This window comes from Candidatus Villigracilis affinis, from assembly GCF_016705895.1.
GTDB classification, from domain to species: domain Bacteria; phylum Chloroflexota; class Anaerolineae; order Anaerolineales; family Villigracilaceae; genus Villigracilis; species Villigracilis affinis.
This window is the reverse complement of sequence record NZ_JADJKT010000037.1, coordinates 57,672-114,443: the sequence shown is the minus strand read 5'-3', so window position 1 is coordinate 114,443 and position 56,772 is coordinate 57,672. Positions and strand designations below refer to the sequence as shown.

General features: G+C 50.6%; 59 protein-coding genes and 1 pseudogene (2 of these 60 running past the window's edge). 33 read left to right on the top strand and 27 right to left on the bottom strand.

Annotation, left to right across the window (positions count from 1 at the left end; translation table 11 throughout):
• The 6 genes and pseudogenes from IPI86_RS19335 to thrC form a co-directional block, all read right to left on the bottom strand.
• On the bottom strand, positions 1-545 hold the 5' portion of the coding sequence (locus IPI86_RS19335; protein ID WP_345299656.1) for an ECF transporter S component. It extends 409 nt beyond the left edge of the window; only the first 545 of its 954 coding nucleotides appear in the window; the start codon lies at positions 543-545; the stop codon falls past the left edge of the window.
• 15 nt (positions 546-560) lie between these two features.
• Positions 561-2,180 carry an ABC transporter ATP-binding protein gene (locus tag IPI86_RS19330; protein ID WP_345299655.1) on the bottom strand — a complete coding sequence of 540 codons (1,620 nt, stop codon included), beginning with the start codon at positions 2,178-2,180 and terminating at the stop codon, positions 561-563.
• A gap of 117 nt (positions 2,181-2,297) precedes the next feature.
• Positions 2,298-2,462 carry a YqaE/Pmp3 family membrane protein gene (locus tag IPI86_RS19325; protein WP_345299654.1) on the bottom strand — a complete coding sequence of 55 codons (165 nt, stop codon included), beginning with the start codon at positions 2,460-2,462 and terminating at the stop codon, positions 2,298-2,300.
• 69 nt (positions 2,463-2,531) lie between these two features.
• On the bottom strand, positions 2,532-3,740 hold the full coding sequence (locus IPI86_RS19320) for an ATP-binding protein (protein ID WP_345299653.1): 1,209 nt from the start codon (positions 3,738-3,740) through the stop codon (positions 2,532-2,534).
• A gap of 92 nt (positions 3,741-3,832) precedes the next feature.
• On the bottom strand, positions 3,833-4,837 hold the full coding sequence (locus tag IPI86_RS19315; RefSeq protein ID WP_345299652.1) for a response regulator receiver protein: 1,005 nt from the start codon (positions 4,835-4,837) through the stop codon (positions 3,833-3,835).
• A gap of 89 nt (positions 4,838-4,926) precedes the next feature.
• Positions 4,927-5,962: pseudogene (thrC, locus tag IPI86_RS19310) on the bottom strand (threonine synthase).
• Positions 5,963-6,059: 97 nt separating this feature from the next.
• Here thrC and thrB point away from each other — a divergent pair.
• Complete coding sequence (gene thrB / locus IPI86_RS19305; RefSeq protein WP_345299651.1) at positions 6,060-6,944, top strand: homoserine kinase; 885 nt, start codon at positions 6,060-6,062, stop codon at positions 6,942-6,944.
• Between the two features lie 42 nt (positions 6,945-6,986).
• Here thrB and IPI86_RS19300 read toward each other — a convergent pair whose 3' ends face one another.
• The 7 genes from IPI86_RS19300 to IPI86_RS19270 all read right to left on the bottom strand — a co-directional run bounded on the left by IPI86_RS19300 (position 6,987) and on the right by IPI86_RS19270 (position 15,131).
• Positions 6,987-7,835 (bottom strand): TerC family protein, encoded by an 849-nt coding sequence (locus tag IPI86_RS19300; RefSeq protein WP_345299650.1) that lies wholly within the window; start codon positions 7,833-7,835, stop codon positions 6,987-6,989.
• A 101-nt stretch (positions 7,836-7,936) separates the two neighbouring features.
• Positions 7,937-8,263 carry an SCP2 sterol-binding domain-containing protein gene (locus tag IPI86_RS19295; RefSeq protein ID WP_345299649.1) on the bottom strand — a complete coding sequence of 109 codons (327 nt, stop codon included), beginning with the start codon at positions 8,261-8,263 and terminating at the stop codon, positions 7,937-7,939.
• Between the two features lie 81 nt (positions 8,264-8,344).
• Entirely contained in the window at positions 8,345-9,529 is a 1,185-nt protein-coding gene (locus IPI86_RS19290; protein WP_345299648.1) for an acetyl-CoA C-acyltransferase, read from the bottom strand.
• Between the two features lie 78 nt (positions 9,530-9,607).
• The gene (locus IPI86_RS19285; RefSeq protein WP_345299647.1) at positions 9,608-12,019 is read right to left on the bottom strand and encodes a 3-hydroxyacyl-CoA dehydrogenase/enoyl-CoA hydratase family protein; all 2,412 of its coding nucleotides are present in this window, start codon (positions 12,017-12,019) and stop codon (positions 9,608-9,610) included.
• A 47-nt stretch (positions 12,020-12,066) separates the two neighbouring features.
• A complete protein-coding gene (locus tag IPI86_RS19280; RefSeq protein WP_345299646.1) occupies positions 12,067-13,326 on the bottom strand; it encodes an acyl-CoA dehydrogenase family protein in 1,260 nt (419 codons plus the stop codon).
• A gap of 80 nt (positions 13,327-13,406) precedes the next feature.
• Positions 13,407-14,495 carry an acyl-CoA dehydrogenase family protein gene (locus IPI86_RS19275; protein ID WP_345299645.1) on the bottom strand — a complete coding sequence of 363 codons (1,089 nt, stop codon included), beginning with the start codon at positions 14,493-14,495 and terminating at the stop codon, positions 13,407-13,409.
• Between the two features lie 75 nt (positions 14,496-14,570).
• A complete protein-coding gene (locus IPI86_RS19270) occupies positions 14,571-15,131 on the bottom strand; it encodes a TetR/AcrR family transcriptional regulator (protein WP_345299644.1) in 561 nt (186 codons plus the stop codon).
• Positions 15,132-15,268: 137 nt separating this feature from the next.
• Between IPI86_RS19270 and IPI86_RS19265 the strand changes: the two genes are divergently transcribed.
• From IPI86_RS19265 to IPI86_RS19225, 9 genes are all read left to right on the top strand, one after another.
• On the top strand, positions 15,269-16,000 hold the full coding sequence (locus tag IPI86_RS19265; RefSeq protein ID WP_345299643.1) for a LysM peptidoglycan-binding domain-containing protein: 732 nt from the start codon (positions 15,269-15,271) through the stop codon (positions 15,998-16,000).
• A gap of 110 nt (positions 16,001-16,110) precedes the next feature.
• Positions 16,111-19,290: an Npt1/Npt2 family nucleotide transporter gene (locus tag IPI86_RS19260; RefSeq protein WP_345299642.1), complete on the top strand. Its 3,180-nt coding sequence runs from the start codon at positions 16,111-16,113 to the stop codon at positions 19,288-19,290.
• A 17-nt stretch (positions 19,291-19,307) separates the two neighbouring features.
• On the top strand, positions 19,308-19,934 hold the full coding sequence (locus tag IPI86_RS19255) for a GNAT family N-acetyltransferase (protein ID WP_345299641.1): 627 nt from the start codon (positions 19,308-19,310) through the stop codon (positions 19,932-19,934).
• Between the two features lie 45 nt (positions 19,935-19,979).
• Complete coding sequence (locus IPI86_RS19250; RefSeq protein ID WP_345299640.1) at positions 19,980-20,441, top strand: hypothetical protein; 462 nt, start codon at positions 19,980-19,982, stop codon at positions 20,439-20,441.
• A gap of 35 nt (positions 20,442-20,476) precedes the next feature.
• Positions 20,477-20,833 carry a YtxH domain-containing protein gene (locus IPI86_RS19245; protein WP_345299639.1) on the top strand — a complete coding sequence of 119 codons (357 nt, stop codon included), beginning with the start codon at positions 20,477-20,479 and terminating at the stop codon, positions 20,831-20,833.
• A gap of 55 nt (positions 20,834-20,888) precedes the next feature.
• Complete coding sequence (locus IPI86_RS19240) at positions 20,889-21,506, top strand: methyltransferase domain-containing protein (protein WP_345299638.1); 618 nt, start codon at positions 20,889-20,891, stop codon at positions 21,504-21,506.
• A 57-nt stretch (positions 21,507-21,563) separates the two neighbouring features.
• The gene (locus IPI86_RS19235; protein ID WP_345299637.1) at positions 21,564-22,076 is read left to right on the top strand and encodes a hypothetical protein; all 513 of its coding nucleotides are present in this window, start codon (positions 21,564-21,566) and stop codon (positions 22,074-22,076) included.
• 54 nt (positions 22,077-22,130) lie between these two features.
• Entirely contained in the window at positions 22,131-22,769 is a 639-nt protein-coding gene (locus tag IPI86_RS19230) for a hemolysin III family protein (protein ID WP_345299636.1), read from the top strand.
• A 36-nt stretch (positions 22,770-22,805) separates the two neighbouring features.
• On the top strand, positions 22,806-23,561 hold the full coding sequence (locus IPI86_RS19225) for a DUF4013 domain-containing protein (protein WP_345299635.1): 756 nt from the start codon (positions 22,806-22,808) through the stop codon (positions 23,559-23,561).
• Positions 23,562-23,671: 110 nt separating this feature from the next.
• Here IPI86_RS19225 and IPI86_RS19220 read toward each other — a convergent pair whose 3' ends face one another.
• A complete protein-coding gene (locus IPI86_RS19220; RefSeq protein WP_345299634.1) occupies positions 23,672-25,702 on the bottom strand; it encodes a fused MFS/spermidine synthase in 2,031 nt (676 codons plus the stop codon).
• Positions 25,703-25,770: 68 nt separating this feature from the next.
• On the opposite strand from IPI86_RS19220, the gene IPI86_RS19215 reads away from it, so the two are divergent.
• The 3 genes from IPI86_RS19215 to IPI86_RS19205 are packed head-to-tail and all read left to right on the top strand — an operon-like array spanning position 25,771 to position 27,695.
• On the top strand, positions 25,771-27,180 hold the full coding sequence (locus IPI86_RS19215) for a dienelactone hydrolase family protein (RefSeq protein WP_345299633.1): 1,410 nt from the start codon (positions 25,771-25,773) through the stop codon (positions 27,178-27,180).
• A gap of 3 nt (positions 27,181-27,183) precedes the next feature.
• The gene (locus IPI86_RS19210; RefSeq protein ID WP_345299632.1) at positions 27,184-27,354 is read left to right on the top strand and encodes a hypothetical protein; all 171 of its coding nucleotides are present in this window, start codon (positions 27,184-27,186) and stop codon (positions 27,352-27,354) included.
• Positions 27,351-27,695, top strand: a complete 345-nt coding sequence (locus IPI86_RS19205) for a cupin domain-containing protein (protein WP_345299631.1) — start codon at positions 27,351-27,353, stop codon at positions 27,693-27,695. The genes IPI86_RS19210 and IPI86_RS19205 overlap by 4 nt, the downstream gene beginning before the upstream one ends.
• A 23-nt stretch (positions 27,696-27,718) precedes the next feature.
• On the opposite strand, the gene IPI86_RS19200 is transcribed toward IPI86_RS19205, so the two are convergent.
• Positions 27,719-28,048, bottom strand: a complete 330-nt coding sequence (locus IPI86_RS19200; RefSeq protein ID WP_345299630.1) for a hypothetical protein — start codon at positions 28,046-28,048, stop codon at positions 27,719-27,721.
• Positions 28,033-28,668 (bottom strand): hypothetical protein, encoded by a 636-nt coding sequence (locus tag IPI86_RS19195; RefSeq protein ID WP_345299629.1) that lies wholly within the window; start codon positions 28,666-28,668, stop codon positions 28,033-28,035. Before IPI86_RS19195 ends, IPI86_RS19200 begins: the two co-directional genes overlap by 16 nt.
• A 234-nt stretch (positions 28,669-28,902) precedes the next feature.
• Between IPI86_RS19195 and IPI86_RS19190 the strand changes: the two genes are divergently transcribed.
• Entirely contained in the window at positions 28,903-29,325 is a 423-nt protein-coding gene (locus IPI86_RS19190) for a hypothetical protein (protein WP_345299628.1), read from the top strand.
• Between the two features lie 34 nt (positions 29,326-29,359).
• Complete coding sequence (locus IPI86_RS19185) at positions 29,360-30,121, top strand: hypothetical protein (RefSeq protein ID WP_345299627.1); 762 nt, start codon at positions 29,360-29,362, stop codon at positions 30,119-30,121.
• 63 nt (positions 30,122-30,184) lie between these two features.
• Here the strand turns inward: IPI86_RS19185 and IPI86_RS19180 are convergent, their stop codons facing one another.
• From IPI86_RS19180 to IPI86_RS19140, 9 genes are all read right to left on the bottom strand, one after another.
• Positions 30,185-31,156 carry a D-alanine--D-alanine ligase gene (locus IPI86_RS19180; RefSeq protein WP_345299626.1) on the bottom strand — a complete coding sequence of 324 codons (972 nt, stop codon included), beginning with the start codon at positions 31,154-31,156 and terminating at the stop codon, positions 30,185-30,187.
• Between the two features lie 104 nt (positions 31,157-31,260).
• Positions 31,261-32,298 carry an SIS domain-containing protein gene (locus IPI86_RS19175; protein WP_345299625.1) on the bottom strand — a complete coding sequence of 346 codons (1,038 nt, stop codon included), beginning with the start codon at positions 32,296-32,298 and terminating at the stop codon, positions 31,261-31,263.
• Between the two features lie 2 nt (positions 32,299-32,300).
• Positions 32,301-33,482, bottom strand: coding sequence for a uroporphyrinogen decarboxylase family protein (locus tag IPI86_RS19170; RefSeq protein ID WP_345299624.1), 1,182 nt, complete (start codon positions 33,480-33,482; stop codon positions 32,301-32,303).
• Positions 33,483-33,484: 2 nt separating this feature from the next.
• Entirely contained in the window at positions 33,485-34,312 is an 828-nt protein-coding gene (locus IPI86_RS19165) for a carbohydrate ABC transporter permease (RefSeq protein ID WP_345299623.1), read from the bottom strand.
• Between the two features lie 16 nt (positions 34,313-34,328).
• Positions 34,329-35,288, bottom strand: a complete 960-nt coding sequence (locus IPI86_RS19160) for a sugar ABC transporter permease (protein ID WP_345299622.1) — start codon at positions 35,286-35,288, stop codon at positions 34,329-34,331.
• Positions 35,289-35,360: 72 nt separating this feature from the next.
• Positions 35,361-36,737 (bottom strand): extracellular solute-binding protein, encoded by a 1,377-nt coding sequence (locus IPI86_RS19155; protein ID WP_345299621.1) that lies wholly within the window; start codon positions 36,735-36,737, stop codon positions 35,361-35,363.
• 97 nt (positions 36,738-36,834) lie between these two features.
• On the bottom strand, positions 36,835-37,683 hold the full coding sequence (locus IPI86_RS19150; protein ID WP_345299620.1) for a PIG-L family deacetylase: 849 nt from the start codon (positions 37,681-37,683) through the stop codon (positions 36,835-36,837).
• 40 nt (positions 37,684-37,723) lie between these two features.
• Positions 37,724-39,106, bottom strand: coding sequence for an ROK family protein (locus IPI86_RS19145; RefSeq protein ID WP_345299619.1), 1,383 nt, complete (start codon positions 39,104-39,106; stop codon positions 37,724-37,726).
• Complete coding sequence (locus IPI86_RS19140) at positions 39,106-40,254, bottom strand: ROK family transcriptional regulator (RefSeq protein WP_345299618.1); 1,149 nt, start codon at positions 40,252-40,254, stop codon at positions 39,106-39,108. The genes IPI86_RS19145 and IPI86_RS19140 overlap by 1 nt, the downstream gene beginning before the upstream one ends.
• 208 nt (positions 40,255-40,462) lie before the next feature.
• Here IPI86_RS19140 and IPI86_RS19135 point away from each other — a divergent pair, with 208 nt between their 5' ends.
• The 16 genes from IPI86_RS19135 to IPI86_RS19060 all read left to right on the top strand — a co-directional run bounded on the left by IPI86_RS19135 (position 40,463) and on the right by IPI86_RS19060 (position 54,243).
• Complete coding sequence (locus tag IPI86_RS19135) at positions 40,463-41,149, top strand: DUF6796 family protein (protein ID WP_345299617.1); 687 nt, start codon at positions 40,463-40,465, stop codon at positions 41,147-41,149.
• Between the two features lie 6 nt (positions 41,150-41,155).
• Complete coding sequence (locus IPI86_RS19130; protein WP_345299616.1) at positions 41,156-41,824, top strand: metal-dependent transcriptional regulator; 669 nt, start codon at positions 41,156-41,158, stop codon at positions 41,822-41,824.
• A 5-nt stretch (positions 41,825-41,829) separates the two neighbouring features.
• Complete coding sequence (locus tag IPI86_RS19125) at positions 41,830-42,423, top strand: isoprenylcysteine carboxylmethyltransferase family protein (RefSeq protein WP_345299615.1); 594 nt, start codon at positions 41,830-41,832, stop codon at positions 42,421-42,423.
• A 19-nt stretch (positions 42,424-42,442) separates the two neighbouring features.
• Positions 42,443-43,042: an isoprenylcysteine carboxylmethyltransferase family protein gene (locus IPI86_RS19120; RefSeq protein WP_345299614.1), complete on the top strand. Its 600-nt coding sequence runs from the start codon at positions 42,443-42,445 to the stop codon at positions 43,040-43,042.
• A gap of 2 nt (positions 43,043-43,044) precedes the next feature.
• Positions 43,045-44,049, top strand: a complete 1,005-nt coding sequence (locus tag IPI86_RS19115) for a FeoA domain-containing protein (protein ID WP_345299613.1) — start codon at positions 43,045-43,047, stop codon at positions 44,047-44,049.
• Between the two features lie 82 nt (positions 44,050-44,131).
• Entirely contained in the window at positions 44,132-44,968 is an 837-nt protein-coding gene (locus tag IPI86_RS19110; RefSeq protein WP_345299612.1) for a FeoB small GTPase domain-containing protein, read from the top strand.
• A gap of 2 nt (positions 44,969-44,970) precedes the next feature.
• The gene (locus tag IPI86_RS19105) at positions 44,971-46,059 is read left to right on the top strand and encodes a nucleoside recognition domain-containing protein (protein WP_345299611.1); all 1,089 of its coding nucleotides are present in this window, start codon (positions 44,971-44,973) and stop codon (positions 46,057-46,059) included.
• A complete protein-coding gene (locus IPI86_RS19100) occupies positions 46,010-46,360 on the top strand; it encodes a hypothetical protein (protein ID WP_345299610.1) in 351 nt (116 codons plus the stop codon). The genes IPI86_RS19105 and IPI86_RS19100 overlap by 50 nt, the downstream gene beginning before the upstream one ends.
• Positions 46,361-46,503: 143 nt before the next feature.
• Positions 46,504-47,547 carry a multicopper oxidase domain-containing protein gene (locus tag IPI86_RS19095; protein WP_345299609.1) on the top strand — a complete coding sequence of 348 codons (1,044 nt, stop codon included), beginning with the start codon at positions 46,504-46,506 and terminating at the stop codon, positions 47,545-47,547.
• Positions 47,548-47,560: 13 nt separating this feature from the next.
• Complete coding sequence (locus IPI86_RS19090) at positions 47,561-48,751, top strand: ZIP family metal transporter (protein WP_345299608.1); 1,191 nt, start codon at positions 47,561-47,563, stop codon at positions 48,749-48,751.
• Between the two features lie 150 nt (positions 48,752-48,901).
• Entirely contained in the window at positions 48,902-49,192 is a 291-nt protein-coding gene (locus IPI86_RS19085; protein WP_345299607.1) for a metalloregulator ArsR/SmtB family transcription factor, read from the top strand.
• A 21-nt stretch (positions 49,193-49,213) separates the two neighbouring features.
• A complete protein-coding gene (locus tag IPI86_RS19080) occupies positions 49,214-49,555 on the top strand; it encodes a rhodanese-like domain-containing protein (protein ID WP_345299606.1) in 342 nt (113 codons plus the stop codon).
• Positions 49,556-49,696: 141 nt separating this feature from the next.
• Positions 49,697-50,287: an isoprenylcysteine carboxylmethyltransferase family protein gene (locus IPI86_RS19075; RefSeq protein WP_345299605.1), complete on the top strand. Its 591-nt coding sequence runs from the start codon at positions 49,697-49,699 to the stop codon at positions 50,285-50,287.
• A gap of 24 nt (positions 50,288-50,311) precedes the next feature.
• Entirely contained in the window at positions 50,312-52,411 is a 2,100-nt protein-coding gene (locus tag IPI86_RS19070) for a cation-translocating P-type ATPase (RefSeq protein WP_345299604.1), read from the top strand.
• The gene (locus tag IPI86_RS19065) at positions 52,404-53,339 is read left to right on the top strand and encodes a cation diffusion facilitator family transporter (protein WP_345299603.1); all 936 of its coding nucleotides are present in this window, start codon (positions 52,404-52,406) and stop codon (positions 53,337-53,339) included. Before IPI86_RS19070 ends, IPI86_RS19065 begins: the two co-directional genes overlap by 8 nt.
• Positions 53,340-53,403: 64 nt before the next feature.
• Positions 53,404-54,243 carry an isocitrate lyase/phosphoenolpyruvate mutase family protein gene (locus tag IPI86_RS19060; RefSeq protein ID WP_345299602.1) on the top strand — a complete coding sequence of 280 codons (840 nt, stop codon included), beginning with the start codon at positions 53,404-53,406 and terminating at the stop codon, positions 54,241-54,243.
• A gap of 77 nt (positions 54,244-54,320) precedes the next feature.
• Here IPI86_RS19060 and IPI86_RS19055 read toward each other — a convergent pair whose 3' ends face one another.
• Positions 54,321-54,800 (bottom strand): hypothetical protein, encoded by a 480-nt coding sequence (locus IPI86_RS19055; protein ID WP_345299601.1) that lies wholly within the window; start codon positions 54,798-54,800, stop codon positions 54,321-54,323.
• 165 nt (positions 54,801-54,965) lie between these two features.
• Between IPI86_RS19055 and IPI86_RS19050 the strand changes: the two genes are divergently transcribed.
• On the top strand, positions 54,966-56,114 hold the full coding sequence (locus tag IPI86_RS19050) for an NAD(P)-binding domain-containing protein (RefSeq protein ID WP_345299600.1): 1,149 nt from the start codon (positions 54,966-54,968) through the stop codon (positions 56,112-56,114).
• 43 nt (positions 56,115-56,157) lie between these two features.
• Positions 56,158-56,400, top strand: a complete 243-nt coding sequence (locus IPI86_RS19045; protein WP_345299599.1) for a DUF2007 domain-containing protein — start codon at positions 56,158-56,160, stop codon at positions 56,398-56,400.
• 82 nt (positions 56,401-56,482) lie between these two features.
• On the opposite strand, the gene uvrB is transcribed toward IPI86_RS19045, so the two are convergent.
• Positions 56,483-56,772, bottom strand: the final stretch of a protein-coding gene (uvrB, locus tag IPI86_RS19040; protein ID WP_345299598.1) for an excinuclease ABC subunit UvrB. It continues 1,750 nt past the right edge of the window; only the last 290 of its 2,040 coding nucleotides appear in the window; its start codon lies off the right edge, out of view; it ends in the stop codon at positions 56,483-56,485.

Below are 56,772 nucleotides of genomic sequence, written 5' to 3'. Positions count from 1 at the left end.
AGAACCATGTCCATGCTCTTCTTCTTGTCGGAGAACAGCATCCACATGCCAGCGACAAAGCCAACGAGGCCGTTGCCGATGCTCCATTGCGGAGAAAGGCCAAAGCCCGTGAGTGCATCACCGAACATGTTGCCGACTGCGCCAGTGAAGAAACCGACCACTGGGCCGAAGGCAAAGCCGAAGAACATCGGAATGGCGATGGCGGGACGTAGTGAAACCTGGCTAAGCGAAGGCACCACAAATACGGTTCCATTGAACAACCAGGAGAACACGGCGTACAACGCCGCGCCAATAGCCATCCAAACCACCTGACGGGTCCCGACTTCCCAGGCTGCATTTTCTTTCGTCATGAAGTACACGACGAAGGCAATGGCAACACCGATCAAAACGAAGACGAAGCGTGACACTACGCTGGACTGATCAACAGAGAAATTGAACAGGGCGCCTTCGGCAGGTTCCTGTGCACCAAGCACGAACATCACCACGCCGAAAAGGGCGAGCAAAACAACGAATGAAATCAATATATTAGTGAACTTCTTATCCATCTTACTTCTCTCCTTTTAGATATGCGCCAATGCCTCGGCTCGCATAAAGCGGCCTGTCGTGCTGAATCGCTTGAGGTTGAGATCCAGCAGCGAGGTCGGTATGAGGCGGTTGGCCCTGAGTCGATCGAAGTCGCGGAGCACATCCTGCGGTTTTCCATCCGCAACGAGCTGGCCATCGTTCACCATGAGGACACGGTTTGCATAGATCACCGCAAGGTCCACATCGTGAGTGATGAATATGATGGCCTCAAAGACAGGCATTTTCAAAATTGAATCCATGAAGTTCATGTAATTCTGATAATCCTGCCCGGCGGTGGGTTCATCCATCACCAGAATTTTGGATTGCATTGCAAGGATGGCCGCAATGCTCACGCGCTTCTGCTGGCCGAATGAAAGTGCCAGCGGCGGGTCGTTCTCTTTTTCAGACAAGTTTACGATCTTAAGCGCCTCTTTCACCTCCTGTTCAATTTGGTCCTTCGGGTGTTTCATATTCGTTGGGCCAAATGCCAGTTCTTCACGAACTGTCGGCGCGAACAACATATGGCTCGGACTTTGAAACACGTATCCCAACATGCTGGCGATCTCGGCAACACTCGCCTCACGCGTATCACGACCATTGACCAGCACGCTGCCGGACTTCGGCTTAAGCAGGCCAATGGCATGTTTCACAAAAGTGGTTTTGCCTGCACCATTCGGGCCAAGCACCGCGATCACATCACCGCGGTTGATCTCGAGATTGATGCCATGCAGAACTTCACGCTCGGCTTCGTACCCAAACGCAACATCCTTGAATTTGACAAGCGCTTCGCCATCTGGACCTTTACCTGCTCCAGGAAGCGGACTAAGCACCAACGGGGCAGGGTCATGCTTCGCGCGATCTATAATGTCTTGCGCGGGCAATTTCACCTCGCGATAATTCACTACTTTAGATAACCCCGCCACATCGCCAAGGTAACGTACCTGTCCTTCACTCATGAACATGACGCGTTCCGGGTGGATGCGCAGCACATCCTCTACGCGGTGCTCCACCATCAGCACCGACAACCCTTGATCGGCAAGTGTGCGCACGGCATCGAGTGTATCCTGCGCAGAGGCAGGGTCTAGGCTGGCAAGCGGTTCATCCAAAAGCAGGATCGAGGGGCGCATGGCAAGCACGCCCGCCAACGCCACCTTCTGCTTCTCACCGCCCGACAAATTGAAAGTTTCCCTGTTACGCAGGTGTGTGATCTTTAAAAAGTTCAGGGCTTCATCCACGCGTTGATAAATTTCCTCGCGCGGCATGCCCAGATTTTCAAGCCCAAAGGCCACTTCGTTGACAACTTTCGTCCCCAAGATCTGGCGTTCCGGATCCTGCAAAACGGTGCCGATCTTTTGCGAGATTTGCGAAAGCTTCCAGTCTTTCACTTCCTCGCCAAAAACCAGGATCTTCCCACTCACATCCCCTTTGTAAGAGCGTGGGATCAATCCATTAATACAGCGCACAAGTGTGGTTTTGCCGCAGCCACTGGCTCCAGCGATCAGCAAAATTTCCCCGGGCTTTACTTCAAATGAAATATTGTCGATGGCCGCGCCCTGACGGTCACGGTAACGGAAGGATAGATCGTCTACAACAAGAGGGCTTGGCAATGAAGTCATGCCATTATTATCAGTTGCTCAAAGAAGCCTGTCAAGTAGGACATTCACCAGTCTAGAATCAAAAATGCCCTGCGAAATATTCATCTCACAGGGCATTTTTTCAGGCTTGGAAATTAGTTACATCAAAACAACGTACAAGGCATGGAGAAGACCCGGTACGCCGCCTAAAATGGTCAACACAACGTTGAGCCAAAAGGTGTTATCGATCTTACCGGTTTTCATATAAACAGCTAAAGGCGGAATGAAAAAGCAAACGATCACCTGCAAAATCTTGTTATCCATCTGACACTCTCCTCTAAATTGGGATATGGTTAACTGACATTTACATTATACAGCGCAAATACCACAAAGTCACTCCACAATCACCTTTGGGAGAATTATTTTAAACGTGGTGCCTTTTCCCACTTCCGAAGTTAACCTGATTTCGCCTTTCATCGCGTTCTTCACCAAATTATGGACAATCGTCAGCCCCAATCCACTTCCACCGACGGAACGGCCTGTGGTGAAAAACGGTTCGAATATCCGCGTTTGATGCTCCCGCGCAATTCCTTTTCCGTAATCAGTCACGCTCAGGCGATAATGTGTATCGTTTTCCAATTCGATCTTCACATCCACAGAACCGCTGCTGCCATTGGGATAGGCGTAGCGTTCAATATTCGTCAACAGGTTGATCAGGATCTGCGAAAGGAAGCCGCGATAGCCTGTCCACCTTTTCTGGTTGGGACTCAGTTTATCGTGGAATTTCACCTGAATCTGATTCCGCTTCAGGCTGACCATCACCAAATCAACCGTCTCTTTAATGGCTTCGGAAATATCGAAGGTATCCTTTTCGTCCATCAACTGGCTGACCGATACCTTTTTGAAATCCTGCACCAGCCGATGAGCACGCTCCACATTGCGACGCATCAATTCAAGTGATTCGGCAATGTCCGCTGCGCGTTGGGTGGTGATTTCCTTTGGCTCGGCCAGTTCACGCGCCATGATGCTGACTGCCGTGTTGATCACGCCAAGGGGCGTATTGATCTCGTGCGCCACACCAGCCACCAGTTGAGTCAGAGCGCGTTGTTTTTCCACTTCCATTTGCGCTTCGATCGTACGCCGTGAAAGAGTCTCCTTGAATTCACGGTCATTCGCTGCCCGCGTTTGTTCGCTCAACACAGAGAATACTTCGATAATCTCTTCGGGGTCTGATTTGGCGATGATATTAAGCATCATCTTACGGTCGATCACGAGGAACTCGGCATTCTTCGTCACGGTCACAGTAGCCTGACGGGGCTCCTTGCTCAGCATGGCCAGCTCGCCAAAAACCTGATGCGCGGATAATTGCCCAACACTGATGATTCCCCCAGCACTGTCCTCGCGTTCGATTTTCACCGCACCCTTGAGGATCAAATACATCGTGGCTGAACGATCTCCCTGCCGAAATACAACCTCACCCGCCTTGCAGGCAACCTTCGGCGCATTCCTTGCGATCTCTTCCAATTGGTCTTTGGAAAAGGAAGCAAAGAACGAAAATTGTCTCAACACTTCAGGGTCAAGCGCAGATTTTTTTCCAGCCATTTTGCAGAGCCTTCATAAAACAAGCGGACGCATAACTCACCAATGCTAAGCGCTGCGTCCGCTTGAATTTATATCCTCATAAGCGGGTTAACTTATTTTTTCTTCTTTGCTGTCTTTTTTACAGCTTTTTTGGCAGCCTTGGCAACTACTTTCCTGGCAACCTTCTTCACAGGTTTCTTTACCACCTTTTGGGCAGCAGGCTTGGCGGCACTCTTTTTCGTAACGGTCTTGGCCGCCTTCTTTTCTTCATCGGTGATCTTCTTCCACAGAGTGGAAAACACCAAACCGCTCTTAAAAGTTAACTCAAGCAGCAAACGCGGCATGATCATGGAAGACTCGCCCACATAGGCATAATCTGCAGTCGTTTTTGTTTTTGCGGTCTTCACCAAAATATTGCCCATTTCATCCATGGCCAGCTTGTGGCCTTCGGCTGTTTCAATGACGGGCTTCAAGGCGTTCAAACGGTCATACAGCGGCTTGATCTGAGTGGGATAGTCACTTACGATAACGTTTCGGTCAAAGATGAAGCCTGTCACACCCTCACCTTCCTGAGGACCAGGTTCACCGAACCAGCCAATACCATTCTCCAAAAAGTCTTTGCGGGAACCTGAGTGCTTGACAATATTATTTGTCGATTCTTCAGTCATCAGCGCATACCAACTGGTAAACCATTGTCGCACGCCACTCTTTACCAGTGTGTACAACTTCTGCTCACTCAATTCCACTTTGGTGAAATACCCTGATATATCGTAGTTGTCGATTACCGAACGCTCGGGCGCAACACCGGGCTGCCCCGTACGGATGAACAACTGCACCGAATGTCCGTTTGCCTCCTCGCGAATATATTTGCACAACTCAAGGCCAGCCTGGTCGTTTTCCATCACAACATCAACAAGAGCTACCGCCACGATCGGTTCTGTGGAACCCTGCAAAGCCAGCGGGCCTTTGAGCATTTCAATCGCCTCCGCCTTGCTTGCAGCCGTATGGATCTTCACAGGCAGGCCATACACCTTCACATCACGCAAAGCCAGCTTGGTTACAGCAAGGACGTCAGGTTCGTCATCAACTACAAGAATATTCCACTCATTAAAAAACATATTTGGCTCCTTTTGGTGTCTTGGAATTAATCAGCACAAATCGGTCTTATTATATGAACACCTGCCGACCCACGAATAGTACACCGGTACTACGCGCCTACTGCGCTGATCAACGCATCGTAATCCGCTGAGATCACCTTGGGGGATTTGAACGATTCAGTGATGACCGACGGATCTTTCATCCCGTGCCCGGTACAAACCACTACGACTCTTTTGCCTCTCGCTTCAAACTTCCCGACAGCTGATTCTGCCAACAAGCCAGCCAGCCCCGCAGCAGATGCCGGCTCGACCCAAACCCCTTCCGCCGCCAATATCTTCTGGGTGGAAAGAATCTGCTCATCTGAAACAGCGATGATCCTGCCATTGGATTCTTCCGCCGCCTGCAAAGCCTGCTCCCCGCGCGCGGGCTTGCCTATACGAATCGCCGTGGCGATTGTCTCTGGTTTTTCGACGGGATGCCCCAGTACAAGTGGAGCCGCACCTGCCGCCTGCACACCCAAGCACCTGCGGCAATCCTTTTTGATATTGTTTGAAACCTGCCCAATATGAGGTGATATTCCCCGCATTGCCAACAGGCAGGCACAGCCAATCGGGTGCCGAGCCGAGATCGTCACAAATTTCAAAAGCGGCAGTCTTTTGTCCCTCAATGCGAAACGGATTGATCGAATTGACCAAAGCAATAGGTGTCTTCTGTGTAATTTCCACTACAAGGGTCAGAGCATCATCAAATGAGCCTTGAATTTGGATGACCTCTGCCCCATAGGCAATGGCCCCAGCCAGTTTTCCAACCGCCACCTTGCCTTCTGGGATCAACACAATGGAACGCAGTCCCGCACGGGCCGCATACGCAGCGGCTGACGCGGCTGTATTCCCCGTGGAAGCACAGATGACGGTTTGTGCGCCGCGGCCCACGGCTTCACTGATGGCAGCAGTCATGCCGCGGTCTTTGAATGACCCAGTGGGATTCAAACCTTCGAATTTGATAAACAATTCACAGCCAAGTTCCCCACTCAAACGCGGCATGGGAATTAAGGGCGTATTCCCTTCGAGCAGGGAAATATTCTTTGTGTGGGCGGGTAAATCGAGATACTGCCCGTAGCGATGGATCAAGCCTTGATAGGTCATAGCAACTCCAGGTTAAGTGATGACGCGATTATACCTATCGTCGCCGAAAATTACGAAAAAACGCAATTTTCAGCGACAGATATTATATAATGTCCGCATGATAAAAATCCGAGTCCCCGCCACCTCTGCCAATTTAGGCCCAGGCTTTGATTGTCTGGGCCTCGCCTTGAATGTCTGGAATGAGATTTCCTTCGAACCCGCTGAAAAGTTGTCCTATCATGTTACGGGCGAAGGCGCGGAAAAGCTAAACAAAGGCACGCGCAATTTACTAACCAAGGCGTACGCACTCTTGTATGAAACCTGCGGTCAAAAAATGGCCAACGCAGAAATCTGCGCTCATAATGACATCCTAATGAGCAGCGGACTTGGCTCGAGCGCGGCAGCCATTGTGGCGGGACTGTTCGGCGCGAATGAAATGTTAGGCAAACCGCTCAATGAAATGAATCTTTTAAAGCTTGCTACAGAAATGGAAGGCCACCCTGATAATGTTGCTCCTGCCCTACTGGGCGGATTGGTCGTTTCGGTGATGGCCCGTGATGAGATCATCACACGGCGATATGAAGTCCCCGAATTGACCGTAGTGATCGTAAAGCCGATCATGGAATGGCTGACAAAAACTGCCCGCGCTGTTTTGCCGAAATCCATCTCGCGCACGGATGCGATCCACAATATTGGGCGTGCCACTCTGGTCGTTGATGCATTGCGCGAGGGCGACCTTAATCTGCTCCAAAAAGTAATGGATGACCGCATTCATCAGCCGTACCGCTTAAGACATATCTCAGGCGGCTTGGCAGCTTACAAGACAGCCAAACAGTTCGGTGCGGCAGCGCTTTCAGGGGCGGGACCCTCGATTATCAACTTTGTTCCACCTGAGAATGCAATACAGGCGAGACAGGAGATCGCGCAAATCTTTCACGAACGTGGAATTGAAACAAGAGAAATAATAACGAAGCCATCCATCCTGGGTGTTCACAAGATATAAAAACTGCCGACCAGACTTGGTCGGCAGTTTTCTTTTACCGTTTTATTTCTTCTTAGTTTTGGGCTTTGATTTTGTCTTTTTTGCCGGGCTTACCTTCGCTGTAACTCCTGCGGATTGAAGTTCCAATACATCCGTGGCGTACGGCGTGCGCAAATTAACAGGCTCCACAGGAGTACCTCGGACACGAAGATTGATCATTTCCACCATCACCGAGAAACCCATCGCGAAGTAAACGTATCCCTTTGGAATGTGCTGGTGCAGGCCTTCCACAATGAGGGTGAAGCCGATCAGCAGAAGGAAACTCAAGGCAAGAATCTTGATGGTAGGGTGCTTTTCTACAAATCCACCAAGAGGCCCGGCAATGAATACCATCACGAGTGCAGCGATGATCACCGCAGCAATCATGATCTCAATATGATCCACCATACCCACCGCAGTGATTACTGAGTCCAGGGAAAAGACAATATCCAGCAACATGATCTGGATGATCACGCTGGCGAAGGTTGCAGCAACCTTCGCGGAAGCATGGCCTTCCTTGCCTTCCAGCTTGTCATGGATCTCATGAGTGCTCTTCCATAATAGGAAGATACCGCCAATAATGAGAATCAGGTCACGTCCTGAAATACCGATCTCTTCCCCACCCAGCCACGGGATATAAAAGAAAGGTTCTTCCAGGCTGATGATCCAGGAAAGCGAGGCAAGCAGCAAAATACGGGTAACTACGGCAAGAAGAATACCCGTTGTACGCGCACGTTGTTGGTCTTGCACGGGAAGCTTTCCGGCAAGGATGGAAATAAAGATCACATTATCCACGCCCAGCACTAATTCCAGTGCGATCAGCGTGACAAATGCAATCCATGTTTCGGGGGAAGAAATCCAGCTAAAATCCACGGCTAATACTCCTGAAAAAAGATTGCTTTGATTTTAATGGCAATTTGGTAATTTGAGTATATAAAAACTCGAAGGCGTTTGGCCTCCGAGTTTTTATATTTTTACTTGAGCTTGAACATCTGGGTCAGTTTCATCGCCAGATTCAGGTCGCCTGCGAGTTTCAATTTACCGCCCATAAATGCCTGCATGCCATCAAGTTCACCAGTGAATATCTTAACGTAATCGGCAGAATCGGCAGTGAGGGTCATCTTGGGGGAAGCATGCGTGCCTTTTTCGACAGCGACTTTGTCGTCTTTGATGACAGCGTACCATTCGCCAGGTTCTGCACCCGTAAACTTGAATTGAATGACGGCATCCAAGCCAGCGGCTTTTTCAGGAATAAAAGCACCAGGCATTTTGGACATGAGGGTTTCGATTGTAAGAGCCATTTTTAGGTTTCCTTTTGTGTTTAGAAAAATTACCAATTCCTATTTACCAATAACCAGTAAATAGGAATTGGAGATTGATATTTATTGAAGATTCTCAAAGATCGCCGCCGCGCCCATACCGCCGCCAATACACATCGTGACCATACCATACTTCGATTTGCGGCGGCCCATTTCATAGATGAGCTGGGTCGTGAGCTTGGAGCCTGTGCAGCCGAGCGGATGCCCAAGCGCGATCGCACCGCCATTGACATTGACCTTCTCGGGGTCAATTTCGAGGGTCTGCATGACAGCCAGAGACTGAGCGGCAAAGGCTTCGTTCAACTCGAACAAGTCGATATCATTCAGAGAAAGACCAGCCAACTTCACGGCTTTGGGGATCGCGGCAATGGGACCAATTCCCATCAATTCCGGCGGGACGCCGCCAACCGCAAACGAAACGAATCTCACCAAAGGTTTGAGTCCCAGCTCGTTTGCCTTCTCAGCAGACATGACCATCACAGCCGAAGCGCCATCAGACATTTGGGAGGAATTCCCTGCCGTGACGACACCACCCTCCTTAAAGGCAGGCTTGAGTTTGGCGAGCCCATCCAGGGTCGAGTCGCCGCGCGGACCTTCATCCCGCTTTACAGTGAAGGATCTTTTTACAACCCTGCCATCCACATATTCACCAACTTCCACATCCAGCGGAATCAACTCGGGGTCAAAGAGTCCAGACTCAACGGCTCTGGCAGCCTTCTGATTACTTTTGAGGGCAAACTCATCCTGCTGTTCGCGGGTAATTCCATACTTGACTGAAACATTTTCAGCGGTCAGACCCATGTTGGTGTAATACTGCGGCAGATCCTGTGCAAACTGCGGATTGGGTGAGAATTTATAACCCATCATCGGCACCATTGACATGGACTCCACGCCGCCGCCAATGCCAATTTCAATCTGCCCGGCCTGAATGGCATTCGCCACATGCGCAATGGACTGCACACCCGAAGAGCAATAGCGATTGATGGTCTCCGCAGGGACAGTATCAGGCAGACCAGCGCGAATGGCAATCGTACGCGCCACGTTCATACCTTGCTCACCTTCAGGGAAGGCACAGCCCAGCACCACGTCTTCGATTTGAGCAGGGTCAAGATTTGGCGTGCGGTTGAGCAATTCTTTGATCACCGCCGCACCCATTTCATCGGGACGAACCGTCGCCATTCCTCCGCGCTTGGCCTTGCCAACAGGAGTACGGACGGCGCTAACGATTACAGCTTCTCGTGATGTCATAAGATTATCTCCTTTGTTATCAGTTGAAAAGTCCGCAAGTTACAGGTTTAAGGGTTAACTTTCAAACCTGCCAACCTTTCAACTTACTAACATTAATTCCTTAACGGTTTTCCACTTTGCAAGATCGACCACATTCTCGCCTGGGTCTTTTCTTCGCCGCACAACGATAAAAAGGCTTCGCGTTCGAGGTCGAGAATATATTGCTCTGAAACCCATGTCGGCTTGGTGATGTCGCCGCCAGGCAATGATGTGCGCGAGCTTTGTGGCAATATGCGAGTCGTATTCCGTAATGTAGTGACCTTCCTTGAATGCCCATGCGCCGATCTTCATGGCGCCAAACATATCACGGCCTGCCGCGTAAATCAACTCAGGCGCGGGGGCGCGATATCCAGACGCGACCAGATGCAGGACTTCTTTCTTCGCTTCGGTTAGCAGATGATCGCGATTCGCAATCACACGATCCTGCGGATTCAAAATTCCCATGCCGCGTGCTTCCTCTGCGGATGTAGCCACCTTCGCCTGACCGATCTGCAAAAACGCCTTTTGAATGAACGGGAACGGTTCTGCGCCATCCACCTTCATGATCGGGTTGATAATGCGGCGCATGTATTCCTTTGTGCCTGCGCCCGCAGGGATAACCCCCGCGCCAAGTTCAACCAAACCGATATAGGTCTCAGCCGCTGCCACAACGCGCGAAGCATGCATGGTCACTTCACACCCGCCGCCGAGCGCGAGTCCCGCGGGAGCCACCACCACAGGCTTGGGAGAATAGCGCATCCGCATATTCATGCTCTGCAAACGGCGAATCGCACCATCCAATTGATCCCACATCCCTTGCTGAGCCGCAACCACAACCATGAACAAATTCGCGCCCGCGCTGAAGTTATCGCCTTCATTACCAACCACAAGGCCATCGAATTCATTTTCAAGTCTATCCAATGCCTCAGATGTGATTGCAAAAATATCATCATCGAGCGCATTCATCTTGGTGTGGAATTCCACCAGTGCAACGCCATCACCGACATCATACAGCGACGCGCCGGCATTCTTGCTGATTTCCTTCTTCGTGCTGCGCAAATCCTTCAGGAACACAAACCCTTCAGGCTGCTTCAATTTGGCATATTTCTTTTTCACAACATCGTACACGCCAACAACATTTGCGCCTTTGTATTGATAGAAAGTCTCCACGCCAGCCTTCAACATTTCATCCACCCACTTCGCCGGCGCGTATCCTTCCTTCTTCATCTGCTTGACTGTCTCTTGTACGCCGAGCATATCCCAAATTTCAAACGGACCTGCTTCGTGCATGAAGCCCCAACGGACGGCATCGTCAATCGGCTTAACCGTATCTGCGACTTCGGGGATGATCGTGGATACATACTGGAAGCTTTGATAAGTCAACGCCTTGACCAGTTTCGCCGCCTTGTCATCCGCATCCAACATGACCTTGAGCCTGTCACCCAAACCCTCGACATCTTTCGCCGCTTTGACAGAGTCAAAACGCGGCTTGCCCGCAGGGACATGTTCCAGCGTGTTCAAGTCGAGGGAATAAAATTGCTTCTTTCCTTCGGCATCACGCACTTCCTTGTAGAAACCGACTTTGGTTTTATTGCCAAGCCACTTGCGCTCAAGCAACGTATCCATCAATTTGCGCGGTTTCTCGGCAGCGAGATATTTCTGCCCGAGTTTGTCGTGCGGAATCAAGGGCGCAAGATTCTTGCCCACGTGATCCCAAACATCCACGCCGACCAAATCTATCAGCCTGAATGTTGCCGTTTTTGGCCGACCCATTATCGGTCCGGTGAGAGCGTCCACTTCGTCCACGCTGTAATCGTTGTTGAGGATGAAGTCCAGCGCAAAGGCTCCCGTTCCAAAAGCAACGCGATTCCCGATGAAGTTCGGCGTATCTTTGCAAAGCACCACACCCTTGCCAAGACGATATTCGCCAAAGCGCGCCATCGCTTCAACAACATCCTTTGATGTATCGGCGGTCGGGATGATTTCAAGCAGTTTCAAATAACGCGGCGGATTGAAAAAGTGCATGCCGAGAAAATGTTTCTTGAATTCCTTCGAGCGGCCTTCCGCGATGGAATAAACCGGAATGCCCGAGGTGTTCGTGGCAACAATCGCATTCGGCTTGCGGATTTCATCGATGCGAACCATCAAGTCCTGTTTGATCTTGAGGTTCTCAACAATCACTTCGAGGATCCAATCTGCTTCGGCTACTACGCCGAAATCATCTTCGAGATTGCCGAGTGTGACAAGAGTCTTTAATTCATCAGACATCAAATTGGCGGGTCGGGCTTTGATACAACGATCCCAGCCTTCGTTCACAATCTTATTGCGCGCAGCTTTATTATCCGCAGGCGCATCCTTTGGGACAATATCGAGCAGTGTGACCGGCACACCAATATTAGCAAGATGCGCCGCGATCGCCGCACCCATTGTTCCTGAGCCGATGATGACAGCTTTGTTGATGTTGTAATTCATAGGTTCTTCTCCTGTAGGGACACAGCGGCGCCGTGTCCCTACAACAATTATCTCAACTCCGCGCCCGAATAACCCAAAATCTGACGCGCAACGACCATGCGGTTGATCTGCCCGGTGCCTTCATAAATATCGGTGATCTTCGCATCGCGGAACCATTTCTCAAGCAGGAATTCGCGGCTGTAACCGAGCGGACCTAAAATCTCAACAGCTTTCTGCGTGACCTTCGTGGTCACATCGCCAGCCTTGACCTTGCTCATCGAAGACTCAAGCGCATTGGGTTTCTTATTATCAGCCATCCAAACCGCTTTCAAAACCATCAGCCATGCCGAGCGAACTTGAATATCCATGTCAATCACATCGCGCTCGATGGAGGTTAACTTATTGCGAGGCAATCCATAGCGGATCTCGACGCCGTTTTCCTTTAATTTTTCTTTTAGGAATTCGAGCGCGGCTCTTGCCACGCCGAGGCCTGATGCCGCTACGAGAGGCCTTGTCGCATCGAAAGTTGCCATGGCACCCTTGAAGCCTGTCGTGGTCTTTTCCACTGTCGGGCTGCCGAGGACGTTTTCAAAAGGCACACGCGCATCCACCAAAGAGATGGAAGCTGTATCACTGGCGCGGATGCCGAGCTTATGTTCGAGTTTGGTGATCTTCACGCCGGGTGTGCCGCTTTCAACCACAAAAGCTCGCATGCCCGAACGCCCCGCAGACGGGTCAATGCTTGCCCAGACCACGATAAAACCTTTGCCGAGTTTTTCATATTCAGTGAAAGACTTATCGCCGCCTGTGACAAAGATCTTTTCGCCGTTGATAATCCATTCCTTTGTGGCTTCATCTAGAATAGCGCGGGCGCGAATGGCGGAAGTATCGGAACCAGCGCCAGGCTCGGTCATACACATCGCCGCGTAGGTTGGTTTGTCGTCGTTGAAGCGGGCCAGGAATTTGGCTTTCTGTTCAGGGGTGCCTGCCGCCTGAACTGCCGCTGCGCCAAGGCCGCCGCCGGGCGTAATCAGGTAATAGCCCACATCGCCCCACGCAAGCATTTCGATCTGCGCCGCGAGTTTTTGATACCCGAGCGGCGGACGTTTCTCCGCACCTTCCTTCGGTTTATCTTCCGTTACGGTCAGACCGCCACCTCCGCCCATCGAACGCATGGCAGTGTGCATGAATTCCACGTAATCCCAGGGAATGGCATGTTCGTTTTCGTCAAATTCGCGCGAGGTACTGCGCATCATATTTTCAGCAACCGTTTGCAACATGACCTGCATTTGCAAAATAGGCTTGGGGGTTTCGAAATCAATGGTCATGATTTTCTCCTTGTGAAACTCTCTCTTGTCTTTCTTCTTTCGTCGTTTACAAGTCAGGAAGAAAAAAGGGGAAAGAAATCTTAGATGATGACAAGTCCTAACAGCGACGCAAACCCGCGGCCATTGCGCAGAAGCAACTCGACAGGATTCTCACGAATATAGCCATGTCCACCGTAGATCTGCACGCCGCGATCCGTAACCATCATTGCCATGTCAGCAGCACCTGCCTGAGCGAGGTAGGCAGTGGTGTGGGCATCGTCTTTGTTGTTGTCGAGCTTCCAGGCAGCTTCCCAGGTCAGCAAGCGGATGGCTTCCATCTCGGTTGCCATTTCTGCAAGGAAGAAGGCGATGGCTTGCTTTTGCGCGATCTTCACACCGAAGGCTTCACGTTCCTTTGCGTAATTCCTGGCATATTCAAAGGAGGAGCGTGCTACGCCCACCGCTGCCGAGGCGGAGGCAATGCGCATCGCAGACAGGATCAACTCAAAGTTATGTCCTGAAGCGCCGCCGAGTCGGCTGGCGGCTACATTCTCCAGTTTGACACGATACATCGGCAGGGCATTCAATCCCATTAACTTTTCGCGTTCTTCTGAAATGGACAGTCCAGCAGTTCCTTTTGTAACGATGAAGCCTTGTGTAATGCCATCAAGGCTGGCATAGACCAACATGGCTTCAGTGTCTTTGGCAAATGGAACAAAAATCTTTTCGCCATTAAGAACATATGTATCGCCATCGGCTTTGGCAGTGGTTTTGAGCGCGTTGGGATCGAAATCGAAACTCATTTCCATGAGCGCGGCAGTGTAGGGAGCCCAATCGCCGCCAATGATCTTCGGAAGATATTGCTGTTTCTGTTCTTCGCTGCCACCAAGCAAAATGGGTGTGGCAAAAAGTGATGGCGTAAGCACAGCCAGCGCGCCTGCAAGATCACCGAAGGCCATCTCTTCAAGCGCAAGCACCCCCGTGACCGCGCTGCGTTCACCGAAGCCGCCATACGCTTCAGGTGTGGACGCCTGCAAAAAGCCGAGTTCCCACCCTTTGTTGACAAGTTTCTTCGGCAACTCGCGACTTTCTTCAGCGTCGTGCGCCGCAGGGCGCAGGTCATTTGAAGCATACTTCCCCACCGCATCGATCAACATTTGTTGTTCTTCATTTGGTTCGAACGAATACATGTGTCTTCTCTCCTTTTTGGACGATGAACGATAAACCGTGGACGATGGTCAGTTGACCATCGTCCACGGTCGGGTTTACCTCAACATCCCCTTCAAAACAAAATCGGAATAATCATCAGCGATCTGCTCGATGGATTTACCGCCATCGGGGTGATACCACGTAAGCGTCCAATTCATCACACCCATCAAGGCGCGGACAGCCAAACCAGTATCTTTCAGATCAAATACCTTCGATTTCACCCCCTCATTAATCACATCCCGCCATAGCGCCTCAAACGTATCACGTTGAGGGACATGGCGGGAATGAGACTTCTTATCCAGCGAACGGTGTTCAAAAAGCAGAACAGCGGTCAGGTCTGTATTTTCGGAAAGCGCGGAAAGATATCCGCGGATCATTTGCCTGAGCTTTTGGTCGGCAGGAACAGCCTGGGCGGCGATGGAGGCAATGTGGTCAGTCAGCATGATCAGGGCGCGGTCGAGAAGCGCAAGCAAGATCTCCTGTTTGGACTTGACGTGATGATACAGGCTGGCCTTTTGCACATCAAGCGCGCTGGCGATGTCGGACATGGACGCGCCATGGAAGCCTTTCTGACGAAAGACCTGCGCGGCGGCATCCAGAATGTCATCTCGGGTCATTGCATCTCCTTCCCTACCGAACGGTAGGTAGGGAAAGTTTACCGCTCCCTTTTTCAAGAGTCAAGGGAAAATTGGGAACTTTTTTTGGGGGATTTCCGTCAAATCCATATCGAACCATTTTATTAAAGAGGTGAATCATGTACTACAAAAAACTTACACAAATCATAGTCCTTCTTGCCGTGCTTGTCTCTGCACTGGGTTTTGCGGGAAGTGCATCCGCATACTCGTGCGGAACCAGTTACACAGTTCAAAGCGGTGACACCTTGGGCAGCATTGCGCTGGCCTGCGGAACCTCCGTTGCCGCACTCACGCTTGCCAACCCCAAAGCCGACCCGTATATTTTCGTCGGACAAATGCTGGTCCTGCCTGGCGCATATTGGGACAACGGTAACGGGTATGCCACATACGTCGTTTCACGCGGTGATACTCTGAAGTCACTGGCCACCCGTTTCGGCACAAGCATGGACGTGCTGGCTTCGCTCAACGGCATTTACAACTACAACCTGATCTACGAAGGCCAACGCATGACCGTACCCAGCGGAAACGCAGTCCCCGTCCCGCCGCCCGCCGCAGGTGGAACCTACACCATCCAACAGGGCGACACCCTGCGCAAGATCGCAGCACGCATCAATGCGACCGTCAACGACATCCTGCTGGTCAACCCCCAGATCACCGACGCAAACTTGATCTACGTCGGACAGGTCATCAGCCTGCCAGCCAGCGCTTCCTACTACACCGTTCAATCGGGTGACACATTGAAAAAGATCGCAGCCCGCTTCGGCACCACACTAGACGCGCTCATTGCACTCAACCCGCAGATCATAGACATCAACAAGATCTACGTTGGTCAAGTCATTCGACTTTGGTAATCAAAATTGAGCCCACACAAAAGTCCCACGGGAATATCCTGTGGGACTTTTGTGTTCCATAAGTGCATGGACGGGATATATTCCCGCTGGTAAACTTCGCCAACCTCTTTATGATTTCCCGCATCCTCGCCGCGCTCAACATTCGGGAAGGTGAAGCACGAACCGCCTTTATGATGCTCGCCCAATATTTTTTCATGGGCGCAGCAATGCTGTTCGTTCAATCGGCTTCGTTTGCCCTGTTCTTTACAGCCTGGGACGCCACCGCAATGCCATATATTTACCTTGGCATTGCGGTGATTGTTTCATCCATCACTGCGCTGTTCCTGAAAATATCAGAACGCACCTCGCTTGCGCAATTCCTGGTGCTCTCTGTACTTTTCCTCCTGTTTGGCACTGTCGCCTTGCGGATCGGGCTTGCTGTCACGGCCTCAAAATGGCTGATGCTCATTTTGCCGATCTGGTCGCAAACGCTGGTCAATATTTCCGTCACTGCGTTTTGGACTCTGGCAGGATACCTCTTCGATGTTCGGCAAGGCAAGCGTATCTTCGGGTTAATGAATGCAGGCTCATGGCTCGCCTATGTGATCATGGGGCCGTTCACTACACCGCTGGTCAAAGCCATCGGCACTGAGAATCTGTACATCGTCGTCGCACTATGTGTGCTGGTTTCATTTATCCTGCAGCAAATCACGCTGAAAAAAAATCCACGCACGTATGCAAAACCTGAAAGTTCCGAAGGTGAAACGCAAAAAACACCCATCCTGCATTACCTGCGCAACAAATACATTTTTCTCATCTTTGCGCTCATTACGACCTGGCGCGTTTCATATTTCATCCTGGATAACATTTTTTATGACCGTGCCGCATTGAGATATCCATCCACTGCCGAATTAGCGGGATTCATCGGCGGATTCTTTGGATTGGTGGGATTGCTCGGATTCATCACCGATATGTTTTTGACAGGGCGGATCATCTCCCGCTTTGGCCTGCGTGCCGGTCTATTGGCAACTCCAGCGCTGACAGTGTTATGCACCGCAGCCCTGGCTGTGACAGGCATCATCAACCCAAATCTCATCCTACTCCTTTTCTGGCTGGCAGTGGCAGGGAAATTTGCCAATGAAGGCGTTGGCTTCTCGCTCGACCAAACCGCCTCCGCCCTGTTGTATCAACCCATCGCTGAAAATGACCGCATCCGTGCTCAAACCATCACAGAAGGAATCGTCCAGCCGCTTGCCATCGGCCTCGCAGGCGCATTGCTTCTGCTTTTCAACACCATCCTGAAATTCAACGCGATCCAGCTTTCGTTCGTGTATCTCCTCTCAGGCGCGATCTGGATCATTATCTGCCTCGCCCTGATCCGCGCCTACCCTAATGCACTGACCGAAGCCCTGCACAAGCACCGCTTCGGCGATAAGGGCATTCCGCTTGCCGACCTTGTCAGTAAGGAGATCGTCGTCAATGCGTTGAAAAGCCCGCATCCCAACGAGGCGCTCTACGCCCTCGAATTGCTCGAAAAAAGCGGAAGTGAAAACTTTGTCGAGATCCTCACCGCACAACTCTCTTCACCGTACCCTGAGGTGCGAATTTATGCGGCAAAAAGTATCGAACGGTTAAATATTGTCGAAGCCTTGCCAGAGATCTCAACCTTGGTCAAAAGAGATGCCATTCCCAACGTCCGTCAGGCGGCGGCCTGCACATGGTCGGCCCTCACAGTAGACACAAGTACCGCATCGAAATTATTGATCAGCAAAGACCCCAGTACTTTGCGCGGTACGGTAATCGGACTTCTGCGAACACGTAACACAGGCGAAGTACCGGAAGCATTTCAACACTTAAATCTGTTGACTCAATCAAAAAGCCCTCAAGAGCGGACCGAGGCTGCATACCTACTTGCTGAAATCTCGAACCCCCAATTATACGAAGTGCTGCTCCCGCTTTTACAGGACGAATCCATTGAGGTTAAAAAATCTGCGCTACGTGCCGCTGCAAAGACGCGCCACCCAGCCATTTATCCATTGGTGATCATTGCGCTTGCTTCGCCGCAAACCCGCAGCCTCGCGTTCAACGCATTGGTGGCAGGGAAAGAGATTGCCCTGCCTGAGATCATCAAGAGCATCAAAGATGAAACCCTGCATCGCCGCATCCATTTGAGGCTGGTCCGCGCCTGCTCACATATCAAAGGCGATGCCATTCACGCCCTCGAAAGCTGGATCAATCATCACAATGTCAATCTGCGTTCAAGGGTACTTACCGCCCTGCACGATTGCAGGTACAAGCCCGAGGGGCGATCAATGCAACTTGTGCAGGAACAGGTTGAGGTTGAGTTAAGACGCGCAGCATGGTTGTTATCCTGCCTGAGCGATTTACAGCAATCTAAAAAAACAGAACCCATCATCCGTGCATTCAATGATGACCTGATTGACACACGTGATCGGCTATTTCTCCTGTTCGGATTCGTCTATGGCTCGCGCGCGGTACATCGGGCACGGGCTGCAATCACACATCAGGATGTGAATCGTACAGCGTATGCCATCGAAGTGATGGACGCGACGCTTTTGCAAGCGCATAAAACCGCGTTCATTCCCCTGCTGGAAAACTTCCCCGCCGCAGAACGATTGCAAAAAATGGGCGCGCGTTTCAAACAGGAAAATCCGCGCGCAGGGCGGATCATTGACATTCTCACCAATCGACTCGCCCATGAAAACCCGTGGCTGGTTGCAAATGCCATCGAGATCGCGCGCGAACTGGGAATCACGGAGAGCAAAGAGATCATTGAATCGCTGGCGGCTTCAAAAGAGTCGTTGATCGTCCGCATTGCGAAGCAGAAGAAAACGGAGAAAAATATGCTGTCCACCATTGAACGAGTCATTATTCTGAAGTCGCTGCGCATGTTCGCAGATACACCCGATGAAGCCCTCGCCGAATTAGCCGACCTGTTGCAAGAGATGGACGTTTTGCCCGGTGAGACTGTCATCAAGGAAGGCGAAACGGGTGAAAGCCTGTACATCATCGTGGATGGAAAAGTGGAAGTGGTGGACGATAACCGTGTATTGAATCAACTTGGTGCGCGGGCCGTTTTCGGTGAACTTTCGCTGCTTGATTCTTCGCCGCGCTCCGCCACAGTCCGCGCTTTGGAGGAGACCTCGCTCCTGCGTCTCGACCAGACTCCTTTCTACGAAATAATGAGCGATTATGTGGAAGTGGCAATGGGCACGATCCACATGCTCACACGCAATCTACGTGCCCGCACGGGTGACGTACTCGAACTCAGCCGCATCCTTGGTCAGTGATTCAAAAGGAAAATATCATGCCCAATTCCTTTTCCATCCGCCCCGCAACACAGGCCGATATCTCCGCGCTCTCGCGGCTGGTGATTCAACTTTACGCCGCCGAATTACCCGGTGCGCTGACAGGTCCCATTGACGGGCAGGAAGCCCTCTTCCGTTTCACGTTGGAAGCAAATGGCGAAAGCGCGTTGAAAAATCGCTACGTTTTGTGCGGCAAAAATGGAGATATCCTCGGCACTGGTATGATCCAATTCAGCGATGAACCAACCTTCGAACGTGCTCCCGACGGAACTGTTTCCAGGGCATTTCGCCTATTGGGCATGCCCGCGACCCTGAAACTGTTTGCAACCGTGGCGCGGAGCCTGATCGGCGCGCAAAAGCATGGAGACACAGACAGTGCCCTCATCCACAGCGTTGTCGTAGATGAAATCCTGCGCGGAAAAGGTGTCGGGGTGCAATTGATGACACATCTCGAAGAAAAGATTCGCGAGCACGGAGTCAAAAGGTCGCGCATCCAAGTCCTCGAAGACAATATAGCCGCAGTCCCATTCTATAAGAAGTTGGGCTACAAGCAGATCTGGAAATCGCCATGGTGGGTCTCCATACTCTCATGGAGCAGCCTGGAAATGGAAAAGGAGCTCACATAACGCGATTGGCTTTTTTTCAAATCCTGAATCTGCTATAATAAAAACATGGCAACGCCCAACCCCACCGAACAACCGACTCCCCCCTCGTTAACTCCTGAACAATTGGCTGAAATACGCGAACAGGAACGCAAGCAAAAGCAAATGATGGCTGGCATCATCGCCATTATCGTTTTGCTGGTAGCTCTGCTTGGCGTGGCGATCTACTTCCTGCTTCAGCCCAATACCCCCACAGACAAGATTCGCGATGTGTTCATTATCGTCGTGGCGCTTGAAACACTGGTCATCGGTGTGGCACTGGTCGTTCTTATCGTCCAGTTGGCCAGCCTCATCAACCTGCTACAAAACGAAGTACGCCCCATTCTGAACGCCACCAGCGAAGCCGTCAACACCCTGCGCGGCACGGCGGAATTCCTCGGTGAAAATGTCGTGGAGCCTGTCATCAAACTAAATGGCTATCTGGCTGGCTTAAAGCGTATGTTAGAATTAATGGGCATCAAGCCCAAATAAACAAATAACTAACCATTCAACAAAGGAGTATTCCCATGTCTGACCGTGATGAATTTGGAGCTTTTCTCGTAGGTTTCGTGGTTGGCGGCCTTACCGGTGCCGTCGTCGCATTACTTTTCGCCCCGCAATCCGGCGAAGAAACCCGTGCCTTGATCAAGGACAAATCGATTGAACTGCGCGATAAGGCGCAGATGACTGCTGAAGAAGCATACGCCCGCGCCGAACAACTCGCTGCCGATGCCCGCACCCGCGCCGAAGAACTGACCAAGGAAGCCCGCACCCGCGCAACTGAACTGGCCAGCGAAGTCCGCGAACGCGGCAAAGGCGCCCTCGATGCCGTTCGCAGCAAGGCTGGCAGAAAGAGCGACGGAAGCGAAGCCGCCGCAGGCTAAAATACCCATAAAGATAAAAAGGGTTTGACTTCGCGGTCAAGCCCTTTTTTTATCCATGCTGATCCGAACCTTCATGCGGGTGTTCTTTCACCTGCTCTATCACCCGTTTGCATTTACCTACGACCTTGTCGCTGCGGTCGTTTCTTTTGGGCAATGGAAAAACTGGGGACAGAGCATTCTCCCGTTTATCGATGGGACTCGCATCCTTGAGTTGGGTCATGGCCCCGGTCATTTGCAGCGCTTCCTTCTGGACCTGAAACTTGATCCCGTTGCAATAGACGAATCAGCGCAGATGGGAAGGCTCGCCCAAAAACGCATTGGCCTATCCCACAAATTGACTCGCGGGTTGGCGCAAACTCTGCCGTTTGCAAACGAATCATTCGATTGCGCCATCTCCACATTTCCAACCGAATACATATTCGACCTGCGCACACTGGCAGAAATCAAACGTGTTCTCAAACCTGGCGGCAGGCTGGTGGTTTTGCCGGCAGCATTTCCATCGAATCAATTCTTGAAGTGGCTGTACAAGGTCACCGGCGAAAGTCCGCAGGCATTGGATGACGCCTTGAAGAAACGCCTGATCGCTCCCTTTACCCAGGCTGGCTTTCTAACCAACGTGCAGATCAAGGATGTAAAATCCAATCGTTTAGTGATCCTCATTGCACAGATATAAGAGCTGACACCCAGTTTCACATCCCATCTTTAGAAGTAATCAGAAAGGAATCCGCAAATGGAAAATGAGCAACAGCAAGTCCTTAGAAAAGAAGCGTTGGGAAATAACGCAATCCGCTTTATTGGCATCCTGTGTTTTCTGTTCACCCTTCTATCCTGCGCAGGCGCCGTGACGCTCGACCTTATCGGAAAAAAAGCCATCGGCAAAGTATCGAATGCAGCGATTAACTGCCCTCCAGGGAAAACCTGCTGGACAGGAAAAATAGACTTCACGACCGATAAAGGCGAACAAATAACGTTCTACCCCATGACCGCCCCCATGCTGTTCGACTTTGATCCGTTCCTCAGCGGCAGGTCGTATGAGGAATACGGAAATTATCAAGTGAGATATTTCGCACCCTTTCCAAAATTCGCAAAGGTCAAACTGGTCTATTTCCTCGAGTACAGTTCACAAGTACTGGGCTGCTGCTTTGGAGCCTTCATGCTTCTGATCGCATCCGCCTTTTCCACAAAGCCAGGCAAGGAACGCAAACCCTTGGTGATCGACCTGAGCAAATTCAGAAACAAATAAATTATTCTGCGTCGAATTCAAGTAAAATCAGCCAAATAAAACTGGAGAAAGCCCATGTTGAAAAAATTACGTGAACCCGTCAATAGTCTTACCCACTGGGGTGGAGCTATCCTCGCCCTGGTGGGGCTGATTGCCCTGCTCATCGTTGGCTGGAGCACTCCCGCCAAGATCATTTCGCTCACCATTTACGGAGTCAGTCTGATCGCCATGTTTTCGGCGAGCGCCACTTATCACATGGTACGCGTAAAAGACAAGGCACTGGAGATCTTTCGCAAAATCGACCACGCGGCTATTTTCTTTTTGATCGCGGGCACATACACACCGTTTTGCATAAACGCCTTCACAGGTTTTTGGAAGTGGGGCATGATGGGTATTGTCTGGTCGCTGGCGCTGATCGGTATCGTGGTAAAGATCTTTTACGTCCGCTCACCGCGCTGGTTGAATGCAGGCATTTATGTGCTCATGGGCTGGATCAGCGTCATCGCGGGAGGCCAAATGCTCGCCGCCCTGCCGACCTGGGTTTTCGTTTGGCTGATCATCGGCGGCGTGGTTTACACGCTGGGCGCAGTGGTATACGCCACAAAGATGTTCAACTTTGTTCCAGGTGTCTTTGGCTTTCATGAAGTCTGGCATATTTTCGTTTTGCTGGCTGCTGCCGCACATTTTGTCGCAGTGATGGGTGTGGCTCTGTAAACCTGCCACAAAAAATATCATCAGGAGAAATTGACTATGTTTTTGGGTATTGACTTGAAAGAGATCTTCATGTTCCAATTCAAGGATGCGGAGGCGCGCAAGTACTTTCTGGTGGGATGTCTTGTTGCGGTTGCCGCATTCTTCATCCCCATTCTGCCGTATCTCGTGCTATTTGGTTATGCAGCGCGGATCGCGAAACAGATCATGAACAACGAAGCGCCACGCATGATCGCCTGGGATGACTGGGGCGGCATGGCCAAGGACGGCTTGAAAGTGTTTGGCATTCGCATGGTCCTCGTTTCCCCGATCCTGATCCTGCTTATCCCGTTCATCCTTGTGATGACGGTATTCCCGATCGTAATGAGCACGACCAACAGTTCAGATGCGGAAGCGCTGATTCCAATATTCTCCCTGCTCATTTTTGGCGGGATCTGTTGTATCGTCCCGCTTTCGATTCCGCTCAGCCTCATCATCCCCGGTGCGGAAATGCACGTCATCGAAAAAGATGATTTTATGGCGGGGCTCCGATTCAAGGAATGGTGGCCCATCTTCCGCGCCAACCTGAGCGGATTCATCGCCGCCCTCGCGATCATCTACGTGGCATCCATGGTTCTAACGCTGGTGATCCAGATCCTCGGGGCTACGATCATCCTCGCCTGTCTCATGTTCATCCTCATCCCTGCGATGACGATCTACCTGACGGTGCTCATGTTCGTTTTGAGCGCACAGGCTTATAAGGTCGGCAAAGAGAAAGCGGCTCAACTCGAAATTGCCCCAGCAGTGACAGAATAAACTCTATTTGCAAATATCCTTCGTCTCTTCCGCGAAGGGATGAAGAAAACAAATTAAACGAGGTGGATGTTGACATTGAATCAACATCCACCTCGTTTTTCATTAGAAAGCTATTTCAAGATCTGAAATAAATTGCTGTAATCATCCGTCCAGGGTACGATATCGGCCGTGTAGAATTCAAAATCGGTTGCATGTGACTTGATTGCAGGGATATCCAAAAGCGCTGGGTCGCGCGCCAGCAACACCCACTCAGACGGAAAGCCATTGCCACCTGCAGAAGCGGGCCTGTTTATCTGAACCATCGTCAATCCGTATTGTTGAGCCACGCCCCAAAGAATCGGGCGCAAATCCAGATGACGATTTGAAATATGGGCGGCGATCACACCATCGGATGCGAGATGCTCAAGGTACAAGGTGAAGGCTTCCTTTGTGACCAAATGAACGGGGACCGAATCACTGCTAAAGGTATCCAAAACAAGCACATCGAAATTCTGAGGCTGGCCACTGTTCAACTCTAGTTCGAGGGAGATTCGCGCATCCCCCATGACTGTGACGATTTCGGCTTTACTGTCACTCAAAAATGAGAAATATCCCCCCATGCCTTCAGCCAATTGCACAACGGCTGGGTTGATCTCATAAAACCGATAGCGATCCCCATTTTCTCCATAGGTGGCCAGTGTTCCCACACCCAGACCCAGCACACCCACACGCAGATTGTGTCCACGGCGGGGATGGTTGAGAAGGAGCAGCCCTATGCCGCTGTCTTCCACATAATACGTTGTCGGACGCGTGCGATCATCGAGATACTGCACGCCGTGTACGGTCATACCATGGATCATGGAAATGGCTTTCTGGTCCCATTCGCGCACACGGATCACCCCATAGAAATTCCGCTCGACGAAAAGCGCGTTCTCAAATCGATTCAGGCCAAGAGACAAAAGCAGAACCCCGACCAAAAATGAAAATCCCATCACCCGCGTTTGAAGTTTCAGATTCGACGAGATGCGCGGCAACAACAGCACGACCAGAAAGACCATCGTTATCAGCCACGAGAGATAGAATTCCCAATATCCTGTGAAAATAAAAGGTGCAGCCAGATTCACAAAAATTCCGCCCGCTGCCCCACCCAGAGAAACCATCAAATAGAAACTGGTTAAATGCCCAGCCTGTGGGCGCAGGCGATATAACTCGCCATGACAGATCATGCAGCCAAGGAACAGAAGCAGGTTGTAGACCGCGATCTGAATAAGCACGTTCAGCGATTCCGCGTTTGCCAGCACCCAAAGCATGGCAATGGATGTCAGGCTGAATAGCAAGGCATATAAACGCCGTTCATACCAGCGCGAATCAGAAAAAGCGAGAATGAACGAAAGCAAATAAATGGCAAGCGGCAGAATCCACAAAAACGGAATCACGGCCACTTCCTGCGAAACTTGATTGGTCACAGACAGCAGAAAAAGTGAAGCGGTTCCGCTGAGCAGGATCCAAAGCATGCGCAGCGCAGACGTGGGCTTTTCTGTCGTTGAAACCTGCAGAATTCCACCCTCGTTGCGGGCGCGATAACTCAAAATCCCAGCCACCACGGCAAAGAACACAAATCCGCCAGACCAGCCCCAGCCCTGCCACAATAACGTGGACGCAGGCTCGATCAAAACAGGGTACACCAGCAGCCCAAGCAGCGAGCCCACATTTGATAATGCATATAAACGCGCGTAAGACCTCTCAGGGAAGATGCGACTGTACCATGCCTGCATCAAGGGTCCATTGGCTGCGAGCACAAAATAAGGCAACCCAACGGAGGCTGTCAGGATGAGAAAAACTTCAAGTACAGGAAACTTCGACGCCGCAGGATATATGTCAGCGGGTGGAGTGATCGGGGACGGCCACACAAGCCCGAGCGTCGTCAGAACCGCGATCGTCATCCCCAGCAATGCGACATGGACCCATCCCTGCTTCGGACGTGTGACGAGCCAATAGGCATAAGCATATCCACCTGTAAGAAGCACCTGAAAAAATAACATTGCCGTGGACCATACTGCAGGCGTGCCGCCAAACCACGGTAAAATTAATTTGCCGATCATTGGCTGGATCTGAAATAATAAAAATGCGGATAGAAAAATACTCAAGGAAAATAAGATCATACTGCCTCCGCGTTCAATTTTATTCAATATCGATTAAAACGGGATAACAACTTCACAAGGAAAGATTCATGCGCCCATTCGAGATCATCATTCCCATTCTGCTTGCTGTTTATTTAATCTGGTCGCACCCGCGTCCGCTTTGGGTGCGATTCGCGCCTGCACTTGCACTTCTCGCCACGCTGCTTCATTTTGTTTTTGAAGGGTACAGGTGGCAGATGATTCCCTTATATGTACTGGCTCCGATTTTTGCGCTCAGCAGCTTGATCAAAATCACAAAAGCAGATTGGCTTTACCCGCCATCGAATCTGACAATGCGACTCGTTCAGGGCGGCGCCTTGGGCCTGCTCGCTGTTTCGACAGCAGTTCCTGTGCTGTTACCGATTCCAAAGATCCCCACCCCAAGCGGACCACTCGCCATCGGAACGGTTCTATATGAATTCACAGACACATCGCGAACCGAGCTGTATTCGGAAAACAAGGAAGAGCCGCGCAAGTTCATGATCCAGGCCTGGTACCCTGCCACCATTCAAGAGTCCAACCAGCGCGCGCCATGGATGACGAATGCTGAAATATTCGCGCCCGCAATCGCCACTTATATCAGCCTGCCTTCCTATTTTCTTGATCACCTGGCTTTGGTCGATATTCCCGCCTTCAAAGAGGCACAGGTTGCACAAACCGATGCAGGCTATCCTGTCATTGTTTTTTCACATGGCTGGAATGGATTCAACGCCCAAAACACAGGTCAGGCGCTTGAGCTGGCAAGTCACGGATACGTGGTCATTGCGGTTCAGCATACCTACGGTGCGGTGGTCACTGTTTTTCCTGATGGGACGATCGCGCCCAACAATCCAAAGGCGCTGCCTGAAGATGCCGATGACCCAAATTACGAGGTCGTAGCGCGCAAACTGGTCGATCAATGGGCTGGGGATATTTCCTTTACGCTGGACCAATTTGACGGTCTAAACAAAGATGCGGAAAGTATTTTCTTCGAAACATTGGATCTGAGTCGTGTCGGCGTTTACGGACATTCCACAGGCGGCGGCGCAGCCATCCAATTCTGCGGGACAGATCCACGCTGTAAAGCGGTCCTCGGCATGGACCCGTTCATGCGCCCCGTTTCAGAGGAAGTGATCAATGCGGGTTTACCACAGCCGTCGTTTTTTATGTTCAGTCAGAGCTGGGCTGACCTTACCGATAGTAAAAACAATCAATTATTCAACCAGTTTCAACCGAATCTGGGCGACAATCAGGGTGTCATCGTCATTTCGGGCACAAAGCACTTTGACTTCAGCGACCTGCCCTTACTATCTCCCATCGCGCCGCAGCTTGGTTTGAAGGGACCGCTCAATGGTCCGCGTGTCATCGAGATCGTGGATTCGTATTTGTTGAACTTTTTTGAGATGACTTTGAAAAAACAACCTTCAGATCTTTTCAGCGGCAACTTTACAGACTTCAAAGAAGTACAGGAGCGAAATTAAAAAATGAACAGACGCAGCCTATCGATGATCTTTCTTGTTTTGGGGCTTGTATTTCTTGCCATCGGCATCAGCATTGATAACACCATCTTTTCCTACGCCGCGATCGCATTTGTTTTGATCTCCCTCATCCTGGGTGGCCGCTGGTTACGGCCGCGAAAGACACGAAAAAAATGAACAAAAGCTCAACTTCCAACGCCGAACATTATAAATGGGGGGAGAATTGCGATGGCTGGCATCTTCTAAAACGGGATGATGTCAGCGTTATTCAGGAGCTTGTACCTCCCGGGCAGGCAGAGGTCAATCATCTCCACAATGTTTCACGCCAGTTCTTCTACATTCTTGCAGGCACAGGCACGATGCGAATTGGAGAGGAGACCATTACATTGAGCTCAGGGGAAGGCCTGGAAATCCCGCCAGGCACAGCGCATCAATTCCGAAACGATTCAGGGGAGGATGTTTCATTTCTTGTTATTTCCACCCCCAAAAGCCACGGTGATCGAATAAATCTCGATTAACAATTCAATATTCTTATCGAGTATTACTTATTCGAGCGCAGCCTGTGACGCAGAATCGCAGAACGAAAAATGCGGTCAAGAAAGCCATCGTGCCCGTCCTTGTCCCAGGAGATGGGCAAGTCTGAGACGCTGCGGTCATCGGGGCCGTAAAATAGAATTCCACAGTTTGGGTTGATCTCCAAAATGACCAGCTCGCCATTGGGCCGCACGCGAATATCAACCCGCGCATATCCCGTCCCACCTATCACTTGATACATTCGCTTGCTGGCTTCCTGCACAAGGGGAATCAAGTCACGGTCTTCCAGAGGGACGATGAAGGTATCCCAATTCAACCATTTCACTTCCACATGCATAAAGTTTCGCCAGTTGGAAACTTCACTTCAATGGGCAGATACGCATACGGATTTGACAAGTCATCAGGATTATCCACCACCAAGCAGGAAACTTCACGCCCGTCGATAAATTCCTCGACACGTGCCGACCCGAATTCATCCGCGTTTCTTTGAAACTGCTCCTGCAACTGCTCGAACGACTCCACCCTCGATTGTGGAGTCAATCCGGTGCTGCCAAAACTGTTCGGATGTTTAACGATCAATGGAAATCGTAAAGCCTTTGCCTGAGCCAGATCATGTATCGACCTGGCATTAAAACCTCGAGCAAAATTCAATCCATGCGCTTCGGCGGCTGACTGCATTTGTTCGCGGGTGGGGTTGTAAAAATTCGAATCCGCTCCAGTGAACGGGATATTGAGCGATTCCAGGAGCTGCACCACGGCAGCCCCAGAGTTCATGTCGTTATCATCCGAGCCTTCGCATAAATTTAGAATGACATCATAGTTTTTTCCCATGACCGCCTGTTTGATGCAATCCTCGACGGGAGGCTCCACGGTTACAAAATTCCAGTCATAAGAATGAAAAAACACAGACGGGTTATAGTCTTCGATGGCTTCGTCGCTTAAAATGCAAACTCTCATAAAATCTCATCCCGAAAAATTTTTTCAAAAGTCGATGGGGCAATTATATACGCTCGTCCATAATCGCGGCTGCGTAAAATCTCATACTCTGGTAGGTTGCGGATATTCTACAAAATCCATAAACTCAAACAATCTAAAAATTGCCTGTCTCTAAAACAGAGCTGGAGATTGCTTCACCGTCGTGAACGCGGCTCGCAATGACAGGCAATCACCCAACCAAACTGGAGGAGTGTTATGGAAAACCACGAATTTGATTTCTGGATCGGCACCTGGGACTTGACCTGGGGTGAAGGCGTGCATGGCACCAATCGAATCGAATCCATTCTCGATGGCGCTGTTGTGCAGGAAAATTTCGAAGGGGATGGCCTGATCGGGATGAGCGTATCAGTTTTCAGTAAGGAAGATTCGCGTTGGCATCAGACCTGGGTGGATAACTCGGGCAGTTATCTCGATTTCGTCGGCGAATTCATGAATGGAAAAATGATCCTCAGCCGCAATGGAGTCGCAGAAGGCAAGCCAGTCAAACAACGCATGGTCTGGTATGACATCAAACCGAATCACTTCCAATGGAACTGGGAACGTTCGGACGATGACGGCATCACATGGCGCGTCTTGTGGAATATACAGTACCAACGTAGGGTGGTGACAAATTCCTAGTCCTCTATAATGTGGGAAATTTTGAGGAGAAGAGATGAACAAACGAAACCGCCTTACGATCAGCATTATCGCAGCCATTGTATTACTTGCCTGTGCCTGCCCAGCCACCAGCCTGCCCACCCTTAATGGTCAACCCACTCCCTTTACAATTGATGTTCCCACAACACAGGCTGACATTCCCACCCAGGTCTCTGAAGTGCCCACACTTCCTCCGTTGCCGCCGAGCAATGAATTATTCAGTGATAATTTCGAAGCGCCCAGCAATGAAATGGAAACTTTCTCGGATGAATCTGGCTCTGCCGAGACAAGCGGCGGCGTGTATGTTTTGCGCTCTACAGGAGATGTGTGGAATTGGGGACGCTCCGAATCGGAATTCGCCAATGTCGTGATCGAAGCTGATGTGACCATGACCACCGGCCCAGCAAACAACAATGCGGGCATGGGCGTTATTTGCCGAATGCAGACCCGTGAAGACACGTCCATTGATGGTTATCTGCTCGCCATCAGTGCAGACGGTTATTACTCGATCCGCAGCATTGCTGCCGGTTCGATGAGTCCGTTGGTGGATTGGACCTTCTCGGACGCGATCAATCAGGGCGGCGGGACCAATACCATCCGCGCCACCTGCAACAACAACGATCTGATCCTTGAAGTCAACGGTCAGCAGGTTGCCACAGCCAGTGCCGTGGCTGGCGGCTCCCCCACAGGCTCAATCGCTTTTGCCGCCGTTTCTTTTGAAACCGCCGAACCTGTCGCTGAAATGCACTTTGACAACCTGGTTGTCAGCAATCCGTAAAAAGTTTTTATAAATTGAAAATCGCCCTCGAAGTTTCGAGGGCGATTTTGATTAATACACAGTCTACTTTTTCGCGCGCATTTTCTGCCGTACAAGCGCCGCATGGAAGATACGGTCAAAGAAACCCTTGTACCCATCCTCGTCGTATAGGATCATATAATCGGCGGGACCGTATTGTTCCGGGGTGAACATAATGCCTCCGTTGGGGTTGATCTCAAGGATGAACAACTCGCCCCTGTCATTCATACGAATATCGCAGCGACCATAACCTGAGATGCCCATCGCTAGAAACATCCGCTTTGCAATGTCATGCAACTTCTCAACCAAGTCAGGCTCGGTTACCTGCTTGAAATCGAAGGGAACATCATAATTCCACTTCACATCCACATGCCAGAATTCCTCATTGGGCGGAAACACCAACTCCGCAGGCGGATAGGCAATCGGCTGACTGGGGTCATCCGCATTTTCGACGACCAGCACATTGAATTCCGTACCGACAATGAATTCCTCCATACGTGCCGCACCGAACTCGGAGCAAATCCGATTCACCTGAACCAATACCTGTTCGAGGGTATCGGCACGTGAATCCTTTGTCATACCAGTACTTCCGTAACTCTTGGGATGTTTGACCATCACAGGATAGCGAAGATTTTTCACCAGTTCCCGCGCTTCATCCACACTTTTGACATGATATCCCTTCACAAAACTTATGCCGCTGGCGTCTGCAATTGCCTGCATTTCCTCACGGGTGGGGTCAAAACAATTCGTGTCTGCACCGGTAAACGGGAGCCCAAGTTTTTCCAATGCCTGGACTACTTCTACGGCATGATAGCCCAATTCGTCATCTTCCTCATCTTCAAACTCGTACCCTTCACAGATATTCAAGTAAACATCAAACTCATTTCTCTCAGAAAGCGCGCGCAGCTTTTCCTCTACAGGCGCGGTCAGTGTAACCATCTCCCAATCGTAATCCTTCAAGTAGGGAGTGGGGTCGAAGTCATCGATTTTTTCATCTGAAAGTACACACACTCGCATGAGTTCACCTCTTTATTTTTTTGTCATTATCATATAGAACCATTATTCATACAATGCTTTTTATGTATAAAAGAGGAGCAGTTTGGAAACTGCTCCTCTCAAAGTCATTTTGTCTCGGTCACTTTTCGAATACTACGCGGCTGCTCTGTGTTAAAGCCTTTGGCGATTGTCAGGTGATAGGCAAACAACTGTGCTGGCAGGATGTTCACCAGCGGCGAGAGCCACTCCGGTACATCGGCTGGGATGCTCAGCGGAACCTGCGCAAGTGACAATGCCCTTTTATCATTCGATATGACGATCAACTCTGCGGAAATATCCGAACGCAGACGGGTGAGCATTTCAAGCATGGAATTGAACACCTTCCCCTTCGACACAACTGCAAAGACCGGGTACCCGCTTTCCACCATCGCGATCGGCCCATGCGCAAAATCGGCGGAGGAATAAGGCTCAGCAATGATGTAGGTTAGTTCCTTCAATTTCAGCGCCCACTCGAAGGCAGTGGCATAGTTAAAACCACGGCCAAGAACCACGGTCTGGTCAATATAGCGATACCTTTGCGCAATTTGGGAGATAAAATCATTCTGCTTTAACGATTGTTTCATCCAGCCTGGAACCTTGCTCAATTCAGTCCAAAGCGTTTTGTTTTCACTTAATGCGGCCGACAACATTGCAACAGACATCAATTCCGTGGTGTAGGTCTTTGTTGCCGCCACAGCTTTTTCGACACCCGCCTGAATATCCAAAACAAAATCGGATGCCTGCGCCAACGGAGAATTGGTTTCATTGGTAATGGAAAGGGTCAGGCAGCCTTGCTTCCTGCCTTCTTCAAGCACGCTGACAATATCCGGGGATTTTCCCGATTGTGACACACCGACCACCAATGCATTCTTCAAAGTAGGCGGGCGTTTGTAATACGTAAAAAGCGAGGGGGTAGCCAGCGCAAGCGGCAATCCATTAACCGCACCCAGCAAATAATTTGCATAACGCCCCGCATTATCCGAAGTCCCGCGGGCGGCGAGAAAGACATACTCGATATCACGCTTTTTTATCGCGGCGGCGATCCGCTCCACGTTCTTTCGCTGTGAAGCCAAAAGAGATTTGATTCGTTCAGGTTGCTCTGCGATCTCAGAAAACAATGTCATGATTAATATCTTCCTATTTCTTCCGCAAGCGGAGTGAATAATTCAATCTTCCACGGCTCCACACGCGGCGCAATGGAACATGCCGAGCTGAGAATATATCCACCGCCCGGTTTGCCAATTTGAATCCGTTCAGATGCTTCGGCGATCACTTCTTCCTTGGTTGTGTATTCAAGGATCGAAACCGAATTCATATTCCCCTTCAAAAACAACCTCTGGCCCACACCATTTTTTGCGTCGGCCAATTCCACATTTCCCAGCGGATGCGGATCAAGCGTATCGATCCCCATTGTGCCAGTCGCTTCCATCAACTCAAGCCTGTCACCGATCTTTCCGCAGGTATGGGTATACACGGGAATATCATATTGTTTGATCGCATCTGCAAGGCGGCGTTCGTATGGAACCACATATTCAGTATACATTTTAGGCGAAATGAATCCGCCCCCCGCAAATGCGGATGAAATAAGAACCGCATCGACCCCCGCTTTTGCCTGCGCGACCGCCCAGGCAATGGTTGCATCTGTGAGTCTTTCTAACAACGCCTGGACCTTTTCCTTGTTCTTCACCAACCCAATAATGGCATTTTGATAACCGATCAGTTCAAGGTAATGAGTGAACGGCGAAAACACCTCACCGTGAATTGAAATCTCGCCCTTGGTTTTCGCCCGCACAAGGTCGATGGTATCCAAGAAATAATCCGGGACCTCGCTCATCGGGCCGAAGTCTTTTTTATCTGCGATCCAGGGGATGTGATAGGTATTCCAAACATAACCTGGATACTGGTCGATCATTTCGAGATGGTCTGGGTCAAGTGTCTTCAAGTCTGCGCGTGGCTGCAATTCGGGGCGGGCGGGATACACATATTGAGCATTGTCATCCCACGGAATCAGGGTCACGTGTCCATTCTTCCATGTGACCAACTCGCCTTTTTTGATCTTCTCAACGCTTTTGATCTCACTCAACACATTGCGCGGACGCCCGGGAAGGTTGATCAAAATGCCGTCAAATTGATAGCGTCTCTGCATGGTAACCAAGGCTTCAGCAAACCCCTCGCTTGTAAACCAAATCTCATGCGGCGCAAGACCAGCATTCAGAAAATAGTGACCAAGTGCTAGTTGAGACATGACCGGGACACGGTCCGCCTCTTTATGCCGCATGGCAAGTGCGATCCGCTCTCGTCCGTTCATGGTCATCCTTTCACAGCGCCCGCGGTCAAGCCTTTGATGAATTCACGCGCCAACAAGATGTACAGGATCAACATCGGCACTGCGGCTAGAGAAAGAACTGCGAGTGCGCGAGTCCAATCGGTGCGATATTGACCAAACAAAAGTGAAACGCCCAGTGCAACCGTGCGTGCTTCTTCGGCTCGAATAAAGACCAATGGAAACCAGAAATCATTCCAGATCTTGATCATGTTGAAGATCGCAACCGTAGCCAGTGCAGGGCGCATGAGGGGAAGGACAATACGGCTATACACCTGCCACTCTGAAGCGCCATCCACCTTGGCGGCATCGAACATTTCGTTGGGAAGTTCCTTGATGAAAGCGGTCAACACAAATGTGGCGATTGGCATCCCCATCGCCACATAGACAGGGATGAGACTCCAAATGGTGTCCTGCAAATTCAACGCTTTGATCAAGCGGACCAGGTCGATTGTTCCCAGACGAATGGGGATCATCAGCCCGGCGATGAAAAAGACATACAGAAAATTTGCCGCGGGTGATTTCCACTTTGCAAGGGCGTACGCTGCCATCGAACCGACGAGCAGGATCAAGGTCAAGGAAAGAACCGTGACGATCAACGAGTTGGTGAAATACAAATCGAAGCGGCCTGTTTTCCACGCCGCGATGTAACCATCGAAGGTGAAATTCTTCGGAAAGCCAAACGGGTCTTTGAAAATCTCCTTCTGGGGTTTGAACGAATTGATGAGCAGGGTCCAGATCGGGAAAAGCACGATCACCGACCAGACCGTCAGGAGAATATAGGAAAGCGCCTGATTAATTTTTATTCTACGCATGATGATATCTCCCGACTTATGCTTCTTCTGAATTGCGGCGCGACATATAAAGCCAGAACAATACGCCAGACATTAAGATCAAGAATGTAATGGTGGCAATGGCCGCACCCATACCCATATTCGGGATGCCAACAGGATGCTCGCCCGCGATACCCGTGCGGTAAAACAAAGTTGCCAGCAAATCTGTGGAATAGGAAGGCTCGCCCTTTGCACCCGCCATGGCATAAATGACATCGAAGGCATTGAAGTTATCCACAAAGGTCAAAATGGCAACGATGCCAATGACAGGCTTCAAGAGCGGAAATTTGATCCGCCAAAAAATATCCCACTCTGTCGCGCCATCGATGCGGGCCGCTTCCAGCAGTTCATCTGAAATTCCCGTCAGACCAGCCAGAAACATGACGGTGGGCATTCCCACCCACTGCCAGACCGAAGTCAATGAAATGATCGGCAGGGCCAGGTTTTCTCTTCCAAGCCAGGGGAGCGCCCATTCTCTTAATCCAACAGCGATCAATATCTTATTTACCGCGCCCCAGTTCGGGTTCAAGATCAAAGTCCAAAGAAAACCAGTGACGAGAACGGATAATGTGGCAGGTGTAAAAATGATCGTACGGAAAAAATTCCTGCCCTTAAAGTCGAAAGATAATAAGTTCGCAAAAAGAAGTCCGAGGCTGTTCTGCACGATCATGTGAATCCCAAAAAATATAAAGGTGTGCCGAACTGCGCCAAAAAATTTCTCCCGCCAGAGCGGGTTGGTGAACAGGTCAATGTAATTCTGAAACCCAACGAATTTCGTCGGATTGTATCCTTCCCCCGTGTAAAGACTGAGGCGCAGCGAGTCGAATAGCGGACCCGCCATAAAGGTCAGGTAAATGATCAGGGCGGGGAGAAGAAACAACACCCAGGTTATCTTTCGGCGGTTCTCATTACTTAGCAATCCCCCGTTTCTTTTTGCTGAAGAAATCGTCTGGCTCATTTTCTCTCCTCGTGTAGGTTGGCAGGGATGGGTTTCCCCATCCCTGCCAAAATTTTCAAACGATCGTTCTACTTACGGGGCGCAGCTCGCAGAAGGAGCATACCAGGCCGCAAGGTCTGCATTGAACGCATCAGCAGCTTCCTGCGGGGTCTTCTCACCCTTCAACACTGCGATCACGTTGTTGTTCAGGGATGTGTAGGCGTCCACATTGCCGGAAGGTGCAGCGAGGAGTTTTTCCCAAACGAAGCGGATATCCACGCCAGCGGCGGCATCATTGAAAGCCATGAAATCGGCGGCGATCGGGTCGCTCAGGGTGGGAACACCCTTGGTCAGCGGGAAGAAGCCGGGCAAGTTGTTGCCGAGCAATTCAGCAAAATCGGAGCTCTCGAGCCACTCAAGGAAGACCATCGCGGAATCGAGGTTCGCAGAGGCTGCATTCGCGCCAATGGCGGCATCGATGTGGAAGGTCACATACTGATCCTTGCCTTCGAGCGCGGGCGGATAGAAGACGCCCCATTCAAAGTCGGTGGCGTCTTTTTCAAAAGCGCCAATGCTCCAGGAGCCGTCCATCATCATCGCGGCCTGACCCTGTGCAAATAACTGCTCAGCATCATAGTAGCTGGTGGCTTCAAAGCCTGTCGGCAGGAAGGGCTTCAAATCAGCGATCTGCTGGAAGGAAGCAACCATTTCTTCGCTGTTGAAACAGCGTTCGCCGTTCAGGTAAGCCATACGGCCTTCATAGCCACCGATGTTGCTGGGGATGAACTGCATCATGACGACTTCGTTGATATCCCATGCATCCTTGGTGCCATTGGAGAAGGGAATCACACCAGCGTCCAAAAGGGTCTGCGAAGCGGCCATCAAATCTTCCCAAGTGGTGGGGACTTCGATGCCATTCGCCGCGAAGATATCTTTATTGTAGTAAATACCATGTGAAACTGCAATGATCGGCACAGCATACGGTTCGCCGGAATCAGTCGCCCACGGAGAGCGGGAAGCTTCGGTGAAGCTGTCGGTGATGCCGGGCAGATCCTTCAAGGATGCAATGTAGCCTGCATCGAACAGTTCACGGCCAGTGGCAAATGAACGGACAAAGAACAGATCGGGGCCAGTACCAGTTTCGAGCTGAGTGCGAAGCGTCGCATTGTAGTCGGGCGGGTTGGTCGGGTCAAACTTCACGGTGATGTTCGGGTATGCTTCGTGGAAAGCAGCATTGATCACTTCCCAGGCGGCAACATCGTCCACGCGCCAAGAACCCAGGGTAAGGGTAATTTCTTCAGCAGCAGGAGCTTCGGTAGCAACAGGAGCCTCGGTTGCAGCAGGGGCTTCAGTGGCGGCAGGAGCTTCGGTGGCGACAGCGGGAGCTTCAGTGGCGGGAGCGCCGCAAGCTGAAAGCACGAGGCTGGCCAAAATCAAAACGGACAACATAACGAACAGTTTATTTTTCATCTTTCTTCTCCTTTTAGTTTTGAAAACATTTTGAAGCAAAAAAATCGATGTAAGAACGAATCGGCTTGAGCCACCTCCTTTCGACTGGATGCCTTAACTAGCTCATCCTGCCAATGCGTTCTTTTACATCCTGTGCAAAACGGTGGATGAATTCCTGCGTAAACTCAGCGGGATCTTTCTTCGCGTCATTCATCAGCGGGGTCATATCCATCGCGTAAGACAGCCCGGTTGTTGCATCCACGCCATGCGATTCGAAATACGTGGCATTGGCGCGGCGGCGGCCCATCGAAGCGAGGTCATATCGCTTGCCGCCTACGATCTGCGAATCGAACACCCCCAATAAAGCGGCCTGTAGATTTTCATGATCGGAGACGTTCATCAGCACTTTATCTGGATCGATCATCCAATCCAGCGCGCGCCAGACTTCACACCCAACGACTCTTTCTGGACGTTCGGACGGGTCCAGCATTCGAAGGGCAGTGATCAACCTGAGAGCGACACCCACATGCGTATCATGCTTGTCGGCAAGATTGTGAGTGTAGACATATTTCGGCTTGGTTGCCCGCAAAACCTTGAGAATATCGTCCACAGGCTCATTGCGCGAGACATCCTTGATGATCTTGCTGGGAATATCCAGCATCACCTGCGCCGCAAACTCGCCCACGATCGCAGCCTTGCGCTGCTCCTTGAAGCGGACAAGTCGCATCTCATCATCGGTGTAATTTTCATAAAGGCTGTTGCGCGGAGACCCGCGCCCATCGGTCACAACCACGCCAGTGAACCATTTATCCTTTTGCTGAAAACATTCGATGATTGGCTGGGCAGCCATGATCTCAATATCATCCTGGTGCGCAGCAAAACACAAATGCGTGGTGCGCGAAAGCGCCTTTTCCACAGGCTCGTTATCAGGGACAAATACTTCGGCAGTATCAAGATAAAATTTCATTTTTTCATATCCTTCTATACGTCATTCCGCTCTTTCGAGGCTAGATCGCTGGCAAACTCGCCGCCGCAACAGACTGACCCACGCGGCGTATTTTTTCATCAGGTAAATGCAATTCGATCTTTCCAACCAAGTCAGGGAATTCCGTCTCAAACACTTTCTTCGCGCCTTCAAGCAGCAAGTCACCACCACGGCCAGAAGTACAACGGCCAAGGATCAGAACGTGCTTGATGTCATAAAAATCTGCATAATGGGCAATGCCATAGCCAAGGTAAACGCCCATGCTCTGCCAAATCTTCAACGCGCCTTCGTGACCTGCTTCCAGCCTTTCCTGCACAAACTTCAGCTTCTCTGCATCGGTCACGTCAGCGGGGATTTCAATCCCCGCTTTGGGAGCCAGGCGAAATACACATTGCTGTGAAAAATAAGAAGCGCCGCAGCCTTTATCACCAGACCATTCTTCCACGGGAGCATTCGGGCTGTAATCAATCGGCGCGAACGCCAACTCATTTAGCCAGCCCATGATATGACCTTCCATGTTTACATATCCAGCAGCTTCGCTTGAACCGAGAGCGATTCCCAGGATTCCGTTATCTTCAATTGACATAGAGCCAGCCAGCGCAGTCACATCGCCATCGTTGATAACTTCCAGCGGCACACCCAATTCATCGCGAATGCGCAGGAACATATTTTTGATCTCGCTAAATTTTTCCTGCGAAATTCCACGAAACAGCGAGGCCACCATCGGGCGGTTATCAATGTAGATGCCCGCAGAGCTGCCGCCAATTGCATCCACTCGCGGCATTTTGCTCGCGGCAGTTTTCAACGCGGTCATTACTTCGCGGTAGTGATATTCGGGGTCGGTATTCTTGCGCGGCTCCCAGATCACTTCCTCGCTGTAGATGGGAGTTCCATCCACCACGGCGCTGACTTTGCGATCAGAGGCGCCAAGGTCAAACCCAATGCGATGACCCTGCAAATTGCGGCCGAGCAGTTTCCCCGTCTCGCGCGAAGCGGGCACTTCATCCATACCGCAGGAAATTACAGAAAATTCCTTTTCGTAAACTTGAGTCCCCATAAAATCAAAATCAAATTTCTGTGAACCTTGCCTGCTATAGGCCTTTTTCAAATACTCCGCGATCTTTGGCGAACCGCCCACATGCAAAGTGTGCCCGCCGCGCTGCCAAAGCAAAAACTTAACAATGCGTTCGATGTATTGATAGTTGGATTCAAAATTCGGATGACCCTCGGGATAGACCTTGGTCTCAAAGCGGGATACTTCACCGCCGCTTCTTTCCACGCCGATCACGGTTCGCACACCAACCGACTCAACCTCACGCTGAAAATTTTGATTCGCCAAAATCGCAGGGCGAAAATCTTCATCCAATGGAGGCAACACTTGCGGAGGGATAAGCTTCAAAGACATCAATTTTCCTCGTTGAACAAAAGTGAATAATCATCAAGCAGCAAAAATGCAGAAGCGCCAAGGATGCAGGCGCGATAATCCAATGTGCCAATCTGGAGTTTGGTGCTTTCCGCCAAGCCTGAAAAGGCACCCGTTTGCATGGATTCGCTAACGGCCTTTCTCCAATCATCGCCAAAACGGGTCATGTCGCCTGTAAGCACGATCTTCTGAATATTGAGAGTACCAACCAAATTTGCCAGGGATGTGCCGAGATAACGACCCGCCCTATCCACGACAGATTTTGCTTTCGAATCGCCGTTTTGAAATACTGAAATCACATTGTCCAGCGAATCCATTTTCATCTGCTTAACCACTGCCCGCACACTTGCAACGGTTTCCAGGCAACCACGTTTGCCGCAGCGACAAAGCTCGCCATTCTCCAGAACAACCACATGACCAATTTCGCCCGCGCCACCGCCATCCCCTTGGAACAACTGCCCATTGATCAAGATCCCTGCTCCAATACCATGAATCACATTCACAACAATCAGGTTCTCGTCAGGTAGATGATCACCACCATATACAAATTCGCCGATGGCAGCCGCCTGACTGTCATTTAAAACCAATACAGGTAATTTATATTTCTTTTCAAGTAATTGGCTCAATGGAAGGTTTTGCCATTCCAAATTCACTGCGTTCACCACCACGCCTTCACGTGTGTTGACAAGGCCAGGCGTACCGACACCGATACCTACAATTGGCTTTAATTTTTTTCGAGTAAGCTGGTCGAGAATTTGATACACAAGTTGCAGCGCCTTTTCGCCGTTATCATCATGAACAGGCGCTTCTACAATTTCCTTGATCTCTCCCCGCAAATTGACCACTGCCCCAATGAATTTATCCTGCGCAAGATTCAAACCGATCAAATAGCGTGAATCGGCCACGATGCTCAATAAAATCGGGGTTTTCCCGCCGATAGACTCCCCACGTCCAACCTCTTCCACCAAACCTTCTGTCAGCAAACCATTGACCACATCCGAAACCGTGGTGCGTGTGAGATTGGTTACACGCGCTACTTCAGCACGACTGATTGAGTCGTTGGCGAAGATCGTCCGCAAGACAAGATCACGATTGTGCTGTTTGGTTTGTTGATGAGTTGCTTTTTTCATGGCTAAAGGCAGATTCGAAAAGCTAGGTTTTCAAGCTAACACCTACACGCAAAGATCGAATGAATTTGAATCGAGGTACTTTGTAAATTCACTGGACTAACAAACTCATTTTACAGATTCCCCTACAATAAGTCAAGTCCCAATCCTTGACAAAATATTTAGTCTTGACTAAAATATATTTAGTTGAGACTAAATATATAGGTGAACTATGAATACAATTCAAATTACTGGTCTGCTCGCGATACTTGGCGCTATCCTTTACGCAATTGGAGATACCTTTCTCCTTGCGAACAAAGTGGATATCAATAATTACCCGAAACTCATACCATTCAAGAAATTACTCTCTGATTCGGAGAAGTTCGTTTCCATCCCCTCGGAAAAAATGATGTGGGGTGCGCTGATTGGTGTCTTTGCAACGCCGCTTGTACTCGCAGGTTTCTGGCATGTCTATCAGGGATTATCTGGAGCCAATGAGGTTCTCAGAGCAATCACCCTCCTGCTATTTGGCATTGCATCTGTGATCGGCGCATTTGTGCATGGGTCTTTCTTTTATGCGGGCGAATATGTCAAAGCATTGAATGCGGTCAGCGAAGATTCGCAAAACGTGATCGTTGAGTTATTCACCCGCCATCGCAAGGTGCTCATCATCACCTACGCTCCCCTGCTCATCATGATCATCATTGCCTCCGGTTTATTTTCCGTAACCGTAGCAACGAGTCAAACCCTCTTCCCCACTTGGATGGCAGCGATCAACCCCGTGACCATGACCATTGTCTGGCTCTTGCTAAAACGCATCCTGCCAACATTCATCACAGACCCACTTGAAGGCGCAGGCTTCAACGTCGCTTATTTCGTATTCTTTGTTTGCACGACCATCACTCTCTGGAGCGCATAAATAAAAATGGAACAAACTCTCACCAACTCCATTCAGGATTACCTGAAAAATATTTACGAACTCACTGAAAACGGTGAGAGCGCAAGCACCAACGCGCTTGCATCCAGACTTAACGTCAAGCCTGCATCCGTCACTGGCATGGTGCAGAAACTAGCCTCGGCAAAACCTGCGCTGGTTGAATACCAAAAACATCAGGGCGTGACGTTAACCGATGATGGAAAAAAAGCGGCGCTGGAAGTCATCCGTCATCACCGCCTGCTGGAAGCGTGGCTCGTGCAAACGCTCGGCTATACATGGGATGAAGTCCATGCGGAAGCAGAGAAACTGGAGCATGTCATCTCAGAGGATTTTGAAAGACGCATCGCCGCCGCCATGGGACATCCGCTTCGTGACCCACACGGAGAGTTGATCCCCACCGCCGATCTTCAGATGCCGCTGGATGATTCGACTCCGCTCTCCTCGCTTCGGTCTGGGCAGTTCGGAAAAATTGAATATGTAAAAGCCTCAGAAGCGGAGCTGCTTCGATATCTTGAAAACCTCGGATTGATCCCAGGCGCAGACATCGAAGTGAAAGACCACTCCCCCTTTGACCATAATCTGACCATCAAGATGGGACGCAAGTCCGTTGTGCTTGGGTTGAACATCACAAGCAAAATATATGTAAAAGAAAGTTAACCGAAATGGAAACAGAAAACATCTTTAGAGGTATTCTGCCGATCCTGATCTTTGCCTTCGTAGCGCATCGAGGATATTACGTCAAAACCCAAAGCAAGCCAGAGGATGCCACTCTGAAAAAACGCGAAGAAGGCATTGTTTCAAAAATAGCCAGCGTACTCGGCTTATTGGGATTTTTCTCGATGCTAGTTTATGTCATCAACCCTACATGGCTTAAATGGGCAAGCATGAGCTTTCCCATTTGGCTGCGCTGGGCCGGAGTTGTCATCGCACTGCTGGGATTTGCCCTGCTGCAATGGTCGCAAGTGACCTTGTCCAACAGTTGGAGCGACACACCACGCATGATGAAAGAGCAAATCCTCATCACAAGCGGGCCGTATCACTCGATCAGACATCCCATCTACACAGCTTTCATTCTGATCTTGAGTTCCACACTTTTCATTTCATCCAACTGGTTGATAGGCGTGTGCTGGGCCGGGATGACAATCTTGGAAACCGCATCACGAATCAGATTTGAAGAATCACTGATGGTTGAATACTTCGGCGATCAATATCGTGAATATATGAAACAAACGGGAAGATTATTCCCGAAAGTCTAATTTTTTTAAAGGTGAAACAATGAACGAAAACTTTTTCCGCATTTTAGCCGCCCTGATCCTTCTTACTGGAATGGGCATCTCAAGCTACTTCCGCATTAAGGCGGATAAACAAACGGGCGAGAAGATCTCCCGCAAAGTGGACGGTTCCGTCATGATGAACATCATCAAATTTGGCGGGCTGATCCTGTGGCTGAGTCCGTTTGTGTATCTGATCAACCCACAGTGGATGGCATGGGCAAAGATCGGTCTGCCTGAGTGGGTACGCGTTTTGGGAATTGGCGTTGCAATCGTCAATGATGTGTTACTGTATTGGCTGTTCAGCAGCATCGGCAGCGGCATTTCCCCCACCAGCGCCACACGCAAGGAACACAAACTATCCACAAGCGGACCGTACCGCTGGGTTCGTCACCCGCTTTACACCGTTGGTGCCATCCTGTTCATCAGCTTTGGAATGATGGCTGACAATTGGTTCATCGCCGCATTAGGCATCCTGGCTTTCATTGCCATGGCCAAACGAACGCCGCAAGAGGAAGCCAATCTCGTCGAAAAATTTGGCGATGAATATCGTGAGTACATGAAACGCACTGGGAGATTCTTCCCCAAGGTAGGAAGCAGATAAATATGACTATAACTGTTTGGCTGGTATTGGCAATCCTTTTGATCGCGGCAATTTTCATCCCGCGCGTGGGACTTATCGCGATCTACAAAACGTATCGCGCCACAAGGGAACGAGAGTTGGTTGAGGATGCACTGAAGCATTTACTCGACCGCGAACAACACGGAAGGCAAGCCTCTCCCGAATCTCTGGCAGGGACTTTGAACCTGCAACGCACAAGGGTGATGAAACTCATCGAAGATATGGAAACTCAAGGCTTACTCGAATCACGCGGCGCGAATTTACATCTCACCACACAAGGTGAAAGATGGGCGCTGCATGTTGTCCGCGCACATCGTTTGTGGGAACGATATCTCACCGACGAAGCGCGTATGCCGTTGAAAAGAATCCACGGCGAATCGGAGCGACGCGAACATTCACTCACAGAAGCACAGCTCAACGACTTGGATGCGGCTCTGGGCCACCCGACGCGTGATCCACATGGCGATCCAATCCCTACCCGTGAGGGGACTCTGCTCAAGGCGGAGGGAATGCCGCTTACGGCGTGGCAGGCTGAAGGTCCAGTGCGAATCGTCCACCTTGAGGATGAACCTGCCTTAGCGTTCGAACAAATTCTGGCGGCAGGACTCCGCCTGGGACAAACCATCCGCATATTGGATCGAAACCCGCAGCGATATTTGTTGACGGATGGCGAAACTGAATTTCGGCTTGCGCCTGCTGTTGCGGCGAATGTCAGCGTAGCGCCGCTGCCAGAAAGCGAAGTGGCAAAGGCGAACGCGATCTCGTTGGCTGAGTTGACGTATGACCAACGCGCCGAGATCATTGTGTTGGATGAAGCTGTGCAAGGTTTTACGCGCAGGCGATTTTTAGATCTTGGGCTGACGCCCGGCACGATGGTTTACCCTGAATTACAAAACTTTTTTGGCGACCCGCGTGCGTATCGCGTGCGCGGCACATTGATCGCGCTGCGAAAAGATCAAGCGGCGCAGATCTGGGTGAAGCCTGTTTAAAAAGGTTGAAAGTTAGCAGGTTGCAAGTTAAGAGCTAAACCTTCAACCTGCAACTTTTCAACTTTGAACCATTGGAGAAACTATGACAAATACAAAAACCGTACTCCCCACCGAGCATTGCGAAACCTGCCCTGCATTCACGCAGTTGGAGCAGATGGGAATCAAGGTCGGTGATTTTGACCGCGTAATTGCGTTGGCTGGAAATCCCAACACGGGAAAATCCACGCTGTTCAATGCGTTGACCGGGTTGAAGCAGCACACAGGCAACTGGCCTGGCAAGACCGTGACCCGTGCCGAGGGTGGATTTGAATTCAACAAGATGCGCTACAAATTAGTTGACCTGCCCGGGACTTATTCGCTGCTTTCTGCATCACAGGATGAGGAAGTGGCCCGCGATTTTATTTTGTTCGGACAGCCAAGCTGCACCATTGTTGTATGCGATGCAACTTCGCTGGAAAGAAATTTGAATCTCGTTTTACAGGTTATGGAAATTACCGAGCACGTTGTAGTTGCGATCAACTTAATGGATGAAGCAAAACGAAAAGGTCTCGAAGTAGATGCGCGTTCCTTGAGCCGTGACCTTGGCGTCCCTGCCATTGCGATCACTGCACGAACTGGTGATGGCATTCATACTTTGCTGGGCGCCGTTGCAGATGTGATCGAAGGAAATATAGTAACCAAACCTTTGCGCGTACATGGCACGCCTGAATTCCAAAAAGCTGTGAACGAACTTGTGCCGATGATCGAGCAAATGGCACCTGGTATTCCAAACGCACGCTGGCTTGCGATCCGTCTTTTGGATGGTGATGCGCGCGTGCAAAAAGCATTATCCACTGGCGAGCTGGGTGACATCGTCTCGCGCCAGCAGCGCGCGGATGTGCAATTCAGCGGGAAGATGTCGGTTGAGGGAAGGCAATAATTATGGAAGCAAATGAAATTTTAGCAAAAGCAGAATCTTTACGAAACGGTCTTTCCACGGGCTTCCGTGATGAGATCGTGAAATCCCTTTATACAGAAGCAGAAACGATCGCGAAGCGCGCAGTTAAAAGCATTTCAGATAAAAAATATGACTTCGACCAAAAAATAGACCGCCTCGTCACCTCGCCGTATGCGGGTTTGCCCATCATGCTGCTTCTGCTCAGCCTCATCATTTGGCTGACGGTTTCAGGCGCGAATGTGGTTTCAGGCTGGATCGCGGTTGTGTTGTTTGGCATCGGCGATTATGGCCGCGCACTCTTCAATCAAATTGGCGCACCGTGGTGGCTCACTGGTTTCTTGTGGGACGGCGTGTATCTCGGCCTCGCCTGGGTCGTCAGTGTGATGCTGCCGCCGATGATGATCTTCTTCCCCGCCTTCACATTTTTGGAAGACCTCGGTTATCTGCCGCGCGTGGCCTTCAACATGGACTGGCTCTTCAAGAAAACTGGCGCGCACGGCAAACAATCCCTGACGATGGCAATGGGATTTGGATGCAACGCAGCAGGCGTGATCGCGACTCGCGTGATCGACTCTCCGCGTGAACGATTGATCGCCATCCTGACCAATAACTTCGTCCCATGCAACGGGCGCTTCCCGACTTTAATTATGCTTGCTACTGTTTTCGTGGCAGCGTCCTTCCCCCCAGCCTTGACCTCCTTCATCGCCGCTGGGACAGTTGTCGGCGTGGTGTTGATCGGTGTGATGTTCACCTTCCTCGCTTCGTGGATATTATCCAAAACCGTCTTGAAAGGCGAAGCATCCGCATTCACATTGGAACTGCCTCCCTACCGCAGACCGAACGTCAGCCGCATTTTGTACACATCCATCATTGACCGCACCATCTTCGTCTTGTGGCGCGCCATGCAAACCGCCGCTCCCGCAGGTGCGCTCATTTGGGTTTTGGCGAACATTCATCTCGGCGATTCAAATCTCGCACGTATGATTGCAGACTGGCTCAATCCCTTTGGATTATTGCTCGGGCTTGGATGGAGTCATTCTTCTGGCGTACATCATCGCCATCCCCGCAAATGAGATCGTTGTCCCAACCATGATGATGGTGTACATGGGCGCAGGTATGATGATCAACGGGCCGACCAGCAACTCAGCGATCTTTGATCTGCTCGTCAATGGCAACGGCTGGACCATGCTCACGGCGGTCAACTTGATGTTGTTCGCGCTGCTGCACAATCCGTGCGCCACGACGATCATGACCATTTACAAGGAAACCAAATCATTGAAGTGGGCAACCCTGAGCGTTGTGATGACTTTAGGAACTGCATTTTTGGTGACATTCTTAACCGCAAGTATCGCAAGATTGTTAGGCTGGGCATAACGCTATCAAGTAAAAAAGTTTGAACCATTGAGACACGGAGGCACAGAGTTCTTTATTAATTTCCTCAGTGTTTCCGTGACTCCGTGGTTAGTTTACTGGCTTTTACAAAAGCTCAAATTTATCAATAACTTTAGAGGTGAAACATGAAGAACAGATTTTCAAGAAGAGATCTCCTCAAACTCGGCGGGTTCGGGATTTTATCCGCAGCGGGAAGCGTTGCACTTACCAATTTCAAACCCGCCGAAAAGGCAGATCACAAAGCACATTTTTTACAAACACCCACGCCAATGGAGCACGGGGAAGGGCTACCCGGCACTGGCGATGTGGACCATGTAAGGAACGGTTTCAACCCGGGGGATATTCTTACCGATTTTGATTACGGAAAAGTTTCCACACTCCCCAATGGACAAACACTGCGCGAATACAAGATTGTCGCCATCAATAAAAATATTGAGATCGTCCCTGGCATTGACTTCCCCGCATGGACATATAACGGGCGCATCCCCGGCCCCACCATCCGCGCCACGGAAGGCGACCGAATTCGCATCCATTTCAAGAACGGAAGCGACCATCCGCACTCCATGCATTTTCACGGCTTTCACCCTGGCACAATGGATGGCGTGCCCGGCTCTGGCCCCGGCGGCATGGTGAATTCAGGCGAAGAATTTATTTATGAATTCGATGCCGAACCATTTGGCTTGCATCTGTATCACTGCCACGTTTTCCCGCTCGCGCGTCACATTGCAAAAGGACTCTACGGTGCGTTCATCGTTGATCCCAAAGAAGGCCGTCCGCAAATGGATAAGGAAATGGTCATGGTGATGAACGGCATCGATGTGGACTTCGATGATGCAAATGATTTTTACGCGGTCAATGGCATTCCGTTCTATTATCAAAACCATCCCATCCAGATCAAGGTCGGCGAAACGGTACGCATTTATCTCGTCAACATTCTTGAATTCGATCTCGTCAACTCCTTCCACCTGCACGCGAATTTCTTTCACTACTATCCCACAGGCACCAGCCTCATACCATCGGAATTCACCGACACCATCATTCAAGGTCAAGCCCAGCGCGGAATTTTGGAATTCAGCTACAAACATCCCGGCATGTACATGTTCCACGCACATGTGACCGAGTTCGCAGAACTTGGCTGGAATGGCATGTTTGAAGTGTTAGCAGCGTAAGGAGAAGCCGATTATGACTGACCAAATTCCCCCCACGACAAAGAGCCGCTTCACTTTCTCAACCTTCATCCTGCTTCTGCTCCCAATCATTCTCCTCGCTGGAGTGATCGCCCTCTTCCTAAATACAGGCGGCGGACTGGATATGGATTCCCCCGCGCCTATTGAAAATTTATCCATTGAAAGATATCACCTCGCCCGCGGACATATCGAACTGCATGTTCAAAACACCGGCCCCGCAGAATTGACCATTGCACAGATCATTGTCAATGAAGCCGTGATGCCTTTCGAGGTTTCGCCCAGCGTCACCGTTCCACGCCTTGGAACAGCAGTCATCACCGTCAACTACAGTTGGACGGAAGGTGAAGCTTACGCGGTGCGCGTGTTCACCAGCAACGCCGTTCCATTTGATGTGGTGATCCCTGTTGCGTTTGAAACTCCGCAGCCAGATGAAAAAACATTTTGGAGCTTCACGTTGATCGGTTTATACGTTGGTGTTATCCCGATCTTCCTTGGCATCTTCTGGCTCCCTGCGCTTCGAGCCCTCGGCAAACAATGGATGACCTTCCTCATGGCGGTCACTGTTGGGTTGTTAATTTTCCTTGGGCTGGATACCCTCCTTGAAGCCCTCGAACAGGCCGCGGAAGTTCCATCCACGTATCAGGGCATCGGGTTGATCGGCATCGGGGCTGTTGCCACTTATATGCTGCTTGAAATGATCGGCGGCTCGAAATCATCCGACCGCTCCGAGTCATCGCAGCGCCTGAACATCGCCTGGAGAATCGCCCTTGGAATTGGTATCCACAATCTCGGCGAGGGACTCGCAATCGGCGCAGCGTACAACGTGGGCGAAATTGCGTTGGGCACATTTCTCGTGGTTGGCTTCATCATCCAAAACATCACCGAGGGACTCGGCATCATCGCACCCATTTTGCGTGACCGTCCGAACATTCGTCAGCTCGCCTTGCTGGGTTTGCTCGGCGGCGCCCCCGCCATCATCGGCGCATGGATCGGCGGATATACTCCATCACCATTCCTCGCGGTTCTCTTCCTTGCCATTGGCACTGGCGCGATCTTCCAGGTTGCGGTTGAGATCGGAAGGATGATCCAAAGGGACAATGTCAAGCAACCCATGCCAGGCTACATTTTCAGCGGAGTTATCACAGGCATGCTCATGCTTTGGGTCACGGGTATTTTCATCAAATAAAGATTCATCAGCGCGCAAGAGCACACGCTTTCTCTAGTCTCGTGACCTTCGTAAATGCTCTTCCATAAAATCAAAACCTGTCAAATATCACATTGACAGGTTTTGTTTTAAAGAGTAATATATGAACACTTGCTCATATATTCATATATTATGAAACTCACCGAACTCAAAGCCATTCAACTTGCTGAACTCTTCAGCGCCCTCAGCGACGCCAGCCGTGTCCGCCTTATCTCCCTTCTCATGGAAGGCGAAATGAGCGTCAGCACGTTGGCCGAAGAACTCAAAATGACCGAGTCTGCCGTGTCTCATCAACTGCGCGGACTGCGCCAAATGCACCTCGTCCGCGCACGCAAAGACGGGCGGCAGGTCTTTTACTCTCTGGATGATGACCATGTCTCAAAGCTATTCAGCATGGGGCTTGACCATGTAGAACATGGATAACACACCAAAAGGAACCGATTAATGTCACGACAAAAGAAAAATAACTTTGTTCCACTTGTCACCCTCGTTGGTGGCGGACTGTTGCTGATCGTTGCTGCTTTCATGCTCGCAAACCAAACTCCTGCTGCTACCCAACAGGAAGCGGCTTTCGTAGAAGAAGTCTATCCTGAAATTCAACGTGTTTCGATTGATGAAGCCAAAGCCGCGCTTGATTCAGGCTCCGCAGTTTTCGTTGACGTCCGCTCTGCGGAAGCTTATCAGGCCAGCCATATTTCAGGTGCAGTCAACATACCCAGTGAAGAACTTGAAGCACGCCTGGGCGAACTCGATAAAGCTCAATGGATCATCACCTACTGTACCTGACCCAGCGAAGAAACCAGCGCCCGTGCGGCGTCCATCTTGCTTGAAAACGGTTTCCAAAAAGCAACTCCCATCCTTGGCGGCCTCGAGCCGTGGCTCAATGCAGGTTATCCTGTTCAGCCTTAACTTGTTACGGAATTTTCAATGAAAGTATTTTTGCTCGTTTATCTTCTCATATTCTTCGGGTTGGCAATGATCCTGCCTTCGTACCGCGTCTGGAAAACGACAGGCGTCAACCCATACAAACTCGGCAAGTCTGAGTCCGCGCATGATTATGTTGGCACGCTTTTCCGCCTCACGATATTTTCTGTGGCATTGGTCGTGATCGCATTTGCATTCCTTCCAAACCTGTATGAATACCTCGTGCCGATCTCTTATTTGAGCAATGTGACCTTGAATACTGTCGGTCAAACCCTGTTGACCATTGCGGTCATCTGGGTTTTGGTCGCACAAGTCCACATGCAAAAATCATGGCGCATCGGCATTGACGAAGATGTAAAAACCGAGTTGGTTCAAACAGGTTTATTCAAGATCTCCCGCAACCCGATATTTTTGGGAATGCGCGTCATGCTGTTGGGACTTTTCCTTGTTCTGCCAAGCGCCGCCACACTCGTCATTCTATTCGTCGGTGACTTGCTGATCCAAATTCAAGTACGCCTCGAAGAAGAATTTCTCACCCGCACACACGGCAAGGCATATCTTGCTTATCAAAAACAAGTCCGCCGCTGGATATAGCAAGAGTTTATTGGAGAATTGACCGTGAACCAAACCCAAACCATCGAAGTCCCCATCGCAGGCATGGACTGTACCGAATGCACGCAGCACGTTCAGCATGCCATTTCCACATTAAGCGGCGTGCAAAAAGTGGATGTGTTTCTCTCCTCTGAAAAAGCCATCATCCAGCTTGACCCGTCGCTCGTGAAGATGGCGGACATCCGTCAGGCAGTGACAGGCGCTGGCTATTCTGTGCCGCAGCAAAATGGAGAAAGCAAAACTCCCAATGCCGCACTCGGTGAATTTTCACGCCGCATGTTCACTGCATTGGGGCTGGCCTTTGGCGCGATCATTCTGCTTGTTGTTGCAGGTGAATGGCTTGGACTGCTGGATGGCTTAACACAGATCATCCCCTTCCCCGTTGGCGTCGCATTGGTGTTGATCGGCGGCTCGCCGATATTCTTCAACGTCATCCGCGCCGCGCTGAAAAGACAAGTCATCTCGCATACGCTCATGTCCATTGGTGCGTTCGCTGCCTTATTCGTCGGCGAGTGGACAACTGCCATGGTCGTTGTTTTCTTCATGCACATTGGCAACTACACGGAAAGACTCACAGCCGAAGGCGCGCGCCGCGCAGTCAAAGACCTCACGGCTCTTGCGCCGCAAACTGCACGCGTGGAAATTGACGGCGAAGAAAAAGATTTCCCGATCGCAGAAGTACGAAACGATCACATCGTGGTCATTCGCCCTGGTGAAAAAATCCCTGTGGATGGTGAAGTCATCTCGGGGCAAGGGGCAGTGGATCAAGCTTCAGTGACGGGAGAGTCAATGCCCGTGGAAGCAGGTGTCGGGTCGCGTGTGTTCGCGGCAACGCTGCTTAAGCAGGGAACTCTCAAAGTGCGCACACAGGCTGTTGGGGCAGAGTCTGCTTTCGGGCGCGTCATCAAAATGGTGGAAGAAGCCGAAGCGCACCGCGCCGATGTGCAGCAGTTCGCCGATAAATTCAGCACGTATTATTTGCCCGTTGTGATGGGCATTGCCGCGCTCACATTTTTATTCAGCCGCAACCCGCTTGCCACCGCAGCAGTTTTGCTCGTGGCTTGTTCATGCACCATCGCGCTCGCCACACCCATCGCCATGCTCGCAACCATTGGCGCAAATGCAAAACGCGGCGTGTTGATCAAAGGCGGAAAATATTTGGAGACGCTTGCGCGTGCCGATGTTTTGTTGATCGATAAAACTGGGACGTTGACGCTGGGCAAGCCGATCGTGACGGACATCATTTCATTGAACGGCATGGACGAAGCATCGCTTCTTTCCGCCGCCGCATCTGCTGACCGTTACTCCGAGCATCCCCTCGCTGACGCATTGCGCCGCTCCGCGCATGAACGCGGACTGCAATTGCAGGAAGCAACAAATTTCGAATCACTTGCAGGCATGGGTGTACGCGCAAATGTAAATGGCGCAACGATCACTGTGGGCAAACAATCACTGATGAAAGAGTTTGCCCTGCCAATGCAGGCACAAACTTTGGAAGCGCAAGGCAAAACCGTTTTATTCGTTTCAAAAGATGGCGCACTTGCAGGGCTGATCGCCGCCTCAGACACATTGCGAAGCGAAGTTCCAGAAGCATTGCAGGAAGCGAAACGGCTCGGCATAAAAAAGATCGAGCTGCTGACTGGTGACAATGAACAGACTGCATCTTCCGTTGGCAATTCATTGGGCATATCGTTCCGCGCAAATCTTTTGCCCGAAGATAAAATTCGCATCGTCAAAGAATATCAATCGCAGGGACACATCGTCGTCATGGTCGGTGACGGCATCAACGATGCGCCCGCGCTTGCGCAAGCCAACGTTGGCATCGCCATGAAAGCAGGCACAGACATCGCCATCGAAGCCGCGCACATCACCCTCATGCACGAAGATTGGATGCTCGTTCCGCACGTCATTGCCACCGCCCAACGCACCATGCGCGTGGTGAAAGGCAATCTCGGTTTCACCGCCGCATACAACATCATCGGTCTCGCGCTCGCAGCCTTTGGTTTTCTTCCGCCCATGCTCGCCGCCGCGCTTCAATCCATTCCAGACCTTGGCATTCTGGGCAACTCAGCACGCTTACTAAAACAGCAGAATAACCATGCATAATCACACCCATTCCCATTTCGGCGACCTCGCCAATCAAACCACAAAACGGCTCATGTTGTCGCTGGCGCTTACCGCAGCCTTCGTTCTCGTTGAAGTCATCGCGGGCATAGTCGGCAATAGCCTCGCGCTGCTCACCGATGCCGCGCACAACTTCACAGACGTCATTGCGTTGGGATTAAGTTGGTATGCATTGAAGATCGCGACCAAACCTGCCAACGCTGGCAAGACATTCGGCTATCACCGTGTTGGGATTTTGGTTGCACTGGTCAATTCCACGACATTGATATTGATCGCGGTTGGGATCTTCTACGAAGCCTATCACCGCTTCATCGCCACGCCTGAGGTGAATGCCCCGATTTTGATCGGCGTTGGCATCGTCGCCTTCATCATCAATCTTGTAACAGCGCTACTTGTCCACAAGGGAAGCGAAAGTGACCTCAATCTGCGCAGCACCTTCCTGCATTTGATGGGAGATGTCATGTCCACGCTGGGCGCGGTCATTGCGGGTGTCATCATCTACTTCACCAAATGGAACTGGCTCGACCCGCTCGTCAGTGTGCTGATCGGTGGATTCATTTTATGGAACGCGTGGAGCATTCTGCGCCAATCCATTCACATTTTGCTGGAGAGCACGCCAGAGAATATCGATATGAAAGAAATGGTGGAAAAGCTCCACACCGTGAACGGCGTCCGCAGTGTTCATGACCTGCACGTCTGGAGCATCAATGAAAACCTGCGTATGCTCTCCGCCCACGTTGTCACGGACGAAGTATCCCTCCGTGAGGGGATACTTATTCAAAATGGCATCAACGAACTGCTTACCCACGAATACAATATTCAACACGCGACATTGCAATTGGAATGTGAAGGCTGTCAATACGATGGGTTATTTTGCAGCATTGTTGAGCACAACCATACCCACAATTAGCATCATGCTGAGCCGCTAGACCCTTCGATATCCGCCAAGAGTGAAAAAACTAGGAGTTCCTCTTATGTCACAAGCTGCCAAGGCACAAATCCTGCTTACTCTCCACAACAACGGTAAATTACTGATCCTGCCCAACGTGTGGAACCCAATCGGTGCACGGATGCTGGAATCAAAAAGCTTTCCAGCCGTTGCAACCGCAAGTGCCGCCATTGCCGAATCTCTCGGCTACAGCGACGGCGAGCAGCTCAAATTAGACTCTATGTTAGACATGATCGCGAGGATTGTCCGCAGCGTAAACGTCCCGGTCACCGCGGATCTCGAAGCAGGCTACTCTGACTCAATTTCAGGATTGCAGGAAAACATTTCCAGATTGCTTGATACAGGAGCCGTGGGAATCAACTTCGAAGACAGTTGGGACGACAGCGCCCATCTCCGTCCCATTCCAGAACAAGTCGAGCGGATTCAAGCCGTCCGCGCAGTGGCGGAAAAACGCGGCATTCCCCTCGTCATCAACGCCCGCGCCGACAGTTTCTTTGCCGAAGGCTTTTCATCCCTCGAAGACCGAATCGAAGATGTCATCACCCGCGCAAATGCCTATCTCAAAGCAGGCGCCGATTGCACCTATCCCATCGGCGCTAGCGACAAAGAAACCCTCAAAGTGCTTCGCCAGCGGATTAACGCGCCGATCAATGTGCTTGCGTCTGCAAAGACCGCCAGCCTGAAAGAACTGCAAGAGATCGGAATTAACCGAGTCAGCTTTGGTCCGTATATTTTCCGTTCGCTTCTCGCAAAAGAATCAGCCATGTACGATGAATTCAACAACCTCGGCAGCTATGACATTGTCACAAATGGGATATTCACAGGCAGTGATGTGCAGAAATATTTAATAACTGGAAAAGAGTAGACTCCTCTGACTAAACAATATATAAAAGGAGTCGGCGCGTGGCCGACTCCTTTTATATATTCTATTTACGGATTGACTTACTGATTCTGCCAGCCGCGTCCCTGCCCCATCATGCCGCGCCCCATGCCGTTACCTTGCGTGCCTTGCATGCCAGTGCCGTCACAATTGCCGCTGCCCATGCCGCCCTGTCCAAAGCCGCGAGACTTCATCCAATCAGCCTGCTCCTGTGTGATGACATTGGCTTTCACAGCTGCATCCAGCGCACTCGCGCGGACTTCGGTCATGATCGCGGGGAATTCTTCCGCGGTCACACCAGCAGAGAGGGCAATATCGTACATGGTCTCACCAGCTGCGAGTCGGGTATTGATGTCGTTCACATTCAGGTCAAGTTTTTTCGCGAACTCAGTCACCATGAACGTGTGCATGGCACCTTGACCATTCATCATCGGGCCGTGGCCCGCATACGGAGGGGTTGTCCCCTGCGCGAAAACCACACCGACGCCGAGCACGCCTAAAGCCAGAACCAGCAAACCTACGATCAAAATTGTCTTTTTCATTTTTATCTCCTGTTATTTTTGCGGAAATTCTTCCGCTGATTGATCTGATTACACCCATAGGATAAGACTCCAATGTAAAGGTTTTATAAAGAAACCACAAAGAGTACAATAAGCTTGCTTTAGCGTAATCAATTCCGAAAACCAAGTTGAAAAGAGGAGATAAAAATGCAAACATCGACCCCTTTATTACTGGCAGGTGCTGGGCCATTCGGCCTTGCACTGGCGGCATACCTGAAACACGAAAAGATCGAGCATACTCACATCGGTTCCAGCATGGATTACTGGAAGAATTACATGCCAAAAAAGATGTTTCTCCGCTCCGCATGTGACTGGCACCTCGACCCATTCAACGAAGCCACCATCCTCAATTATTTAGACACCTTGAATCTCAAACCTGCGGATGTAGAACCGCTCAGCCTTGACTTTTACCTGACCTACACCGAGTGGCTTCAACAACAAAAAGGCATTTCCCCGCTACCCGCCCATATCACAAAAATTGACCAGATCGAAGACCGCTTCTCCCTATCATTCGATGACGGAAAAAGCATCATGGCAAACAAGGTTGTGCTGGCAGTGGGTCTGCGGTATTTCAAAAACATTCCCGAACCATACATTTCCGTGTTTCCCCAAGACAAAGTCCATCACACCGCCGAGCATGTTGATTTCAGCGGTTTAAAAGGCAAACGCGTGCTGATCGTCGGCGGCAGGCAGAGCGCGTTCGAATGGGCCGCACTCATCCACGAAGAAGGCGCAAAAAATATTCACATGACCTATCGTCACCCTACCCCATCCTTCGAGCCCTCAGACTGGACATGGGTCAACCCAATGGTTGAATCCATGGCGGATCACCCCGCATGGTTCCGCAACCTTCCACAAGAGGAAAAGGACTCGATCACCAAACGCATGTGGGGAGAAGGCAGATTGAAACTCGAACCGTGGCTTGCAAAGCGTATCACACAAGAGACGATCCACTTGCATCCGCAAACTCAGGTGGTCGAATGTAGAGAACTCCCCGCAGGAGAATTACAAATCACGCTGAATGACGGCTCGACGATGGTGATTGACCACGTCATTCTGGCGACTGGCTACAAAATGGATATCACCCGCATCCCATTTATTATGAATGGCAACCTCGCCAGTCAGTTAAAAACCCAAAACGGATTCCCCATGCTGGATGAATCCTTCCAAAGCAGCATTCCCAACCTATATTTCACAGGCCTGCCCGCCGCACAGGATTTTGGTCCATTTTTCGGTTTTACCGCGGCGGCAAATACATCCGCAAAGATCATTGGGCGCGCACTTTCGATGTCGTAAAACGGGAAAACTGGCATATACTTTAATCAGGAGACCAGCCAAAATGGACGAGCTAAAATACGAAAAGATCGGTGAAGCCAACAGCCGAGCAGAGGCCGAGGTTATTGAAAGTTTTTTGGAAGCCGAAGGGATCGATGTGGAGCTCATCGAAGAATCGGTCTCGCACACAGCCTATGCCATCGCTAATGCACGCGTCGAAATATTTGTCCCTACAGAAAAAGCAAAAAAGGCACTCAAGCTCCTCAAGCCATTTGACGATATTCAACCTGACGAAGATGATCTATAAAGTTTATAACAACCCGTAGATTCTCTTGAATTCACAAAACCAGCCGTCCCGTTGAAATGAGGCGGCTGGTTTTATTTTCCAATTAATCTTCATCCCCAGTCATCAGCTTGATCCGTTCCCATGGCTTCAGGCTTTCGTCTTCAGCCAGCAAATTCCTCAAATCATAAAGTTCATCGCGCAGGGCAGCAGCTCTTTCGAACTCGAGGTTCTTCGCGGCGTCCTTCATATGCTTTTCAACTTCGTTTATGATCTTACGGAGTTCGCCGCGCGGCAGACCAGCCGTAGCCTTCACCCGATATTCACCCCTCAATTCACCGACAGCCTTCTCTGTCATTCCTTCCGTAAGGTCGTGAATTTCCTTGTGAATGCTGA

Bases quoted from the DNA above. Each gene is read 5' to 3' on its own strand.
- IPI86_RS19330 (WP_345299655.1), bottom strand. From the start codon at position 2,180: ATGACTTCATTGCCAAGCCCTCTTGTTGTAGACGATCTATCCTTCCGT.
- IPI86_RS19325 (WP_345299654.1), bottom strand. From the start codon at position 2,462: ATGGATAACAAGATTTTGCAGGTGATCGTTTGCTTTTTCATTCCGCCT.
- IPI86_RS19320 (WP_345299653.1), bottom strand. From the start codon at position 3,740: ATGGCTGGAAAAAAATCTGCGCTTGACCCTGAAGTGTTGAGACAATTT.
- IPI86_RS19315 (WP_345299652.1), bottom strand. From the start codon at position 4,837: ATGTTTTTTAATGAGTGGAATATTCTTGTAGTTGATGACGAACCTGAC.
- thrB (WP_345299651.1), top strand. From the start codon at position 6,060: ATGATAAAAATCCGAGTCCCCGCCACCTCTGCCAATTTAGGCCCAGGC.
- IPI86_RS19295 (WP_345299649.1), bottom strand. From the start codon at position 8,263: ATGGCTCTTACAATCGAAACCCTCATGTCCAAAATGCCTGGTGCTTTT.
- IPI86_RS19290 (WP_345299648.1), bottom strand. From the start codon at position 9,529: ATGACATCACGAGAAGCTGTAATCGTTAGCGCCGTCCGTACTCCTGTT.
- IPI86_RS19285 (WP_345299647.1), bottom strand. From the start codon at position 12,019: ATGAATTACAACATCAACAAAGCTGTCATCATCGGCTCAGGAACAATG.
- IPI86_RS19280 (WP_345299646.1), bottom strand. From the start codon at position 13,326: ATGACCATTGATTTCGAAACCCCCAAGCCTATTTTGCAAATGCAGGTC.
- IPI86_RS19275 (WP_345299645.1), bottom strand. From the start codon at position 14,495: ATGTATTCGTTCGAACCAAATGAAGAACAACAAATGTTGATCGATGCG.
- IPI86_RS19270 (WP_345299644.1), bottom strand. From the start codon at position 15,131: ATGACCCGAGATGACATTCTGGATGCCGCCGCGCAGGTCTTTCGTCAG.
- IPI86_RS19265 (WP_345299643.1), top strand. From the start codon at position 15,269: ATGTACTACAAAAAACTTACACAAATCATAGTCCTTCTTGCCGTGCTT.
- IPI86_RS19260 (WP_345299642.1), top strand. From the start codon at position 16,111: ATGATTTCCCGCATCCTCGCCGCGCTCAACATTCGGGAAGGTGAAGCA.
- IPI86_RS19255 (WP_345299641.1), top strand. From the start codon at position 19,308: ATGCCCAATTCCTTTTCCATCCGCCCCGCAACACAGGCCGATATCTCC.
- IPI86_RS19250 (WP_345299640.1), top strand. From the start codon at position 19,980: ATGGCAACGCCCAACCCCACCGAACAACCGACTCCCCCCTCGTTAACT.
- IPI86_RS19245 (WP_345299639.1), top strand. From the start codon at position 20,477: ATGTCTGACCGTGATGAATTTGGAGCTTTTCTCGTAGGTTTCGTGGTT.
- IPI86_RS19240 (WP_345299638.1), top strand. From the start codon at position 20,889: ATGCTGATCCGAACCTTCATGCGGGTGTTCTTTCACCTGCTCTATCAC.
- IPI86_RS19235 (WP_345299637.1), top strand. From the start codon at position 21,564: ATGGAAAATGAGCAACAGCAAGTCCTTAGAAAAGAAGCGTTGGGAAAT.
- IPI86_RS19230 (WP_345299636.1), top strand. From the start codon at position 22,131: ATGTTGAAAAAATTACGTGAACCCGTCAATAGTCTTACCCACTGGGGT.
- IPI86_RS19225 (WP_345299635.1), top strand. From the start codon at position 22,806: ATGTTTTTGGGTATTGACTTGAAAGAGATCTTCATGTTCCAATTCAAG.
- IPI86_RS19220 (WP_345299634.1), bottom strand. From the start codon at position 25,702: ATGATCTTATTTTCCTTGAGTATTTTTCTATCCGCATTTTTATTATTT.
- IPI86_RS19215 (WP_345299633.1), top strand. From the start codon at position 25,771: ATGCGCCCATTCGAGATCATCATTCCCATTCTGCTTGCTGTTTATTTA.
- IPI86_RS19210 (WP_345299632.1), top strand. From the start codon at position 27,184: ATGAACAGACGCAGCCTATCGATGATCTTTCTTGTTTTGGGGCTTGTA.
- IPI86_RS19205 (WP_345299631.1), top strand. From the start codon at position 27,351: ATGAACAAAAGCTCAACTTCCAACGCCGAACATTATAAATGGGGGGAG.
- IPI86_RS19200 (WP_345299630.1), bottom strand. From the start codon at position 28,048: ATGCATGTGGAAGTGAAATGGTTGAATTGGGATACCTTCATCGTCCCT.
- IPI86_RS19195 (WP_345299629.1), bottom strand. From the start codon at position 28,668: ATGAGAGTTTGCATTTTAAGCGACGAAGCCATCGAAGACTATAACCCG.
- IPI86_RS19190 (WP_345299628.1), top strand. From the start codon at position 28,903: ATGGAAAACCACGAATTTGATTTCTGGATCGGCACCTGGGACTTGACC.
- IPI86_RS19185 (WP_345299627.1), top strand. From the start codon at position 29,360: ATGAACAAACGAAACCGCCTTACGATCAGCATTATCGCAGCCATTGTA.
- IPI86_RS19180 (WP_345299626.1), bottom strand. From the start codon at position 31,156: ATGCGAGTGTGTGTACTTTCAGATGAAAAAATCGATGACTTCGACCCC.
- IPI86_RS19175 (WP_345299625.1), bottom strand. From the start codon at position 32,298: ATGACATTGTTTTCTGAGATCGCAGAGCAACCTGAACGAATCAAATCT.
- IPI86_RS19170 (WP_345299624.1), bottom strand. From the start codon at position 33,482: ATGAACGGACGAGAGCGGATCGCACTTGCCATGCGGCATAAAGAGGCG.
- IPI86_RS19165 (WP_345299623.1), bottom strand. From the start codon at position 34,312: ATGCGTAGAATAAAAATTAATCAGGCGCTTTCCTATATTCTCCTGACG.
- IPI86_RS19160 (WP_345299622.1), bottom strand. From the start codon at position 35,288: ATGAGCCAGACGATTTCTTCAGCAAAAAGAAACGGGGGATTGCTAAGT.
- IPI86_RS19155 (WP_345299621.1), bottom strand. From the start codon at position 36,737: ATGAAAAATAAACTGTTCGTTATGTTGTCCGTTTTGATTTTGGCCAGC.
- IPI86_RS19150 (WP_345299620.1), bottom strand. From the start codon at position 37,683: ATGAAATTTTATCTTGATACTGCCGAAGTATTTGTCCCTGATAACGAG.
- IPI86_RS19145 (WP_345299619.1), bottom strand. From the start codon at position 39,106: ATGTCTTTGAAGCTTATCCCTCCGCAAGTGTTGCCTCCATTGGATGAA.
- IPI86_RS19140 (WP_345299618.1), bottom strand. From the start codon at position 40,254: ATGAAAAAAGCAACTCATCAACAAACCAAACAGCACAATCGTGATCTT.
- IPI86_RS19135 (WP_345299617.1), top strand. From the start codon at position 40,463: ATGAATACAATTCAAATTACTGGTCTGCTCGCGATACTTGGCGCTATC.
- IPI86_RS19130 (WP_345299616.1), top strand. From the start codon at position 41,156: ATGGAACAAACTCTCACCAACTCCATTCAGGATTACCTGAAAAATATT.
- IPI86_RS19125 (WP_345299615.1), top strand. From the start codon at position 41,830: ATGGAAACAGAAAACATCTTTAGAGGTATTCTGCCGATCCTGATCTTT.
- IPI86_RS19120 (WP_345299614.1), top strand. From the start codon at position 42,443: ATGAACGAAAACTTTTTCCGCATTTTAGCCGCCCTGATCCTTCTTACT.
- IPI86_RS19115 (WP_345299613.1), top strand. From the start codon at position 43,045: ATGACTATAACTGTTTGGCTGGTATTGGCAATCCTTTTGATCGCGGCA.
- IPI86_RS19110 (WP_345299612.1), top strand. From the start codon at position 44,132: ATGACAAATACAAAAACCGTACTCCCCACCGAGCATTGCGAAACCTGC.
- IPI86_RS19105 (WP_345299611.1), top strand. From the start codon at position 44,971: ATGGAAGCAAATGAAATTTTAGCAAAAGCAGAATCTTTACGAAACGGT.
- IPI86_RS19095 (WP_345299609.1), top strand. From the start codon at position 46,504: ATGAAGAACAGATTTTCAAGAAGAGATCTCCTCAAACTCGGCGGGTTC.
- IPI86_RS19090 (WP_345299608.1), top strand. From the start codon at position 47,561: ATGACTGACCAAATTCCCCCCACGACAAAGAGCCGCTTCACTTTCTCA.
- IPI86_RS19085 (WP_345299607.1), top strand. From the start codon at position 48,902: ATGAAACTCACCGAACTCAAAGCCATTCAACTTGCTGAACTCTTCAGC.
- IPI86_RS19080 (WP_345299606.1), top strand. From the start codon at position 49,214: ATGTCACGACAAAAGAAAAATAACTTTGTTCCACTTGTCACCCTCGTT.
- IPI86_RS19075 (WP_345299605.1), top strand. From the start codon at position 49,697: ATGAAAGTATTTTTGCTCGTTTATCTTCTCATATTCTTCGGGTTGGCA.
- IPI86_RS19065 (WP_345299603.1), top strand. From the start codon at position 52,404: ATGCATAATCACACCCATTCCCATTTCGGCGACCTCGCCAATCAAACC.
- IPI86_RS19060 (WP_345299602.1), top strand. From the start codon at position 53,404: ATGTCACAAGCTGCCAAGGCACAAATCCTGCTTACTCTCCACAACAAC.
- IPI86_RS19055 (WP_345299601.1), bottom strand. From the start codon at position 54,800: ATGAAAAAGACAATTTTGATCGTAGGTTTGCTGGTTCTGGCTTTAGGC.
- IPI86_RS19050 (WP_345299600.1), top strand. From the start codon at position 54,966: ATGCAAACATCGACCCCTTTATTACTGGCAGGTGCTGGGCCATTCGGC.
- IPI86_RS19045 (WP_345299599.1), top strand. From the start codon at position 56,158: ATGGACGAGCTAAAATACGAAAAGATCGGTGAAGCCAACAGCCGAGCA.